This window comes from Acidaminococcus intestini DSM 21505 (genome assembly GCF_000425045.1).
Taxonomy (GTDB): domain Bacteria; phylum Bacillota; class Negativicutes; order Acidaminococcales; family Acidaminococcaceae; genus Acidaminococcus; species Acidaminococcus intestini.
Genome location: NZ_AULA01000018.1, coordinates 1 through 48,309 on the forward strand (window position 1 = coordinate 1; position 48,309 = coordinate 48,309).

Here is a 48,309-nt window from a genome sequence, read left to right on the forward strand (position 1 = left end):
ATATGCAAACTACAAGAAAAAGGCAGCTTTGATTGCTGGATAACTGATTGATAGAAACCTCAATTTAACTTGTACTCAAACTTGACATAGGACCACAGCCCCATTATCTAGCATAGAGCCTGTCACTGAACCGGTTCCCAAGAATGCAGTTTTCCCATTCAGGATATCCACAGATACTGCAGTCGCCCCCGTTGTATCATAAAAAGTGGCGGCTCCCTCTCCTTCTGCTAGTGGAATCGAAACTTGAGGGACTTCTGCATACACTACGGAATTGATTTTTACATTTTTCGCCATGATGTTATTCTCCTTTACTCAACCTTTAACTCATATCCATTGAAGCTAATTCTGCCATAGTTCGACGGAATGGCAGCTACCGTAACCCGCTGCAAGGCATCGTAGCCCGCATCTGGTCGGATGATTTGTTTCTCTTTATTAGGAATGACCACTTTTTTTTGATAATTTCTGGAAGGTACCACTGGCACGGATAGAATCCCTTGCAGAGTATTTATTCCCTTTACAGTGCCTTTATACTTATCCATGGGTTGTTACCTCTCCCGTTATAATAAACGGACTGGGTGGAATGATTGTGTCTGTATACCCAGAGTCCAGCACCAATTCCACATCATACCAATAGGTTCCAAATGGTAGCTGTGCTGTATCTTCTGGTATCAGGATCAGAACACAGTCATTTTCTCGGCGCAGAATACCACTATCCAGATGCTTTTCTATCACTGTCTTTTCATCTGAAAGCTCCCGCTTAACGGTAAAAGTAAGCTGATCATCCGGACCTGGGATAAAGATGGCACCTGTCACCCGGTCCCGAATAATCAGCGTGATTTCAGCAGAATCCCCTCTTGTCAAAAAGAGCCGGTTTCGAATGACCGAAAAACCCATTCTATCACCTCCTACTCATTCTGCCGTTGCTCAATCACATCCAGGCGACGCTGCACGTGCCCCGTAGCTTCTTCCACCCGGGACAGCCGCTCTGCCATCTGCTGTCGTTTGGATTCCGTATCGGATAGTTGCCTGCGCAGATGATCAATGCACTCCTGCAGGCTCCGTACTGATTGATTTAAGGGTTTGATGACGCTGAAATTGAAGATAACGCCGCAGAGCATCAGGACCGATACCAGAGATGCGGCCATCTGTAACCATTCAGCCATATTTCTCACCTCCTATCCCGTCCGTTGGAACATGTACACGACGATGGATGGCTGCATGTTGTTGTGCGGCTGGCCACCACCGGCATTCTCTGTCGTAAAACTGTGGGCATGACTGCCATTCGTCGAAGTCCTGCCGGACCAGGACCGGGCCGCTTCAAAGGACATGACGGACGGGTAATTGTCATGATAGCTGCCGCCTTCATCATTCCAGTTCCCGCGGCCGCTGATGAAGAAGGCCCCGTTGCCGTTGTACCCGCTCTGCACATCACGGCCCCAGAAAGCACCAGTGATATTCATATTTCCCCGGTCATGGTTGTGGTTCCCGGCATCGCCGGTTTTCCCTGTATGGCCATGAATAGGGATTTCCGCCAGGGTATTGGTGTGCTTCTCTTCGCCCAGCTTGTCCCCAGCCTTGTACATGGTCCCGCTGTCTGCTGCCCCGGCCCCGATCAGGCACCGCCCCATGGCAAAGGCCACCCAGGTCGTACCCGGCCAGTACGTTGCGGGATTCTTCCCGTCCGTAGAAATGTAGATGGCATTGACAGGGAACGGACAAGCCTGGATCTTTGCCACAGCATCTTCGTCCATATCCGCATAAGTGACCTTGCCCCAGCTGCCGTTGCTGTGCAGGACCGTATTCAGCTTCCCCACAGACGGTGACGGGACCATGCCGCTCTGGCCTGCTGTCTTCTCACTGCAGCCGCTGAAATCCGGCAGGGTGATATCCCTCGTGCCATCAAACAGCACCCGGTGAATCTTCCGTCCCATCTGCAGTTTCGACGCACTGGCCGCATTGCCGCTGATGCCGCTGGCATGGGCCTTGGCATCGGTCAGATGAGCATTGATGTCGGCTGCCGTAGCAGAAATCCGCTCATAGAGCCGGGCATCATTACTGACCAGCTGAGACACGGTCCTGTTCTGCTGATTGAAGACGACCGGGTCTTCCGAAAGATACTGAGGGAAAAGCACATCATAATCCAGCGTATTTTCTACAGCTTCTGTCGGCCGGACTTCCTGCCCGGCCCGGTCCGGAAAATCCGCTGACCACTTCTCCTTGATATACTCAGCCACTTGCCGTCACTCCTTTCCCGGATACGATGGTCGCTGTCGAGAACGTTGCCTCGCCATCCCAGTGAATCTTCCCGTTCCAGGAATAGCCCAGATAGATGGCATAGCCCAGATGGGCCGGCTTGTAGATGTCGAGCTGGGCAATCAGCTTCGAGAGCGTTTCCGTATCCTTGTCATTCATAATGCAGTACACCTTGAAATAATATTCTTCGTTCACTTCCTCGATGTGGCCGACACTGTACAGGTTCACGATGGAATTCATGAAATCCACCGTGGATACATCCACATGCTGCAGCTTGAAGAGAATCCGCTGCCTGCGGAATTCGTCGGTATCCCCGTCACCTGGTTTGATGCCCAAGAACGATTCATAGAGTGGCAGTGCCCAGGTGGCTGTGTTCACGAAGAAGTTGTCCGCCAAATCCTGCAAGGCCAGACGCAGACGGTTATGCTCCGTGCTGCAGGTATCCGCCGTCTTCTTGAACATCGGATCTTTCCCCAGGAATTTCGGCAGATAGTCCAGGACATCAATGGGGTGCTGCCTCATCCATTCATTCGCTGACAAGGTTCAGCACCACCTTTCCGACTACCGGGATCTGCTCATTGGTCAGGCGGATGTTCTCCGCCTTGCCGCCGAGTTTCAGGTTCCGATAGTCTGTAATCCCATCCACACTCAGGATGAGCCGGCCAATCTGGGCCAGGCTGACATAGGACAGGCTGAAACCTGTATTCTTGAAATAGGCAGACACAGCGGCCGTCACCGCATCCGCATTGACGGTGCCGTACACTTCTGCCGTAATATCCACGGATACGGGTGCCGGAGATACCACAGTCACGGTAGCCCCGATGGGCCGCTGGGATTCGATGTACCGGGACACTTTCTGAATCAGCTCCTTGGAAGCCGATTCATTCTCTGCCGTCACAATAATGACTTTCACTGTACCGTTCCCGTTCCAGAGCGGGATGACCTTGCAGTTGCCCACCCCATCCACGAACATGGCCCAGGAACGGTAATGGTTGGCGTTGCCGGACGTGATGGGCTGGCGAACCCGGAACAGGAGCCGTGCCAGAAGAGCCGCATCCGTTTCCTCATCGGCCCCGTCCGTGCATTTCTCCGGGTTTATTACGCTGTACACGTTGGGGATGGAATAAGGGATTTCCGTAATCGTCCCCGGTGCCACATTCCCTTTCACCCCTGTATCTGCGGCCTGGACAGCAATGTCTGCTTCCGTTCCGTCAGAGGGAATCGTAGCAGATTCTGTCGTGTAGAACCGCAGCCCGTCTTTCGTCTGGAACAGGCTGCCACGTATGATGTAAGCCCCGGACTGCCCGGTAACCGTCACTTGTCCATTGGCTTTCACGGCCTGTTTCCGCTGGATGCCGAATTCCTCGGCCCGGAGCGTCAGATAGTCACCCCAGGCAGTTTCAGCAAACGCCGCGTCCCGGAGCATGGCCATCTCGGCATAGCTGTTCTCGAATTCCACGGCATTGGTATCAATCATATCCCGGGTAAAAGAACCCTCGATAGCCGTCTTGTCCGTTTCGGTCAGCGTGTGCAGGGTCTGCACCATGCGGCTCTCAATCTGGTCTTTTGTCTGGGCATCGAACAAATTGCTCATGCAAGACTCCTTTCTGCAGCAACCGTGATGCTTTCATCGCTGTAAATGGATGTCACATCCACCAGAATGAACAAATCATCTTTCTCCCGCTTTTCCACATCCACCCGGTTGATCCGGGCAATATAGGGATTGACGATCAGCCCCTCCCGGATGTTCTGGCAGATCTGGTCTGCCGTATAGACGTTGTTGGGCATCGTTCCCTGATAGGGTTCAATGGTAATGCCGTATTCATCATGGTAGGCCAGATACCGGTACCGTTCCGTCATCAGGGCTTTATAAATCCACACCTTGAGAGCTTCAACTTCTGTCACGGTGATATTGTTCCCGTTCTCGTCATAGCGGAACTGGTGCTTCTCGAAGTCATAGCCGTATTCCGAGAGGAGCGGCAGTGTTTCTCTGGCCTTGGCATCCGCGCCGGATGCCAAGGCCACAAAAGGATCAGCCATATCCGTCCAACCTCACAATCTCATCTAAAATCACATACTGCTGGATCTTCCCATTCACCAGCATGGGCATGATGGCGACTTTCATGCCCGGCTTCAAGGTATCCGTAGTAATCACCGAATCGGTATAGTCGTTGTCAATCTCATGGTTATGCGACTGATAGGCCGCATCCCCACTGCCACCTGCCCGGTTCTGGGTAGCCGATACCAGATGTCCTTCAGCTGTTCTTCCATAGCCTGCCAGAAGATAATGGGAAATCCACAGTTCCTCTTTCGTCAGGATGATGCCGTTGTATTTCACCTTGATGTCCGGTGGGGATTGGAGTATCTCGCCAATCTGGATGGATGGGCTGTTGCTGCTCCTCGATACCTGCTCCATAAGGTTCAGCAGGCTGATATATGGATTTTTCTGCATTTCCCGTCACCCCCTTGACGTCTTGATGATGGTCGCCGGATAATAGTCGCTCCCCATGTCGATGCTCCCTTCGTAATGATGGAAACAGCCGTACACATTAGAGCTGTTGCCCCAGCATCCGCCGTTGCCGTCATAGACCACGACATGCCAGTTCGGATCCGGCTTGCTGTAGCGGTTGTACATGATGATGTCGCCTTTCTCCAGCTGTGCCGGGTCGTAGGGAATCGCCAATCCCTGGGCTTCGGCATCGGCCCGGAGCTGGTCGCATCCTTTGACGTTGCTGTTATATTCCTGCGCGGCAAAGGGCGAATACCCGGCAGCGGCAACTGTTGCCCGGTCCACGCAGCCATTGGAGCCATAAGGTGAAACGGTGCCATCGAAATTCTCCATGCACGAATCCACCACATCGCCTCCGGCGGCATTCCCGCTCATGGACGCCCCGCTCCGGCTGCCCGAAGCGGCCGCTGCAGGCGGCACGTAATCGGGGTTCGCATTATAGGACGCACTGTCGAGTTCCTGCTTCTGCTCATCCAGCAGTTTATGGAAGACCAGATGCAGCTCCATGGTATGCCTGTTGCCCTCAATCCGATGGCTGTCCGATTTGATGAAGAACCGCCCTTTGAGCTGTTCTTCCTGGATATCCACGGAAAAGCCGGCAATGCACTGGATATGGCCGAGCGCCTTGACGGACATATCATGGGCAACGGTCTTCAGCATGGCCCGGGCCTGCGAGGCATCGTCCTGCTTGGGGTCGGCCTTGCAGATGGCCTGGATGGTGCCGAATCGTGCGATGTCGGTGCCATTCGGCATCTCGCCTTTCGTCTGGCCCGCACTGTCTACGACCACCACTTTCGACACCATGTCTTCGATGGACTCGGACACAGATGCCCCGGTGAGATTCGTTTCATCGCTGATGAGGAAGTTCTCCACCACCTGGTCATTGGTACAGACCACATTCAGCTTCCCGTCCGTCATGTAGATATGATACCCCTTGCCATCCTGTGCCGACTGGTAAAACAGCGCCTGCTTGATGGCATCGGTCACTGAGATGTCATCGGCGATGAAACTGCATACCACGGAAAGATCCGGCATCATCCCGGCTTCGATGGAAAAGTCATGGATGGTCTGCCGGATGGCATCAGCCACGGTCACATTGGCGTATTTCCGGGTAATGCGGGATTTTGCCAGATAGATGATATTGTCGAAGGCCACAAAGCGCATGGCATAGGACTCGCTGTCCCGGCTCCGGGAAAAGATGCGCCCCTGGAAAACGGGGTACGTCTCCTGCGTGACCTCATCGGTATAGGAAAGACACACTTCATCTCCCAGCTCCAGAACGGCATTCGTCCAGTCCTTGTCTTTCGTGGTATAGGCGATATCAAATTCCAGCTTTCTTCCGGCCTGCTCCACATCGCCCGACCAGGTATAAGAAAGGGCATAGGCAGACAAGTCCGTGTTCTGCGGTTTGTCTGCCTGCTGGTTTCCCGTATCTGCCTTATTTATCTTTGCCAACTGGAACATTTTCATCATTCCTTTTCAGGTTCATGGTCGTCAGCCGAATGATGTCCCCCGCCGATAGGCCGCCGCTGCGGATGATGCTGCGGTAGACCTGGAACTTGGAGAACTGCTCCTTATTGAGCGTGACCGATTTTCCGACGGCCCGGCCCACGACATTGCCGATGCTGTCGCCCGGATAATAGGTGATATTCTTCTTCATCTTCTGCCAGAATGACTCAGGGCGTTTCTTCAGCCCCGTTGCCGGGTCCGTTTTCCCAGTTTCCGCCGCTGTGACATAGCGGTATTCCGTCAGCGCCAGTTCATAATACACATCACCGCTGCCGTCCTTTTCCCCGAACTTGAAGGAGCTGATCAGGCAGGGCATGGAGATGGGTGTATCCGATACCGTGAGCTGGCAGACCTCGCCGCCTGTACGCATGGATTCCAGTTCGGCGATATAGGTATAAGGCGACATCGTCATCATGGCAAAGGGATAATCCTGGGCGGGGAAAAATCCCGCCAGCGTCAGGGACTTCAGCCCGGTCCTGCCTTTCATGAGATACTCCCCGTAATTGTTGATATTCACCGTGCCATGATTCGTATTGACGGAAACCATCAGTTCCGAAGGCAGCACGGGAAAGGTCACGACAGAGCTGCCCGCAGCCAGGGAAATCGTCAGATCCTGTGACGCCTGCCCGATGGCATTCAGGATGGATTCTAAGAATGAAGCCATCAGATGGTCGCTCCTTTCATGCGATTCATACCGTACAACCGGATCTTTTCCACCAGCTTATCAGCTATGGCGTCGATGTCCTGCTCGCTGCGGACGTTCATCGTGTCGATGCAAATAGTGATGGAGTGGCTGCCTGCGTGCATGGCCTGCCGGATGCTTTCATCATGAGGAATCACGGTACTACCGTTTGGCAGGTGGACCAGCTCGCCCCGGCGGTCTTCGTTGATGACCGCAAAGCCGCCGCCAAAGTTTTCGACGCCTCCGGCAAAATGGCTGATGGGTTCAATATTGAATCCCACATGAGTCGGCGCCCCGCCTGTCAGAGACGGGATGTCAATGGACAGGCCGTTGACGCTGGCAATAAGTCCGTTCACCTGGTCGATGACCCAGTTCACGCCGCTCCGGAAAGTATCCTTGATGCTCTCCCAGATGCTGGAAGCCGTCTCGCTGATGCCGTTCATGGCCCCGTCCCAGACCGAAGCAATCCATTGCATCCCGGCATCCACAGCATCCGACACCGCCTGGATGGCCTGTTCGATATACTGAGAAACTGTATCCCAGTTGCTCCAGAGGAGATACAGCCCTGCGATGACGGCAGCGATGACAATCAGGATTGGATTGGCCATCGCTGCTGCGCCGACTGCCCGGATAACGGTAATCATCATCCTGCCCACGGTCAGGAACGTACTGCCCATGCCTTTGGCAACGATGGCGATGCCTCTTGCCACCGTGACGAGGCCCTTGAACTGGGCAGCCAGATACTTCGATACGCTCCCGGCCCTGCTGATGCCCGCGGCGATGGAGCTGAACGTCCCAAAGGCCCGTCCGCCTATCGTCAGCACCCGTCCCAGGGTGGAACCGAAGAGCTGGAAGGTCACGATGCCGAAAGCCACCTGGCCGATCAGCGTCTTCTGCTCCGGCGTCAGCGACCGGAACCAGGCCGCCAGTTCCTTCACCCGCAGGGACATGGTCTTGAAATAAGGGGTAAAGGAAACAGCCAGGTCCATCCCGGCATTCTTCAGCTGGTTCATAGCAATCTGCATCTGCTCCGACGGGGTCAGCATCTTCTCATAGGCTTCCCGGGTCATGCCGGCAGACTGGGCCATCTGGTCCATGACCTTATCGAAATCCCCGGCTCCCTTACCCGTCAGGACCAGGATGCTGTTCAGACCCTCGACAGAACCAAAGAGCTGGGCCATCTGTTCGGCATCACCGCCCGTGGCCCGCTTCACTTCGCCCAGGAACTTCAGCCATCCTACGCTCTGCAAATGAGCCGCGTTGAACTCAAGACCCAGGGACTGAGCCAGTTTCGATGCTTCAGAAGACGGCTTCAGAATGTTGCTGTAGGCCGCCTTGAGTCCTGTAATGGCCTCGCTGGTCCGGATACCGTTCTTGGTCAGGACGGCGATGGAACCGAACAGTTCCTGGGTGCTGACATTGAGCTGTGCCGCAATGGGGATGACGTTGCCCATGGACTGGGCCATCTCGCCAAAGGATGTCTTGCCGAAGTTCTGTGCCAGGAGCATCTGGTCCGTCACCGCCGTGGCTTCTTCTGCCGATTTACCATAGGCATTGAGGACGGTCGTGACGCCGTTTACGGCAGTTGTCGTATCTGTGAACCCGGCCTTGGCGGCGATGGTCATATCCTTGACAAAGCCTACAGCATGGCCGGCATCGACACCCGCCGAGATGGCCTGGTAGACCGATTCGGAAAGGTCGGCAACGCCTGCCCCGGTCTCATCGCTGACAGCACGGATTTCATCACTGACCTTCTGCATGGAAACGACCGTCGTATCCACCAGGGTAGAAATCTTGGCGATGCCGTTAGCAAAGTCACTGTGCAGCTTGAAGCCTGCCGTTGCCGTCGCCAGGATGGGGGCTGACAGCAGGGCCATCTTGTCCGACAGGCTGGAGATCTTGCTTCCCGTCTGCTCGATGCTCTTTACCGTCCGCTTCTGGATGCGCTCATGCTCCGTCAGCTTGTCCGACAGGCCGCTGACCGATTGTTTCGCCGCCGCCATCTGGGTCTTCATGGCCCCCAGGCTGGCGTTGACACTCCGCACCGTCGGCGTGAACAAATCCCGCAGCCGGATGGCGGCATCAATGACGTTATTGGCCATGCTGTTTCACCTCACTTTCCATCATCTGCCTTATTTATCTGCCTCATTCTCTTGCTATCTGCCTCATTTCATGCTAAAATGTGGCAGATGATAGAAAAATGAGGGAGATTTTTATGCGGACATTTAACTACTCGCAGGAAATACAAAATTTACTGACACCTGAGATCGTCCAGCTTCTCACCTGTATCCATGAACACAAGGGACGGCAGGATTTATTTCTGGAAGCGAATACAGACGAACTAAAAACGCTGGTAGACGTTGCCATGATCCAGAGTACAGGGGCTTCCAACCGTATTGAGGGAATACGCACCAGTGACAAGCGATTAGAAGCACTGGTCAGCCAAAAAGCTAAACCGCATAATCGGTCTGAACAGGAAATTGCTGGATATCGTGAAGTACTCGCCTTGATTCATGAAAATCATGACTATATTTCTCCTGTTCCTAATGTCATCAGACAGCTCCATCGGGACCTGTACGCTTATTCGACAGGAGCTATAGGAGGAGACTATAAAAATGCAGATAACGTAATTGCAGAAACAGACGCACAAGGGCATCAAAAGGTAAGGTTTATCCCCGTTCCTGCCTTTCAGACAGCTGACGCTATGGATTCTTTATGTCAATCGTTCCAGAATGCCTGGCAGGAAAACATAATGGATAAATTGTTGCTGACTCCCATGTTCATTCTGGATTTTCTCTGCATTCATCCATTCAATGACGGAAACGGACGGATGAGCCGACTTCTGACACTCCTTCTTTTATATCGTGCCGGCTACATCGTCGGGAAATACATCAGCCTGGAAATGCTGATTGAAAAAACGAAAACCACTTACTACGAAGCTCTTCAGGCAAGTTCTTCCGGCTGGCACGAAAACCAAAACACCTATGCGCCTTTTGTGAAATATTATTTGGGCATCATCATAAAAGCATATGATGAATTCGAAGATCGGATCCAATATCTGGTAACCAGAAAGATTTCCAAGCCAGACCGGATCAAAGCCATCATTTCCCAGACACTAGGAAAAATCAGCAAAAAAGATCTGATGGAACGCTGCCCAGATATCAGCCAGGGAACCATAGAACGCACTTTGTCCAGTCTAGTAAAAGAGGGCTATATCATCAAAGTCGGCTCTGGTCCGGCCACAGCATACATCCGCAAGCGCTAAAAAGAACAGCAGACTACACTATTTTTGGGCCTGCTTTTTCTTTTCCCTTTCTTCCATCTCATACCGGATAAAAGCGTACAGCACCTGCCGTTCACCGTATCCCAGTTTCATGACCGCTGACGGCAGCAGGTGATGCTCCCGGAACAGGAGATACATCGCCTGCACTTCGCCATCGGTCTGAATCAGTTTTTTACGGCTTTGTCTGCCTTTTCCTGGGTCGTATAGCCGTTGAGTTCTGTAATCTGTGCCGTAAGGTCGGCAATCTCTCCGGCCAGGAAGAGCTTGCGAATGATGTCACCAGGGAGTACAACTCCGAATTTTTCCAGCAGGTCCTTGTTCTTGAGATCCGGGTCTGCAATCCCCGCCAGGAGCGTCTGCGTCTGCATCTGATAAATGTCGATGTTATCGGCGCTGCCGTTGGTGAAATCCACGGCCATCTTCTGGATATCCGCATAGCGTTCCGGGTCGATGGCCCGGAGCGTGATGACAAAATCGAACCCGAACAGCTTCGAGAGCCGTTCCATCTTCACTTTCTTTTCAGGCCGTTCGGCCAGCTTGTTCACTACATCTGCTTTCAGCAGTCGGTCTACCATATTCATCTGCTTGTTCTCCTTATGCTAAATCCAAGAGGTCCCAGTCCGAGAAGGTGAAGCTGTAGCTTTCTTCGCCCATCTTGTCCACTTCCCAGTCAGCCAGGATCAGGCTGTCAAAGGTCGCGTCCTTGATGACGATGCGCTCGCTGCCGATGGCATCCTTGTCATCCAGAACAGAGACGATGGTCACGACAGTCTGCCTGCCCGCCTTGATGTTGTCGTTCATCTTCCGAACCATGTAGCTCGACACCTTATGCAGCTTCAGCTGGCCTTTGCAGTCGTAGCCTGTGACCTTGTAGCCCTTGCCTACATGGCGGAGCATCTTCACTTCTTCCTTGGTCAGTGTGACCTCGGCCTTAAACGCCGTTGCTTCGGCCATGAGGTCGCCGTCGATATACAGGTCAGCATACTTGCCGTTCATGACCCGTTTGGCTTCCATACTGTTCATCCGGCTTCACCTCCTCAGATATTGATGGTAATCGTCACGTCTTCCATGGCATCCAGCAGCGATGCCTTGACGGCGATGAACACATTGCTGCCGATATTGGCCAGCTTTATGTCCATATCGGACATGTCTGCCAGTTCCGCCTTGGTGTATTTGCCGTTGGATTCCAGCCATATCTTCGTGGATTCCACATCGATATAGGCTGTGTTCTGGTCCTGTTCCAGCAGCCCTTCCTGGGCCAGCTGGTCAAGATATCCCTGGATGGCCGTCACCAGGAGGCAGCGGTTCGCATAGCTGTTGGCGTACTTCCCGAGGTAATGGTCCTGGGCCGTCGTGCGGATGTCATCGTGCATCATGTCCATCAGGTCCACGAGCTTGATTTTCTGGAAGCTCGTCCCCTTGTCCTGGACGGTGGTCACCAGGGAGTTGATGCCCCGGGCCAGTTTCACCTTTTCACCGTCAAAGAAGAAGAACAGCTTCCCTGCTCCGGCCATGGTGTCCATTTCCTCTTTCGTCCACACATCGCAGCCGATGACTTCCGACAGCGGCGCGTAGGTGCAGGAAATCGTCATGGGCGTCCCGGCGATGATGCCGGCAATGCGGCTGCAGTACTGGGCCGTCGTATAGGTCTTGCTCTTCGTGCGGATGGTCTTGTTGACGAAGTTGATGACCCCTTCCGTATCCGCCGTACAGTCTGGCAGGACGGCCTTGATCATCTTGTCTTTATTGGTACGCATCCCTTTGACCCAGGTGGCGATGGTATCGATGTGCGACGTTCCGATGTCCGGGATGACCAGGTAGTCGAAGCGCTTGTTCTCGATGACCTTCAGGATATCCGTATAGTCCTCGGCTTCACTGCTGATGATTTCGGCGATGACCTTCTTCGGGCTGTTCACATAGCCCCGGAGCGCCAGTTCCAGCTGCTCCCGGTTGCTGTCGGACAGTTCCTTGGGGATGTCATCTGCCGTATACAGATTCACTTCCGTCACCGAAGGCAGGGTCTCTTCCTTCAGGATCATGAGGACAATGCCGCGCTCACTGCGCTCGATGGCACTGATACCTTTTTCCTTGAACACGACATTAATGGATGGCATTTTCATATTTCGTTGTCTCCTTTCCCCGATACCGCTGATGCAGCACTTTCATCCGTTCGGCTGCTTCCGTTTCATCGGCAGAATCATAGTACTGGACGGTCAGCGTCAGCCGGCCGCCGTCGTTGTCGGCACCGATGAGTTCCTCGTTCATCGAGCGGACAGCAAAAAACCTGTCCTGGACGGCAATCCCGTCACGGAACAGGTCTTCTGCAGCAGCCAGCACTTCATAGATGGATGCGCTGGCCGTCTGCTTCTGCGGTATATAGGTGATGTACATATCCGTATCCCGGTACACCTCCTTGCAGCTCTGGGGCGAAGCCACCGTCATCGTCTTCAGGAAAAACGCTGGCGGACGGAACCCTTCCTTCACTTCCTGCAGATACACGGGATACGGGAACCGTTCCTTCAGCTTCTGCTGTATGGCCTGCAGGATGTCGATGTCATGGATCATGTGCCGCCTGCTTTCTTCAGGAGCTTCTTCGCCAGTTTCTCCAGGCCCGGCTGCAATTCCCGGGCTTCAAAGGCCTTGACGGATTTCTCCGTATAATGCTGGCCTTCATAATAGCCAACGGTCCTGCTGCCCGGCGTTTTCTTGACATGGCCGTTATTGAGCAGGTGATGGACCGGGTGCCGGTTGACCAGTTCATAGGTCAGCTCCGAGCCGTTATAGCCTTCCACCTTGTGCTTCCAGCCTTTCTTCAGCTTGCCCGTGCTGCCTTCCGGCGTGTTCTTCACGCACTCCTTCCTGAGCTTGTTGCCAATCGTCACCAGGCCCTTTTCAGCAGTGCCGGGAAACTCTTCAATGACAGAAAGCAGTTTTTCCGAAAGGTCATCCAATCCTTTGACCTCAAAGTCACTTCCGCTCATTGTCCGTCCCCCTCACTTCTTCCGTGCAGTACAGTTCCAGGGCTTCGTGGCGCATGTACGGGTCCACGATGGTGTCGATGTCGTACAGGTGATTCTGGTACTTCACCTTCATGTCGTGAGTAACGCCCGGTCGCCAGCGGATGGTAATCTTGCTGTACTCCGTGTCCGCCTTGCGTTCTATCTCATAGAACACTTTGCCCCGGGCAGGCTCGATGGATGCCCAGCAGCGGTACACCACGACGTCGGTCTGGGTGTCGAAGCCGTATGCATCCGTTGCCGCCTGCTTCCCCAGGATTTCAATCCGTTTGTTCAAAAGCCCGGTCTTCATGGGCATCCCCCTTTCAAAAACAGCTCCGCCGCACCCCGAACAGCAGCCACCGCAGCCGCTTCAGCAGACCGGAATAATCGGCTTCTTCCCGATGCTCGTACAAAAAGGCGGCGGCATATAGGATGGCTTCATGGAACACGACGGGATTCTCTTCGGCATCCGCTTCCTCGCAGCGGGCCAGGTCCAGGCACAAGGCCTGGGCCGTTTCCAGGGAAGACAGGATGACGTCATCATTGGACGTATCACCCTCATCAATCCGCAGATATTCCCTGGCTTCTTCCAGGCTGACCAGCATGGCTTATCCCTTCGCCTTCATCTCCAGGGCCTTGACCGATTCCTTCAGCATCAGCATGCCATCGACGCGCTGGCTTGCGAGGAAGCCAATCTGGCCGTTGGCGGCATACAGTTCGTTGAGACGCTTGAAGGAGCGGTATTCCCGGTCGGCAATCCAGTAGTAGCTGAAATCGCCGAAGAGCATGGGACGGTTGCCGGCCGCCAGTTCCGGGGCAAAGGATGTGCTGTAGCAGGGACGGTTCAGGATGGTATCCGGTGTCCCGGCCGTGACGGACGGCTGCCAGATGTAGTTGCCGTTGTTGTCTTTGATTTTGCGCAGGGCCTTGATTGTAGCGTCGTTCAGAAGCCATACGGCCTTGCGGCGGTACGGGATACGAAGGGAGTGATACAGGTCGATGACATCATCAAAGGTAATAGATGCGCCATTGGCCGTCACGCCCAATTCCGCAGACGGAAATACACCGGTCGGCTTGTTCCTCCCATCGCCGATGAGGAAGGCTTCTTCTTCCTTCGTGCCGATACGGCGGGCGAATTCGCCGGCGATATAGCTTTCCAGGTCGAAGACGCTGTCATTCAGGAGTTCTTCCGACACACGGATAGCCGTCCCCAGCTTGTACGCCCCGATGGACTGCTGGCCGAAGGTATCCTGGCTATCCGGGTAGAGGCCATTCTCTTCCATCCAGGATGCTTCGCCATGTCCCGTCACGACGGGAATCTTGCGGTCGCCGCTGGTATGGATGACCGTCGCCAGGCTGCGGAAGAAGTTCTCTTCCTGAAGCTTGTCGATGAGCTGATGTTCGAATTCATCCGGCACCAGGTAGCCGCCATCGGCATCCGTGCCCACGCTCAGGGCGTTCTGTACATCGATGAAGTTCTTATGGCGGATGCTGTCCCAGAAGGCTTTCTGGTAAGCCATGGATGCACGGCCTTTCTTTTCCGGCACCTGGTTCCTGGCACCGGGCTGTTCCGTGATGGGAGAAGATGTCGGCTGGGCCAGCTGGGCATCGAGCTGCTGCTGGCGTTCCAGGCGGTCGATTTCCTTGCCCAGGTTCACTACATCCGCTTCAATCTTGTCGTACCGGGCCGCGTCCTCTGCCGATACCATGCCGTTCTCATCGCGGGCCGTATCCAGGAAGGCTTTCGCCGCATCCCAGAGGTTCTTGCGCTTCTCGCGCAGTGCTAAAATCGTATCCATTATGCTTGTCCTCCTGTCAATGAATGAGCAATGCCAGCCGCTTTTCGAGATTTGCGGCTGGCACTTTCTGCAAGGGTTTCTTGGGGTTCAGTTTCTGTACAAAGGAATTCGTCACCGTGACCGGACTGTACAGCATGGCTTCCGGCTGCTGTTCCCCGTCTTCCTGGTCAAACAGGATTTCATCGGCAAAGCCCAGTTCCACGGCTTTGCGGGCATTGAGCCAGGTCTCGTCATCCATCATATGAGCAATCTTCGTGCGGGCCAGGCCGCTCTTGATTTCATAGGCATTGATGATGCTTTCCTTGACCTCGCTCAGCATGCCGATGGTCTTTTCCATCTCAGCCTTGTCCCCGTAAGCCATGGTCGCCGGATTGTGGATCATCAGGATGGCCACCGGCGACATGCAGACCTTCGTTCCGGCCATGGCAATGACGGAAGCCGCTGAAGCCGCCAGGCCGTCAATCTTGACGGTGACGTTCCCAGGATAATCCATGAGCATGTTATAAATCTGGGCAGCAGCAAAACAGTCACCGCCCGGGCTGTTGATCCAGAGGGTGATATCGCCGCTACCCGCGTTCAGTTCATCCTTGAACGCCTTCGGGGTCACTTCATCGCCCCACCAGGTCTCGTCCGAAATCTGTCCGTCCAGGTACAGCGTCCGTTCGCTGTCAAAGGCATCGTGGGCAACATTTGTCACCCATCTCCAAAATTTATGTTTCATTCGTTTCTCCCTTCTGGGCAAAGGCCCCGGCGTCCTTGAGCTTGGTCATGCTGCCGTTCACCAGGTACAGGTTGCCGCCTTCCTCATCTGGCACAGGGTTCATGTCTTCCATCTCCCGGATATCGTTGGCGGACAGCCAGCCGTTCTGCCGACCGATGCTGTACCCGGTCATGCGGCTCTCGTAGTCGCCGCGCAAGAGGCCGTTCACGTTGAACTTCAGGAAATACTGCTTTTTCTCTTCCGGCAGGAACAGGGCTTTCTGCATGGCCTGCTCCCAGCGGATAACCCATGGGTCCAGAGTGTATTTCACAAATTCCATGGACTGTTGCTCGATGTTATTGAAGGAACTTTTCTCCAGGTCGCCAATCATGTGTGGCGGGATGCGGTAGAGCCGGGCAATCTCATCGAGCTGGAACTTCCGCGTTTCCAGGAACTGTGCTTCTTCCGGCGGGATGCCGATCTGCTGGTACTTCATGTAGAGTAGGCAAGTGCCGCCGTGCATTGTTTCCAATGTCGGTTTGCACAAGCCTCTCCCCAAACCGTGCTTACACCTCTCGATGTACACGGCTTTCCATTTACACTATGACGAATGATGGATTTTCTTATGGCATTCTTTACAAACAACAAGTGTTTTCCGCTTTCTTGCAATCATCGCCATTTCCCATTGCTCCTTACCTTTGAGGTTTTTCATCTTGTTGATGTGATGAATTTCAAAAGCAATGCCATCACCTTCCGCACCGCATAATTCACATTTACAAGCCTTCAACCTGGCTTCAAGAGAATTTCTTGTGTTGAAATGGATATGGTTCTTCACCGTATCAATGCTTGGTTCGTCAAAGACAGTTCCTCGTTTGAAGTCCGAGAATTTCACAATCATCATGCGCTTTTTCTCTTTCTTCGTTTTATAAGGAATGCCCCACGACTTTCCGCACTTGAATATCCTCTTTATGCCTGATATTCTGGTTTTATGCTTCTTAGCAAGTGTTTTCAGACAGCTGTATTCCATCAGATAAACGAAATACGTCAGCTTTGAGAAATTACTGGCTATGCAGTAATAATTACAGATTCCACGAGTCTGCGAGTTATAGGTATCTACAATTTCAAGGTCAGTAAGACCCGCCATTGAGTTTCTTTGCCATGGGATGAGTTTGCCGTCCTTACCTTGAATGACAATCTCACGGTCGTACATGAACTTCTCAATCCGCTCCATGGGAATAAGCAATTCCACAGAGTTATTAAGCGTCCGCTGTAAAACCCCATTGGTTTTCCTTTTGGATTCCTGACATCTGCGCACGTTGATGTCATATCCGAGAAAATGAGCATTGCCGGAACTGTGCGTGATTTTTGTTTTCTCGTCAGACAATTCCAGTTTTAATCTTGTTGCCACAAACAACGTAAGCTCCTGCTTTATACGCTCCGCATCCTCACGGCTTCCGCTGACACCGATAATAAAATCATCAGCATAGCGTACATAGGCGATTTTCTTGTCGGAAGCGTCCTTGTATGGCAATCTGCGCTTTTCCACTTCAAGCTTATGAATCTGTTTTAACAGTTCTTTCTTTTCCGCTTCATCAACGCATTCGCCGTAACGCTTTTGCAATTTGACAATTCCTCTCACCTTTTTGCCGTATGCAGGTGTATAGGCATAATCAGCAGGCGCATTAAATTCTTTCTGCATGGCTTCTACTTTCTTGTCCAACTCATGCAGATATATATTTGCAAGAATCGGGGAAAGAATGCCGCCCTGCGGAGTTCCGCTGTATGTCTTGTGGTACTCCCAATTTTCCATGTAGCCCGCTTTCAGAAACTTTCCTATCAGATTTATGAACTTGCTGTCCTTAATCTTCTCAGAAAGCAGATTCAGCAGAACCGTGTGGTCAATGTTGTCAAAGCATCCCTTAATGTCTCCCTCGACAAACCATTTCGTACTGCGGAAAGAACGGCTGATTTCTTTCAGCGCTGAGTGACAGCTTCTATTCGGTCTGAATCCGTGCGAATGAGTACTGAAAACAGGCTCATAGATTACTTCAAGTATCTGCCGTATCGCATCCGGTATCAGTTTGTCTCTGAATGACGGAATACCTAATGGACGCATTTTTCCGTTGCGCTTAGGAATGTAGACACGTTTTACCGCTTTTGGCTCATAGGTTTGGTTTTTCAGTTCATCAATAATCTGATTCACATATTCCTTTCCAAAACCGTCAGCCGTATCATTGTCCACACCCTCAGTTCCTGCGCCCTTGTTTGCGTAAAGGTTCTTGTATGCGGTCATGTAAATATCCTCTCGCAAAAGATACCTATAGAGCCGCGTGTAGATACCGTCTGAATGCTCTTCAGAATTTCTGTACATTCGTTCTAAAATTTCAGATGTTGGTTTCATTGAGGTTTCTCCTCCCTTTCACCTTTCCTTTTAGAGTTGCATAAGCTGCGTTCCTTCGCCATGTAAGAGCTATTAACTCTCTCGGACTACTACGAACGCTCCGTACCCATGGGCGGTATTCAAGTCCTATAGACTATAGCCTTTCGGCATCCGCCTTTAGGGTATCCCCAGTTAGCGTCATTGCTTGGTATGCTCGAATTATCGGTTCCGCTTTAGACTCTTTAACACAGGTTCTCCTGCTCGTGCCGTGACATTCGCAATCATGCCGCCTTTGAAGGATGTAAAGACAGTCAGTCACGGAATGGGTAACAGGCTAATTTCCCAATTCCCCTCGGAAATGGACACTCAAGTCTCACGTTCAGTAGATACCTTAAACCTCATATCCGATTGTTGTGGCGGTTCAGTCGTACCCTTTAGCCTTTGAGTAACTTACCGCTTTCCTGTCGTGCTATGTTCCCGTATCAGCTTTCACTTTGCGGTAAGACAGGTCAACTCACCCATGATTGTGGGTGGTAGTACCAAACACTACTATCAATGACGCCCATCTGGGCGCACGCCTTCTTCCAGCACGGCTACCTTGTGCGCGTTGCCTGTCCCCCGATAGACAGCATTCCAGGAATCCCGGACTCTGCCCGGGTCCTTCAGAACGCCTGGATGCTCCAGTACCCCGCTGGGACTGGCCCCGTTGGCAAAGAAAGACGCACCGTATTCCTCGCAGGCCATGGTCATGCCCACGGCATTGCGGGCCATGGCAATAGGCGAATAGCCGACCAGGCCGTCAAAACCAAGGCCGGGGATATGCAGCACTTCTTCCTTCTGCAGGACCACCTGCCCGTATGGTTTGACATTCGGATTCTCATCACCCGTCTTGGTATACAGATAGAAAATCTGTCCCCGGTCATCCCGGCAGACGGTCATCTTGTCTGGACGCAGCGGATAAAGTCCCTGCACCCGTCCCAAGCGGTCCCGGATGATCTGGGCGTAGGCATTGCCCCAGATGAGTAGATGGCTCATAAGCGTTTCCCGGAAGATGAACGAGGTCATCTCCGGGTTCGGCTCATCATGAAGCAGATGATACAGCGGATGGTCATAGACCCGCTCCTTGCCGCCCGGCGTGTAACGGTACAGCTGTAGCGGCAGAGCTGCCAAGGTTTCCGCCAGGATGCGGACACAGGCATACACCGCCGTTGTCTGCATGGCCGTGAACTCGTTCACCATCTTGCCGCTGGTGGAAGGCCCGAACAGATAACGGAAATCCGTGCTGATGTAATAGTTCTGAGGCTTGTCCCGAGTACGGAACAGGCTGGATAAAAATGGGATATGCATGAAAACCTCCTGAAAAGGGATACTTAACCTAGTAATTGATAGTTTACAAACACGTTTTATTATTGGTAAACTATTTTCATAATAGTAAATCTCAGAAAGGAAATGAGCACTCATGGGCAGAATAACTATTGAAAAAAATACGGTGCAAGAAACATTAATCATTCCCCTCTATGCCAGGAAACTTGGCAATGAACTCTTCCCTCACATTCTCCTAGACCCTTATGCGGATGACGTAATCAGACATCTGAATTACGATTTTTCTACGCTTGATAAAAAGAAAGGTTCTTTTGTTTGGAAGTTTGGTGCCTTAGAAGGTATTCTTCGAAGCAAAGCTATTCTTTATGAGATGCAAGACTATCTATCTTCCCATCCAGATGCGGCTGTTGTGAATATGGGATGCGGATTAGATCAGACCCCTCGCTTAGGAGATAACGGAAGAATGAATCTATACAATATCGACAGGAAAGACATTATTTCCATACGAAATTCGCTTCTTCCCCCTATTGGCCGAGAAATCAATATCGCGGCTGATTTAAATGATGATACTTGGACTCAATACATTGATGTAGTTCAAGGAGTTTTCCTGTTTGCAGCCGGAGTGTTTATGTATCTCAGAGAAAAAGAGGTACATCAACTTATTCTGAGGCTAAAGGGTGCCTTTCCCCACGGTTGCCTCGTATTTGATACTATCGGCAGCTTCGGTATAAAGGTACTGATGAAGAGAACATTGAAAACAATGGGAATACATGGCATAAAGGGAATGTTCTACTGCAATAACCCACTTCATGACCTAAGATTGGACGACGACATTAAGGTATCTGTACGAAAATACCTGACAGGCTATGTAGACCTGAAAAAGGAAGGCATCTCTCCACTTTTAAGGGAAATGGCGTATCTTTTCGATTGGGTGTTCAGAATGAACATCTGCCAAATCACCTGGTAATAAAAATCAAAAAGCAATAACACCCCGTTCGTCATAGACACTGCCGCTGCCTATTCCGTTGCGGATGCAGCGGTCCAGTGCCATGATAGACGCCACAATTCCGTCGATTTTTTCGACGGATTTTTCTTTGTCCGGCTTGATGTTCCCCGCCGGATCCTGCCGCATGACGACGTTGCCGGCCATCCATTTGAGGACGGGATTGCCGCCATGGAGGATGTTCCCTTCCATCAAGAGCTTGAACAGCTCCTTCGACGGTGGCGACATATCCTTGAATCCCTGGCCGAAAGGCACCATGGTAAAGCCCATGTCTTCCAGGTTCTGCACCATCTGGGTGGCGTTCCACCTGTCGTAAGCGATTTCCCGGATGTTATAGGTTTCTCCTAAACGTTCGATGAACTTCTCGATGAAACCATAATGGATGACGTTCCCTTTCGTTGTCTGGATGAAGCCCTGCTTCTGCCAGACGTCGTATAGGACATGGTCCCGGTGGCACCGCAGTTCCAGCGTGTCTTCCGGCAGCCAGAAGAAAGGAAGCAGGATGTATTTCTCGTCATCGCTCCGTGGCGGGAAAGCCAGAACCAGGGCCGTGATATCCGACGTACTGGACAAGTCCAGCCCGCCGTAGCACATCCGCCCCCGCAGGGAATCCCGGTCAATGGGAAGGCTCCCCTTGTCATAGACCTGTTCCGGTATCCAGCGGATGCTGGCCGAAGTCCAGATATTGAGCCGGAGCTGCTTGAAGACATTCTCTTCCGCCGGATTTTCGACGGCATTCCGATACGCTTCCCGGACGCGGTCGATTTGTATGGTATGGCCCAGGGACGGGTTCGCCTTGTACCAGTTCGCTTCATCCGTCCAGTCTTCCTCATGTTCCAGCCCATAGACCACCGGGTAAAAGGTGGCATCCTTCTTCCGACCCGCCATCAGGTCCAGGGCCTTGGTATGCAGTTCGTAACAGATGCTGTTCTTGTCATTGCCCGCTGTGGTGATGATGAAAAAGAGCGGCTGCTCCCTTGCATCACCAGAGCCTTTGGTCAGGACATCGTAGAGTTTCCGGTTCGGCTGGGCATGGATTTCATCAAAGACCAGGCCGGATACATTGAGTCCGTGCTTGGTTCCTGTTTCCGCTGACAATACCTGATAGAACCCGGCATTGCGGTAGTTGATGATCCGCTTCCCGGCCGACCGTATCTTGGAACGGCGCATCAGGGCTGGACTCATCTCGACCATCTGCCGTGCCACATCAAAGACGATGGATGCCTGGTTGCGGTCACAGGCCGCACCATACACTTCGGCACTCGGTTCGTTATCGGCGTACAAAAGATAAAGAGCTATAGCCGCCGCCAGCTCGCTGTTATGCGTCTTCACCATCGTCCGCCCCGCCAGATAGCAATGGCTCGGGCTGTCCACCTGGATGCACTGCATGGGAACCTTATCATCCAGCGGCTTGATTTCTTTCAGATAATGAAAACAGGAACGCGTCTTTTTTTCGCGTTCCCGTCTGCGGATGCTTTTTCTATGAAGTTTGCTGACCGGCTGATCCGTAAAGGCGGTGAACCGTATCTGATACAAAGTCTCGCCTGTCGGTTTCCCATAGCGGGTCGAAGGGCATGACGTCATGGCGTTCTTGATGCCAAGGCTCCACAACAGTTCCTGCACTGATTCTACTAATTCTTGAATGGTGCTGACGTATACGCCCTGCCCTTTCCGTGTTCCGATGCAGCCATCGGAATCCATCAGTCCCTGCAGCAAGGCCCATCGCTGCGTTTCGGAAGCCCTGAGGTATTCCGGCCGGATGACCTTATCCCGGAAGTTTTTCACCAGGATAGATTTCAATGCCTTATACACCAGGATTTCGCTGCCGCCGCAGGTCTGTGGATAGCGGTTATGCAGCGGGTACGGAATCAGCGGAATCAGGTCTTCCACATCACTGTCACGCACCGTGATTTCCGGTTTTGTTGCAGAACCGTTTCCCAACCAGTAGCCATATAAATAAGGATCTAACGGAAGGTTCCTTTCCGGAAGGTGTAATAGCTGGTTGACGGGAATCCGGATAAGCGAGCGGTTATCTTTGGATTTTTCCCTGTACTGTTTCGTGCGGCGGTAAATCTCGCCGGTTGTCCATTGCTTTTCCCGCGTCTTTCCATAAGTATATTCCACATCCCACAGATGACGTTCACCGGCCACAATCCGTCCTCCATCCCGGAAAACCAGTTCATAGGCTTGTTCGGTATCATCTACCGGGCTTTTGGCGACAACATGGCAGGGCTTTCCCTGCTCGTCAAAGACCCTGTCGCCGACTTTTAAATCGGCCATGGTTTTCCATCCTTCCGGCGTGGGAATGGGTGTATCCAGTGCGAGCTGTTTCCCGTTCTTCTTTGGAATCTCTATATAAGCCGTCAGGAACTGCCGTTTCCCGTTTTCCTTGACGATGCCGAAGAGATCACGCACAATCTGTTCCTGCCACGGCAGGAGCAGGAACGGCTGCCCGGCCCATTTGCCTTTGGTATGACAGAGATGCTCGATGAAGGCAACCGCCCTGTCGGCCTTGTCCTTGTCGTAATGGGAATCTGGCAGCATGAACGCTGACGGCTTATATACAAATGCCAAACTTGTCACCCCCTTAACAGCAGTTCCATTTCATCCGTTTCTTTTTCTGCCCCGTTCTCTTCCCCAATCATGCGGCTCCGGGCTGACGGGGTCAGGCCAAACTGCTCACAGAATTTCAGCATGATCTTGAGGTTCGTCTGGGCAATGGATACCTGCGGTACCTGCTGCAGGTATCCGTTCGGCGTCCGCACCATATCCCCATGCTGGGTGATGAACTCTTCCGCTCCTTTCCATCGGGCATATGCCTGGCAGTACCCGGCAAAGGCCATCATATCCAGATTGGTCAGCATCCCCATCTCAGCGAGGACTTTCCCCAGCCGCTTCCATTCTTTCTTGGCATCGTATTCCAGCCAGTCCGGGCAGCGAGGGAGCCGTCCCTTTGGCATGGGTTCCTTCTTATTGAGGGGACGATGGCCGGGATTGCCTTCCAGCACCTTGAGCGCCGTCGGCTTCGGTTTTCTTCCTCGTACAGCCAATGGCGCTCACCTCCCAATAAAAAAGCCCTCGCGGGCTGTACGACAGAGGGGACCGCATCTGCGTTCCCCTCTGGTTCTCTTTTTTAATTCTTCATGACCCATTCGATGGCGTGGCCATTGTCTTCGAATAGTTCGACGCTGACTGCCTATCCGATATTTATGCATCTTATTCGATGACTTCCCATTCATCAGCTCCGGGGATCAGCCCGAGACTGCTGCCTGTATCCCACTGTACATGGATGGTCCCGGCATCATCGACGAACTGGACGGTGCCTTCTGTTCCCCTGGGCGGGGCCTGCCTGTCATCCATGGAGATAAGCCGCACCCGCGTTCCTTCCATCCGTTCCCGGCTGTGCCGCAGCCCGGCCCGCAGGACGGACAGGTCGAAACCGAATTTGCGGTAATCCCGCTCCATGTTCTGGTAGTACCAGTCTTCCGGGATGCCGAACCGCCGGTCTTCGTGCATGATGTACACAAGACCGCTGAGGATGCCATCATCTGTTTCCACATCCACTTCTTTTTTGTAGTAGAACCGCGGGAAACCTTCATAGGCATCGAGCCGCCGTTCATCCGCCGGAGAAATGCACCAGAAAACAACCGGCACGAAGGCATCCGCCTTCTTCTCGATCGTGGCGTAACATCCTGTCAGGGAACCTTTGAAGAGGAGTTCATAGCCCCGGATTCGGCCCGTCCCTGAAAGAACGGCGTCAGGACACCGTCTTGCCATCTGTACTTCACTCATGTTGCTGCCGTAGGCAATGTAGATACTTTGTTTCATCGCTCTCATCCTTTCTGAAGGGATTGCCCTTCTACTACCCCAAGGGCAGCCGAAGCTGCCCGTAAGGCTATCCCCTTCAAGCGGCGGCATTGCGCCATGCGGAATTGCCCGTGAGGTGTTTCAGGAAGTGGAACCGGCAGGTCTTGAACTCGTCACCGATGAGTCCGAGCCGGAGCATCCAGCACCGGAAAGCGTATTTCTCATTGTCCGTCTCGGACTTCCGGGCCGAGGCTTTCTTCTGGGCCAGGGCCTGATGAGCGACGGCCAGGCAGAACTGAATGTATGCCTTGATTTCTCCGGCGTGGAGCGTCCCGTTGAAAAGCCGGAACTCGACGGTCCCTTTGGTGAAGGTGGCATGCAGGTTCAGCCCGTGGTAGCGGGTGCTGTTGTAATGATGGTTCCGTCCGTAGGGTGCTTCCTGATACCAGAGGTCGGCGATGCCGTCCAGCGTGTCCGGCTTTTTCCGATTGAGGTCCTTCAGGAAGGTGGTGTTCGTTTTCCGGCAGTACCGGCTTTCCCGCGAGGGGTTGATCTGAAGGGCGCGGTAAATCATGTTTTCCTTGCTCGCCATAATGTTCACCAGGTTCCGCAGTGTCTTTGCCGTGAAGCGTTCGGCCCCGACGTGGATGTGGATGCCGCAGGATTTATTGGCAAAGGCCCCGGCCTTGCGTAGCATCCGCACCAATTCCTGCAGCTTCGGGATGTCTTCGTAGGAAAGAATGGGGCTGACCACTTCCGTGCGGTAGAAGCTGGAAGCATCTGTAATGTTTCCGTTCACCTTCTTCTGTGGAACCAGGCTGGAGTCGTTCATGGCTTTCCATTTCCGTCCTTGTTCATCCCTTGCGGTGTAGGTATCGTAGGCTCCGCCTTCATGCCGACTTTCCGTCCCGAAGAAGCGGGCCATGAGGCTGGCGGCCCGGCTTCTCGTAATCCCTGTCATTTCCATTTCGATGCCAAAGTGCAGTGTTTTCATAATCCTCTCTGTCCTTTCTATGTGTGCGTGTGTTCTTTTGGTACACTATATATCACTCTAAAGGCACACAATAGCAAGTCATTTTGAGAATTATTATGAATTAAATCGAAAATTTATGGGTTCTGATGCCGGCGTTCCTTCTGCTTTCTGGCATGAGCCTTGGTTTCTTCTTCCGTGCGGAAGGCACTCCATCCCTTCAGGCCTTTCAGCAGGGCCATGCGCGATTCGTGGCTGGCCTTGCTCCCCATGCCGATGCGCAGGAGCCACATCCGCAGGTAGTATTTCTCGTTTTCCGGCTTCCGTGTGGCGGGCTGGACCCGTTTCGCCTTTTTCGCCGCGCTGACCATGAAAGCCGCCAGTTCAATTAGGGCGCGGTTCTTCACAGCATTGCCGGTCGCGGCGAAACAGAATGTCACCGTATCTGCGGCAATCAGGAAACCCCGTCCTTCCTTGCTGTAGTTCTGATAGATGGCAAAGAAGGACGTCCTGTCTGTACCGGGTTCTTCTTTCAGGTCTTCCACCAACCTGTCCGGCACATGGATGTTTTCGTGCCCCGCGGCCCGGTTCAGCAGGTACTGCTGGGCATGAAGCATGAAGACCAGGTTGCGTAGCTGCGCACCGTCCATGCCATTAATGGGGACCTTGATTTCCATCCTGTCCGGCTCCGTCTGCGGCAGTGCTTCCGATTCTGGCGTTTCATCCTGCTGTGTCGGTTCTTGCGTTACTTCGGTTTTTGTTCCTTCTTCCGGTTCCGGCTGCGGAAGTATTCCGGCTTCCTGCAGGAAAGCCGTGATGGCAGCTTCTGTCTTTTCATCATCGCATTCGATATCGCCGCTGCGAAGGATGCGGAAGCCCTGCCCTTCGTAGGCAAAGGCCGGCGTCCCGGTGTAATGAAGCTTTTCGTTATGGTTGAAAGGAATCAGCCGTCTGGCCAGTTCCTTGCGGTCGTTCAGGTTCGTCTGGATTGTCATGGTCTATGTACCTCCTTGTTTTGCTAGTACATATATCACTCTGAACGCCGATAATAGCAAGTCATTCTTGCACTTTATCATAAGTAATTTTCTCATTCCCACGCAGTATAAACACGCCTTCACTCCCGCACTCGCTGATATACCGCTTCACGATGACATCGACGAACTTCTCGTCCAGCTCGATGCCATAACAGATGCGGTCTGTCTGTTGGCAGGCCATGAGCGTGGAGCCGGAGCCGAGGAACGGGTCCAGGACAATGCAGTGGCTCATGGACGAGTTCTGTATAGGATAGGCCATGAGCGCCACGGGCTTCATGGTCGGATGTTCCTTACTGGCTTTCGGACGGTCATATTCCCAGATGGTTGTCTGCTTGCGGTCGGAATACCACTGGTGTTTCCCGTTCAGCTTCCAGCCGAACAGGCACGGCTCGTGCTGCCACTGGTACGGACTGCGGCCCAGGACCAGGGCGTTCTTTTTCCAGATGCAGCAGCCGGACAGGTAGAAGCCTGCGTCCTTGAAGGCCTTGCGGAAGTTCAGCCCCTGCGTATCGGCGTGGAACACATAGATGGATGCATCCCGTTCCATGTTCTGCTCCATGTTGACGAAAGCGCTGAACAGGAACTGATAAAATTTATCGTCCGGCATATTGTCGTTCTTGATTTTCCCGGCCGTTTCTTCCACATCCACATTGTACGGAGGATCCGTCAGCACCAGATTTGCTTTCTTGCCGTCCATCAGCCGTGTGTAGGTTTCCGGCAGCGTGGCATCGCCGCAGATGACACGGTGTTCCCCCAGGAGCCAGATATCCCCTGCCTTGGCCATAGCCGGCTGTTCCAGTTCTCCGTCCACATCGAAATCATCTTCTTTCACCTTCTTATTGTGGACTTTGGAAAAGAGCTGCTCCACTTCCGGTGCTTCGAAACCCGTCAGGTCTACATTGAAATCAACGCTCTGCAAATCCACGATGAGGTCGGCCAGGAGCTGTTCGTTCCAGGCGCCGGTGATTTTATTGAGCGCGATATTGAGGGCCTTGACCTTGTGTTCGTCTTCGATATGGACAACCACGCACTGGACTTCTTCATAGCCCAGTTCTTTCAGCACTGTCAGGCGCTGATGCCCGCCGATGACGGTCATGTCGTAGTTGGCAATGACGGGTTCTACATAACCGAACTCCTGGATGGAATGCTTAATTTTTTCATATTCCTTGTCGCCGGGCTTCAGCTGCTTCCTGGGGTTATATGACGCAGGCTTCAGCTGGCCGATGGGCAGGACTTTCCATTCCATATCCGATGTCTTCATACACTGTTTCCTTTCTGGATGCCGCGGCGATGGCGGCTCCGTATCCGTTTAGATGATGCCAGCGGCAATAATTCCGTACGCTGTCCCGTGACAGCTTCGTTTCCCGGGCGATGGCCTTGTATCCCATCCCCTGTTTCCGCATGGTTTCAATCTGCCTGCGCTGGCAGTCATTCATGAAGGCTCCCTTCTTCCTGGCAATAAAAAAGCCCCGGGCCAGAAGCCTGGAGCTGTCTGATATTCGGTTAAAGACCGTCCTTATATCCCCCCTTATGAATTTCGCGGTTTTTCCCATTTGAGGGGGCGGCGGTCATGGACGGAAGGGCTGCAGAGATTTGCATCCCCCCCCCCGCCCCGCTTGTCTTTCAGTACCTGTACTCGATGTCCCGGTCTTCGGTCATCGTCTTATGGTCATGGCAGCTCTTGCAAAGGGGCTGCCAGTTCTTCTCATCCCAGAACAAATCCGGGTCGCCGCGGTGCGGCTTGATATGATCCACAACGGTTGCCGGGACAAGCCGTCCTTTTTCCTTGCAGCGAACACACCAGGGATGACGTTTCAGGAAAAACATCCTGGCTTTCTGCCATTCTCTCCCGTAGCCACGCAGCACTGCACTCTTCCGTTCGCTCCGGCACTGCCGTTCATGTTCATCACAATACTTTCTTCCATACGGCACCAGCTTTGGGCATCCCGGATATCTGCACGGTGTCTGCGGTCTTCTTGGCATTCGTATCATCTCCGGCATCAAAAAAGGACCGATGGCGTTCAAGCCTCGGTCCTTCATTCTTTTTTTGCTGATTATAGTATATCTTACAGAAGCCAGTGACATCAAGTGCTGCTTTAGTGACATTCAGTGACATTCCCCAGGAATCTCGATGTGTTTCAGGGCTTCGTCATGCAGGCGGTACACCTGGCGGATATGAAGTCCGAGGGCATCGGCAATGGATGCCCAGTCTTTGAAGGCCAGGTAGCGGAGTTCCAGGACAACCCGTTCCCGGGCATCCGGCACCCGGCTGATGGCCTTCGTGATGTCTGCCTTGAGTTCGACCAAGCCATCGATGGCTTCATCCACTTCCTGTTCCATATCCATCATGCGAGCGATGGTTTCTTCCAGACGGTGCGGGTTGGGGGTCCCGCTCGGTGGCACCGGGCTGAGTGTCGATGACGCCTTGATGGCCAGCTGCCGCAAGGCGGATACCTGCTCCAGCTTGCTGTCTATCTGTATGTTGATGTTCCGTGCCTGTTCCAGGTACGCTTTGGCTTTCATACGCTTTTCTTCTCCTTCCAAGTCCTGCTTCATAGTATACCCCCATTTTCCGTTTCCGTCATGCCCAGGTCAGCTTTCACCGCCTCGATCAGTGCGGCCTGAGTTCCGTCTTTGTGTTCCAAGACTTTCAGGATGCGTTCATCAATCGTGTCCTTGGCTACGATGTGCTGTATGATGACCGTCTTGTCCGCCTGCCCCTGCCGCCAGAGCCGGGCGTTGGTCTGCTGGTACAGCTCCAGGCTCCAGGTCAGGCCGAACCAGACCAGGATGGAACCGCCCTGCTGCAGGTTCAGGCCGTGTCCGGCAGAGGCTGGATGGATAAGCGCCACGGGAATCTTTCCTGCGTTCCAGTCGGCGAAGTCCTGCGGCTCCTTCAGTTCCCGGGCTTCCATCCGCTGCTGGATGCGGTCTTTATCGTGCTTGAACCAATAGGCCACCAGGACCGGTTTCCCGTTGGCGCTTTCCACCAGGTCTTCCAGGGCATCCAGCTTCCGGTCATGGGTGGTCACCACATCCTTGTCATCTGTATAAATGGCGCCGTTCGCCATCTGTGAAAGCTTCAAGGTAAGCGACGCAGCATTGGCGGCTGTGATTTCGCCGCCTGGAAGCTCCAGCACCAGGGACTTCTTCAGTTCGTCATACCGTTTCTTTTCCTTACCGCTCAACCGGACTTCCTTCGCTACGCTCACCAGCTCCGGCATTTTCAAGTAATCGGTCGCCTTCATGGACACGGTGATGTCGGCAATCTGGTGATAGATGGCTTCTTCCGCTCCCGGCAGGGGTTTGTAGGAATACACCACCATGCCGTTGCGCTTATCCGGCTGGAAGTACAGGTTGCGGTACTGGCTGATATATCTCCCCAGCCGCTTTCCCATATCCAGGATACGGAACTCGGCCCAAAGGTCCATCAGTCCGTTGCCGCTGGGCGTTCCCGTAAGGCCGACGATGCGTTTCACTCTAAGGCGCAAGGCCTTCATGGCCCGGAACCGCTTCGACTGGTAGTTCTTGAAACTCGACAGTTCGTCCAGGACGACCATATCGAAATCAAGGCGGCTGTTCTGATAGAGCCAGGCCAGGTTCTCGCGGTTCACGATATAGATATCCGCATCCTGCTGCAAGGCCCGCCGCCGTTCTGCCACGCTGCCGACCACGACGGAACAGGTAAGGCATTTCAAATGGTCCCACTTCTTGATTTCATCCGGCCAGGTGTCTCTCGCCACCCGCAGCGGAGCGACCACCAGCACCCGCTGTACTTCAAAGGTGTCATACATCAAGTCCCGGATGGCCGTCAGCGTCGTCACCGTCTTGCCAAGGCCCATGTCCAGGAACAGGGCCGTAACGGGATGGGACTTGATATATTCGATGGCGTATTTCTGATATTCATGCGGCATGAACTTCATGCACCTCCGCCCCCTTTCCCATCGGGCGTGTGGGCGATGGCATTCAGGACAGCGGGGATGTCCTCCATGGCATCCAGAACGAAAACCTGGCAGCCCAGTCTCCGCAGCATAGCATGCCGCTTCAGCTGCAGCGGCCTCGGCTTCTGCCCCGGCGCCTTCACTTCCACGAAGCCCATCTTCCCGTCACCCAATAGGACCAAGCGGTCCGGCATGCCTGAAAACGATGGCGAAACAAACTTCACTGCCATACCGCCTGCCTTCCTGGTTTCCATCACCAGATGATGTTCTATCTCTTTTTCCCGCATCGGTATCACCTCTTTTTTACAGGGGTGCAGGTCGTTGAAGGTCGTTCCGCAAACTTTCCTTAAAGGCATTTTTTCTATTTTTCAGCCCTAAAGGGAGTTTATGGATAGACCTGCACCGACCTGCACCCTTCCCTTTTCTCACAAGAAATCTGTGACTTTCAGTTTCAATCCGTAAATGAAATACCCTGCTTTCCGCTTGCGCCTGTCGAACCCGGCTTTCTCCAGGGCTCCATAGAAATCCGTCGTGCTGCGGGTATACTCATTCATCTGCTGGCAGTACAAGCGGTAGGCCGTATAAAGAGCCCCGGACTTTTCCTGGCATGATGGATTCACATCGCAGCATTCTTCCAGGAAATGGCGGAGCCAGTCATTCTGCCCGCGGTATTCCTGGATAGCATCCCGCACACATTTCGGCATGGTCAGATGGTACTCGCTGGCAATGACCTTCTCCGCCCCTTCGATGATCCAGCGCAGGATAGCAGGTCCCGCTGTCTCCACCAGATAATCCGCATAATTCTTGATTTCGCCATGGCCTTCAAACTGCGCCTTGAAGGGGATGACGATAAGCCGGCGCCATGTCCCTTCATCACTGGCCCCGACGCGTGGCAGATGGTTGGTGTACAGGACCAGCGTATGGGTCGGTACAAAGTTAAACGGCGTCTTGTATTTCTTTTCGGCGCCGACTTCATCCGTAGAGCAGAGCTGCTTCAGGACGGAAGTGGAAAGCCGGACACCTTCTTCCATCTCGGCCGCGATGACCATGCGCTTGCCCTTGAGTTCCGCCATTTCCGGCTTGATGTTCCGCTTGCAGTTCGCCGTCAGGGCATCGGCAGAAATGCCGCCGCAATAACTCCCCAGCACCCGGGCGATGGAGTTCCAGTACGTAGATTTCCCATTCCGTCCATCACCATAGGCAATGACCAGGGCTTCCACATACACCTTGCCAATGGCCATGAGTCCGCAGATTTCCTGGGCGTAATCAATCAGCTCCTGGTCGCCTGTGAAAAACTCGCCCAGGGCCTGCTGCCAGACCGCTTCCCCTTTCTCTCCTGGATCGACAGCGGTACATTTGGTAATATAATCTTCCGGACGGTGATTCCGCCTGCCCGCCATCCCCTGCCGCAGGTCATACGTAAACGAAGGCGTGTTGAGCAGGAATTCATCCGCATCCAGGGCCTGGATGGGAATGAGCAGCATCGGCTTCAGGGCCTGCAGGGCCGAAATGATATAGCGCATGTCCCGCCGCTTCATGACAAAGGCATGATATGCCAAAGTCGCCTGGTAGGACTGGAAGGCTTTCTGCTGACTGCCTTCGATGACTTTCTCCAGCATCCGGCCGCCCTTATCGATGAGTTCTGCCGCAACACCCATTTCCTGCAGCGCTTTTCTGCCAGCTTCCATCTGGTCCCTGGCATCTGCCAGCTGCAGTTCCAGGAATTCTTCTACCGCGCCGATAGCTTCCTGATGGGATTCAGCCCAATAGATGCCGTTGTACCGGAGGAAATCGGTACTTTCCGTATACCGCAGCTCATCGCCATATTCCCGTTTCAGCACTTTGGCCTGGCCGATATCCGAGTAGTCTTCCGGCTTGAGGCTGCCCCGGCTGGCAAAATCGTTATTGTACTGTTCCGGACTGACGTACCCTTCCTGTCTGGCAATGCGTTCACCAAAACGCACAGCGCTCTGCCAGATTTTATTGAGTTCTGCATCAGAAAGCGGCGGGTCGCATTTTTCGGCTTCCTCAAGGAAAATAGAGTATGCCCGCTCGGTCGCTCCGTAGCGTTTGATGACCCGGCCGGCAAAGCGGCTCATGGTATTATTGCGCTGTCCCTGGGGAATGCTGTGTGATGCGGCTTCCCGTGCCTTCAGCACCTGGTCGATTGTCATTTTCCCATCCTGCCACAGCACCTTCTCAGCCGGGCAGCCGTAGATGAAACGGGCTGCATCCAGGGCCGCTTCATCGAAAAAAGGATATGCGTGATAAACAGCCCGCTTCAGCTCTGTATAGCACGGTTCATCGGTAATCCTGGGAATCTCGAAATAGACATGGAAGCGCGGCCTGGCACACTTCCCGTCTTTGGGCTTCATGTGATTCCGTGACGGGACGATGGCCACCGGGACATCCGGCATCATGGCCAGGAATTTCTCCATGGTCATCCATTCAGCAGGATTTTCCGTATGCGAATTATCGCAGTCCATGACCAGGACATCCGATGAGAGAAAGTTCTCCCGTTTCCGGTAATCATTTTTGAATGCCACACAGACATGGTCAAACGCAGCCGCTGCTTCAAGGTCTTTGGCACAGCTGATTTTCCGCTGTTCCGGATAACGGCAATTGGCTTCTGCCCCCGTAAGAGCAGCCGTATAAAGGGTAAATTCCATAATCCTTAAACCTCCTTGATATACCGGACAGGCTTCCTTTTGTGTCTGGCATACTCGATTTCTTTCTGCATCCCGTCCGAGGTGACATCGCCGAACACCCAGAGTTCCGCACACTTGGACAGAAGGGCGATATCCATGAAAAGGGCTAGGTCCCGCTCCGTCTTTTCATCCAGGAACTGGGGCAGGTACAGATGCGGGGCCAGCGGAATGCCTCCCTGGTCTGTCACATAGCGGCAGTATTTCCTCGCCCTGGCTGTATTGGCATCCACATTCCCGGCATAGGGCGAGCAGACATACACCACGGGCCGGAACGGGAACCTTGGAGGTTCCGCATTCCGGATGGCCTGATAGGCTGTGGGGTCGGGATAATGTTCGGCGTTACGCTTCGGGTTCATCTCCATCGCGCACCTCCATCAGTTCCCGGGAACAGTCTTCACACAGGACCGCTGTCCCGAACAGGTCGCCCTTCCCATCGCCCAGGACTTCCTCCAGATCCACCAGGATTTCTCTGCCACAAACCGGGCAGCGGCAGAATACATTCTCATCGTTGATTTCAACCGTGACTTCCATGGCATCATGAATCGGTTCCTTGACGTAAAACATGCTTCATCCCTCCAGTTCCGTCTTGTAATAGGTCATGAGCATCTGTTTGCGCTGCTGGAAATTCGGGCAGGAATACAGCAGGCCGTAATCCAGGTGCTGCAGCCGGTCCAGAGCATGGATCTGCCGCGCGGTCAGATAAGGGCGGATGCTCTGCCCTTTTTCGATGCCGTTGGCCAGCCGGAACTGCTTGGCAGACATGCCGAGAACGATGCGGTTCAACATGTCGCATTCGTTGCTGAAGTGGTACGGCTTCGGGTTTTCATGCAGGCGGCAGATCATATCCGTCAGCATCGGGAATTCCTGCCGGGCAGATAGGAGCGACCGGACACATTGTTCCATCTCGTTGAAACGCCGGATGTAGAGTTCCTTGAAGTGCATCGCCTTCGGGCCTGTGTAGCCCATGACCAGCATCGTGAAGCCATCACGAGTCAGCAGGTAACGCGGCAGTTTTCTGCCTGTGGCATCACAATATGTACTGGACTCAAAGTTGGATGCAATGAATGTTTCACTCAATCCAGATTTGGATTGAGTGATTTTTGCGATATCACGCAGAACATGGAAATGCTGTTTATCAAAAACATCAGCGACAAACAGGCTGTCAACCCTTGGCACACCTCCCTGATCAGCAAACACGCCAAGCTCATCTTCCGGAATTAAAAATTTCATAGCGGATTCCACCTTTCGTTAAAATTTCCGAGGAACTCGTCCTCTATCAGTAACAGGACAGAATCCGCTGCTTTAAGTACCTCCGTTTCAATCTTTCTGATAAAAATCACATTCGTATCCGTCTGCCCGGAGCAACAATCCTTCAGCCCACGGCGGTGTCCGGCCCATCTGCTCGCAGATGGCATCGACGCTGGCATCACGGCTGCATTCGATGATCAGTTCATCATGGACATGGCCGACGATGGCACAGCACCGCAACGTCTGCATGGCATAACAGAGGATGTCCCGGCTGATACCCTGGACGATATTTTCCACGAACTTCGGGCCGTAGCTCTCTAGCCGTTCCCACTTCTTCGTTGCGCCGATGCCTTCATAGGTGACGGATTCCCCGCCGAAGCGGTTCTCGCCAATCCGGGGTTTTACGTAGGAAAGCCGCCGTCCGCCAGGGAGCTGGATGAACAGCATACCGCTCTGATGCAGGAAGCGGATGCAGCCGACCCGCATGGGGATATGTTCCTTGATGGCTGTCTTCACGGCGGCGTCCACCCGCCACCAGAAATCGACAATGTGCGGATTGGCCGACCGCCAGGACTGAACCAAAGGATACAGCTCGTTTTCCGTCAGTCCCATGTCCAGGGCACCCATGGCCTTCAGTGCGCCAACGGAGCCGCCATAGCCAAGGGCCAGTTCTGCGATTTTCCCTTTCTGCCGGAGATGGCCATTGACGCCATGTTTTTCCACGGGAACGCCGAACATGGAGCTGGCCGAAGCACAATAGATATCGCCATTTCGGGCAAAGACGTCCGAGCGCCAGGTTTCTCCTGCTAGCCATGAAAGCACCCTGGCTTCAATGGCCGAAAAATCCGACACGACAAACTTCAGCCCCTGCCGGGGTACAAAGGCCGTACGGATCAGCTGGGAAAGGACATCGGGGATGGAATCGTACAAGAGTTCCAGTGCTTCGTAATTTCCCTGGCGTACCAGTTCCCGGGCTTCCGATAGGTCCGGCAGATGATTTTGGGGCAGATTCTGCAACTGGATATGCCGGCCGGCAAACCGTCCGGTCCGGTTGGCTCCATAAAACTGGAACATGCCCCTAGCCCGACCATCCTCACAAGCCGTCATCTCCATGGCCTGGTATTTCCGGACCGAAGATTTGGCCAGTTTCTGTCGAAGCAACAGTACACTGCGAAGCGGTCCTTCTGCCGTCTTCAGCAGTTCCTGTACCTGCTTTTTGCCCAAGGACTCCGTCTTCATCCCATGCTGTTCTAGCCAGCCGATCATCTGGATGACAGAGTTTGGATTCTCCAGGCCCGTCTTTTCCTTCAGTACAGCCATCAGGCTGTCCCGGCTGCGGGCATCGATGGCGATGGCATTTTCAGCCAGTGTCCGGTCAATGGCGATGCCCCGGTCATTGATTTCCTGGTCGAGATGATATTCATCCCATACCGGTTCCGGGACAGGATACTTCTTCAGCCGCTCCTGAATGGCCATTTCCACTTCCACATCCCGTTTGTTGTAGGACATGAACAGAATCCATTTATCCGGAGCATGCTGAGGAAGGTTCCTTGTCCTGCCGCCATTCACTTTGGTTTCCTTGCAGGGAACGCAGAAATACCGAATCAGGTCTTTGCCTTCCTTCATCTTCTGGCTGTCCAGCTTCAGTACGGCCCCTGCGCCTTCCAGAGAAAGAGGCAGGCCCATATAGGCCGACCAGATCATGGAGCATTTCCATCCCGCCGGATTGAGGAACCTGGCACAGTCCCGGGAAAGCGGATGATGGTCATGGAACGGGTCCAGGCTCATCCCAAAATCACGCAGGTATCGCGACAGGCATACCCGTTCGAAGCTGGCATTGAACGCCCACTTGATGACGGTTTCATCGGTTAGGGCATCCAGGATAGCGTTCGGGATGCTCTCTCCCTGCGCCAGGTCAACGACCTGTACCTCACCACCGTCCACGGCATACCCAAAGAGAAGGATTTCAAAGGCTGGCGATTCTGCGTATTTGTACACGCCGCATTTAGCCAGGTTGACATCGCTGAAGGTTTCAATATCGATACTGATGGTTTTCATACTCTTCACCTCAAAAAAACGGCGAGACACAAGGCCCCGCCGCCGCAATTTACCACTACTTATTTCCGGAAGGATTCCATCTGCTTGCGGTGATATTCTTCTTCCCGTTCTTCCCGGTGCCGGGCCATTTCTTCATCCCGCTGGTCTTTTTTGATATCCGTATAAATCATGGCCACGAAGAATCCGCCGGCGCACAGTGCGACCAGGCAGTACAGGCCGTCCATAATCAGTCTCATCATAGTTTCCATAATCGAACCTCCTTATGCCAGGAAATCATCATCGTCAGCTGTAGCAAAATCATCTTCTGCACGGGGTTTGCCACCGAGGGGTTCGCCATCACGGATTTTCTGCAGATTGTTCAGTCCGCAGGCAATGCCTTTATTGCCGTTGCTGTTGAAGGCATAGAAGTTGATGGACGCACGGCCATAGACGCCGGAGTAGACTTCAGAGCGTTCTAGGATATGCTGGCAGTCGGCATCGACGATGCCCGGCTTGGTAGCCGAGTTGGCATTGACGAAGAAGTTGTCTTTATAAGCGTCATCGCCCGGGCGTTCCAGGTCGCCGTCACGGAGCGGTGTCTTGATGGCTTCGAGAGCCGGTACGACGCGGCCATTGCCCTTGAGCTTGCTTTCGCCTTCTTCATAGGCAGCCTTGATGGCAGCGCGGATTTTTTCTACGGTCTTCGTATCCGACTTAGGGATGATCAGGCTGACGCTGTACTTCGGCGTACCGCCATTGATGGACTTCGGTTCCCAGACGTTGGCATAAGACCATCTGGTATTGACTCCGGTAATCACTTTGCACGGATTGACATAATTCTTGGACATAACAAGTTCCTCCTTATTTTTCATCATTGAAATCATCTGCCGCGGTGTGCATGGCCGGACGCTTATCCGATTCCGGCACCAGGACCGGCTTGCCCTGCGGCTTTTCCACTAAATCTGACAGCAGTTCTTCGAACCGCTTCTTGCCGAGCTGTTTCGTCATCGCCGTGATGCCGAGCAGCTTCTTTTCATAGGGATTGAAGCCCGCGTCTTCCACTTTGGCGGCGACTGCTTCTTCACTTACGTAGCGGCGGTTCGACCGTCCTTCGACCAGTTTCCATCCGTCCCACTGCTTGCCGGACAAGGCCTGCTGCAAAGCGTATTCTTTGACATCTCCGGCCCAGTTCACCAGTTCATCGGCCTTAGAAAGGACGGCTTCGATTTCTTCATCCTGAAGCGTGGACGGGACGGCAAAATCATACTGAGCCAGTTCCAGGTTATATTCAGCCCTCTTGCGACATGTCGCCTTGATCTTGCAGAAACGGCAATGGTCGCCAGCCTTGTACTCCCCTTCGCCTTTGTCCGCCAGTTCTGCCGCGGGCTTCAGCACCGTTTCGGCCCAGTGGAGCAGTGCTTCCTTGCTCATGGTGCAGGTACTGACGTTGTCCCGGCGGGGCTGGAAGATGGTCATGGACACCTGGCGGATATCATAGATGCCATCGAACAAGTTCAGTGCGCCGAGGGCATAGCACATCATTTGCGGATTCTTCTCGGCATCCACCAGGACTCCCAGGCCGTTCTTGTAATCGATGACCGTCAGGGTATCGTCGGCCACGATGAGGCAGTCGCCTGTTCCGAACCCGCCAGGAACCCACTCGGAAAAGTCCAGCTGCTGTTCAATCATAATCAGCGGGTCCTTGCAGGATGCTTTGGCCGCTGCCAGACATTCCATAACGAACTGCGCATATTCATCAGTGCATTCCGCCATCTCCTCATCAAAGTACGTCAGGGATTTCGTCGGGTCTTCCATCTTCTGCCCCAGAGCTGTCTTCACCTTGAATTCGCAGAGCGTATGGGCATCTGTTCCCTGGCGGGCGAATTCACTGGAGGTATCCGGCAAATTGGCACATTCCTGGGCGGACGGCGGGCAGGCCAACCATCGGTAGCAGGAAGATGCGGACAGCACCGCGTGTTTACCCGGCATGACCGATCACCTCTAGCTCCTTCAGGAACGCTTCATACTGTGCCGCATCAATGCCGGACAGCTTGTCCGCCCCATACTTCTGGATGAGGCTGCGGACTTCTGCTGTGAATCCCTTGCGAGCCTTGTCGGCAGCAACTATACGGACATCTTCCAGGGTCAGCGGCTCTTCAGCCTTCTCAGATTTTGCTTCTGAAGCTGGCGGATTATCTTCTTTCACCGCCATGGCTTCGGAAATCTTCAGCAGCGCCTTTCCGCAATCGGTCAGGGCTGCTGCCAGTTTCTGCAATTCATCGTTTGTCATACGGATTGACTCCTTTCACATGTCTTTGCATCGATAAGAGATGGATGTTCCTGGCGATACTGCGGGTCGTGGTGCTGATGGCCATCAGCACTGCCGCCAGTTCCCGGTTCATCTTTTGCTGCTGAGCCAGTTTCTCAGGTGTCTGTGTGTGAATCATCTGTCTGCCTCCTTCCTGAAGAGCTTCTTCATTCGCCCTTCACCAGTAATAGGACAACCGCGTTATCGTTAAGTACCGATTTCAAAAAAAATCCGGCCACTTTTTTTTGCAGCCGGATTTTTCCCCATTTAACGGAAGTCTTCGAGGTGTTCCTTTAGGAGTGCATAGAGCTTATGTTTGCGCTTGTTCACCGCTTTCTGGCTCAAGCCGACGGCCTTCCCGGTCGCCGCTTCGCTGGAACCATCGGCAATCATCAGCAGAATGGTCCGGTCGATATCCTGCAGAGCTGCCAGTTCATGGCGCAGTGCTGCCAGCAACTCTTCCTTCACGACTTCTTCCTCTAAGTTGAAGTCGTCAGGCACCTCCAGCTCGTAGTCATTCTGCGCCTTGTCTGCCGATATCTCATCGGCACCATGCCGCTGCTGGCGTTTATCTTCCCGCCAGAGCGGACGCATGAATTCATAGTACTGTTCTTTGGTTGCTGGAATCAGGATAGTACGTACCTTCCGGCAACCGATTTTTGACCAGCGGACTTCACAATCCTTGTACTCCTCGGTGATGACGGTTTCTGGAGTGAGCTCCAGAGGAATGTAATACTGCTTCTGTTTGTTTGTCTGTAGATTGGCCATGCGCGATCTCCTTCGCATAATGCGAAGCGAGAATCCACGCAGGCAGCCTGTCGAAATCGACCATAAGATGCATCCTCGCTTCTATGGCCAACCATCCCAGTAGGCTGACGTGATTAACTTTCCAGACCGTCTCTCGGCTCTGGGCACACCCGCGTCCGGGAGTGAACGTCGAGACAGTTTCTCTTTTGTTTCCCTAATATTAGCAATCTTCAATATATTTTCAGGGAGCAAAAGAAATGGTAAAATGAAGTTAACTTACATCCCTACTATACAAAATGCCCCTCCCTCAAATTAGATATTTTAGGAAACCGTAGGAAAAATAGGAAAACAAGGAGCCCTACCATGTTGTTCAAAGAGGTCATACACGCTATTCGTCCTCATCTCATGAAAGATGCAGAAGTTCCTAGTTTCATGCGTAATCTTATCCAGATGCTCTGCGACATCCCTGAAGATGAATGGTATACAAAAAGAGACCCTTCCTCAGAAGAAAGCTATAAGGATGGATCTCTCAGAAAATTCTATACAAGTAAGCCAACCAAAAAATTGGCAGGAAAAATGTTATCTCGTCTAACACGAGATAATTTCATCGAATCAATACATGATCCAAATCGATCAGATATTGTGCTGGATGGTTTAGCAAAGGACATAACACCATTTGCTGAAGACGTAACCAAAGATAATGTTGGTGAAAAGTTATTCGATCTGTTAAAGCGTGGGCTCGAAGAACTTATTGATCCGGCGTTGGAAAATACGCGACGTGAGCAAGAAGCACACTATAAGTCAAATCAGCTGAAAGGACAATATGGCAGTGGTCTGTTAGATGATTGCAACAGCACCTGCTCTATGCCAGGCTGTTCGCACCATCTCCAAAAATTTGCTGATGACGGAAGAAGCACCCCCGATTATGAGGTTCTTATCATCAATGAAAAGAAAGTACCTTCTTTCTCAAATATCTGTGCCGTTTGTCATGATTGCTTTGAACAGTATATTTTGAAGCATACAGCACACGAACGCAAGGAACTCGAAACAGCAAAAGAACTGCAGATTGAGTCCAGAAAAGCAAGAAGTACAATATCTGATGTAAACATTGATAAAGGCATAAGACGAGTTGTTGAAAGTCTGGTTTATTTAAAGCCAAGTACTTTAACTTCGTTAAATTACGAGCCGACGTTTATTGCAAATAAGATTGATGAAGATGAAAATCTTCTTCTAGCAGAAACCGTAAAAAATTATGTCACAAAATACTTTTTCTATATTAATCAAATCATGCAGAACCTATCACGCCAGAAACAATATTCAGACGAGTTGGTTCGTATCGAAATAAAAACAATTTGTCAGCGCTTGGAAGATAAAGGGCTTTCACAAATTGCAATATATGAAAGTATATCTAAGCAAATTCACCGCATAACAAAACAAAATCTGATTTATTGTAATATTGTTGTCTGTTATTTCATTCAATCCTGCGAGGTATTTCATGATATTACCAAATAAACTTTTTTCATATAATGACAGCATCTTATCCAAGATGCCTTGCATCCTATATAACCTGAATACTCCTAAGACTCCAGTCGAACTTCTGCATCTATGCAGAGCCATCAAGGGGCCTGTAGAACTCGTTGATGTTCTGGATTGTCTATACGCCCTCAAAAAAATTACATTAAATGAAAAGGGAGAAATAGAAAAATGTTGATAGAAATATCTTGCTCCAAATTTAAAACTCCAAAGCACCCAGAGGAAACAATAAACTTTCACCCAGGGTTAAATGTCATACTAGGAAGTAAAAATGGAGCGAATTCTATTGGAAAATCCACCATGCTTATGATAATTGATTTCGCATTTGGTGGTTCGTCTTATGTAAAAAGCGATGCTGTGATTGAATTGGGAAACCATGAAATATTTTTCACCTTTCGTTTTTCAAATCAAGATTACAGATTTTCGCGAGATACAACAAATCCTGACGTGATTCGTGAACATCCGTCAAAAGATATCTTCAAAGAGATACACCTGACTGAATACACTCAATGGCTTTGTCATCAATACAAAATGGATTTTCCCGGAGTTTCATTTAGGAATACAATCAGCCGCTTTTTCCGTATCTATAAGAAAAGCAAAATCGATGAAATGCAGCCATTGAAAATCAGAGAGTCAGAGAACAGTACGGCTGCAATCAATGTCTTGCTCTGTCTTTTCAACCACCATAATGAGATTTCATATTTCCAGAACCAGTTAAAATCCGCTAAAGACAAGCACTCCGCCTTTCGTACAGCACAGAAATACAACTTTATCGCCTCTGCTATTACACGACAAAAAGAGTATGAGAAGGCACAATCAAAGTTAGCCGAATTACGTCAAGAAAAAGAAGACCTAGCCTTCTCCAATAATTCCTCTGTTGATAGAGAAGAAGTGAAAAAGGCCAATCAAATAAACGAATTAAAACGATATCTTCGTGATGCCAGAAAAAAGCTTGAGCAGAAGAAAAATGATATTCATCTCGTCGATTTAAATCTTCAACTTGGGGTTCAACCAACGGAAGCAGATTTGAATAATCTCTTGACCTTCTTCCCCAATGCCAATATTGAAAAACTAGCTAAAATTGAAAAATTCCACCACAAGATACAATCTATACTCAAAGATGAATTGCTTGAAACAAAGAGAAGAATGGAACAAGAGCTACTACCTCTCCAAAACCAAGTGGATAAAATCCAAAATTATATCGAACGACTAAAACCATCGATGGCATTTAGTGACGAATTTCTTACCGCTTATACTAAGCTCGATCATGAGATAACTACTTTAGAAAATGAATGCGATAATTTTATCAATCTGCAAAATTTAACTGAAATTGAAAAGCAAGCAAAGAAAGCACTTGAAGAGCGAACCACATTGCTTCTGCATCAGATGGAAAAAAGTATTAATGATGAAATGGAGAAAATCAGCGACTTCATATCTCATGGTGAAGACAATGCGCCCATTCTCAGGTTGCTAAAAAGCAACAGCTATACCTTTGAGACACCGAGAGATTCAGGAACTGGCACCAATTATAAAGGAATGCTGATTTACGATTTAAGTATTTTAAAATTGACACCACTGCCAGCTCTTGCCCACGATTCATTATTATTTCCGAATATTTCCGATGAAAACTTACGGCAACTATTACAACTGTATTCAACCATCAGAGGAAAACAAATCTTCATAGCATTTGACCGACAAGACAATTTAGGGCCAGATATTTCTTCTCTGCTCAATAACCATGCAGTTATAAAATTGGGGCCAAACGATGAAACCCTGTTTGGTATTCAATGGGGAAAGATAATCTAAAAAATACGGCAGTAACGATAAAAAGCTATCGTTACTGCCGTATTCTTATTGCCGTTTTTTCTTCTCCTTTGCTATAAGTCCGCTCTCCTGATTTTAGGCACAAAAAAAGCCGGCCATCTGCCGACGTTTGCCTAGGCCTCGCTATATATGGACTTTTTCGCTATGCACACCATTTCCAATGTTGTATCAATCCCAAGCATCTTTGCTCGATGACGATAACCGTCCCATCAAGCTTCACCGGATGGAAGGCAAAGGAACCCAATAGATTTTCCCGCCGTTCCGCACGGCTGAGCCCATACTGCGGTTTTGTGGCCTTCTGCCGCCAAAGGGCCTGCGTCAGGATCATCGCATGTTTTTTCAGGTAAGGTCCAAAAATAGCGGGCGGGATTTCATAACCCCGCGTCTTTCGGCGTTTGGGGTCTGTCGGAAGGGCTACGACAAAAGGATTTCCTGTAAATAAAGGCTCAAGATCCGCCTCGTGGTGCAGGACTTCCTCCCCCATGCGGTCCAGATAGTCCCGGCGCTTTTCATATTTGAGACCATGAAGGGCCCGTTTGACGCCCCCTTCATAGCGATAGAGACGGTAAACAGCGTCAAGGTGAGGCACCGTTTCTTTTTTAAGTTCCAAATAGCCTGGTGCATAGGTGCTGCGGCGGCAGGCCTCACATAAAAGGCCCGGGCCTTCTACTTCTTCATGGCAGGCAGGACAGTAATGGGGATAAAAAATAGCGAGAATGAGTTCTTTCAGTACTTGCCACATAGTCATCCTTTCAAAAAAGAGCGGGGGCAAAACATGCCCCCGCCCATGAAAAAGTGCCGCCCGAAGGCAGCACGCTTTTCTTTTTAGTAACCAATAAAGACGTCGGTCTTGATATTTTCCTTCTTGATGCCAAGGCCTTCGAGACGTTCCGTAAAGGCATTGTTCATCCCCGGGGACCCAGCGATGAGGTATTCGGCATCATTTTGTACGTCTTTGGCATAAGTGTCCGTATCCTTCATAAAGATTTCCCGGTCCGAAATGAGCCGCACTTCCACACCCGGAACCGTTTCAAGGTCTTTCCAGAAGTCCTTATAGCAAAATTCGCCGCGATCATCGGAATAAAGAACTGTAATGGCATGGCCTTCTACAGGGTGATCCTTGTAGGCCCGCAAGAGAGCACGGATGGGCGTAATGCCAATACCGCCGGCAACGATGAGGGTCTTCTTGAAGCCTTCCGCATCCAGGGCGAAGGTCCCCAAGGGGCGCGCGACACCAATCTTATCACCAGGTTTGATTTTACGGAGCAGGGCTTCCTTGAAACTTGTGTGCTTGTCGGCAATACGGGTCGTAAACATGAGATATCCGTCAGCCATGGTTGAGGCAATGGTAAAAACGCGTGTGTTGCGGTCCTCAGCATCAAGTTCAAAGCCGTTTATCTGCCAGGCAACATGCTGGCCAGCTTTCCACGTAAAGCCTTCGGGGATGGTCATAATAAAGCTGTAGGAATCACTGGTTTCTTGTACGATCTTGGTCAGGGTTGCTTCTAAAAATTCCATAGTACACCTCCACGTATTGAAAAACTGATATGATTTATTACAGGTTACTTACTTTATTTTATTCGCTGTAAAAGGCGGGATTCCTCTTTTTAATAATCATTTTCCATTATGAAATTTTTAAATTGATTTTTCCATGTCAATCAATACCAAGTTCCCCATGCAGCCGTTCGGCAAGAAGGGAATAGCGCTTGCGCGTCCGGTCGTTCGTGACGGCCATCTGCATCGCTTTCTTGCTGCCGGCAAGATAAACCTGTTTTTTGGCCCTTGTAATGGCCGTATAAAAAAGGTTCCGCTGAAGCATGATATAGTGTCCAGGCACTAGGGGCATGATGACAACAGCGTATTCACTGCCTTGGGCCTTATGGACACTCATCGCATAAGCAAGGCGCAAGTCGTCCACTTCGCCGCCTTCATAGGTCACATTGCCCCCTTCGGGACGGTCCGGAAAGGATACAAAGACCGTCTTGCCGCGAATGAGGTCAATTTGTCCGATGTCCCCATTAAAAACGTTCTTTTCATAGTTGTTGCGGATCTGCATGACCTTGTCCCCTTCACGATAGACCGTGTTCCCCGCCTTATGTTCTGCTTTATCGGGACTTGGCGGATTGACGCGGGCCTGGAGCAGGCGATTCAGGTTTTCTACACCGCAGGGATTGCGGTGCATGGGAGAAAGGACCTGTACATTCTGCCAGGAAAGGGTTCTAACCATACGGGCATACGTATCAACGACGTAACGCACGGTCTCTTCTTCGTTCATGAACTGGCGGAACGTAAAATCCGTTTCTCCATCAACAAGTGGCATAAGGCCTTGGTTGATGCGGTGGGCATTTCGCACAATGGGGCTTAGTTGGGCCTGCCGAAAAACATTTTCGAGCCGTACGACAGGCATGGCGCCGCTGCGGATAATATCCTTGAGGACACTGCCCGGACCTACGGACGGCAGCTGGTCAACGTCGCCAACAAGGACCAGGCGGCAGCCAATGGGCAGGGCCCGTAGGAGATGGTACATGAGGACAATATCCATCATGGACGCTTCATCGACGATAACGGCATCCGCTTCAAGGGGCGTATCCTCGTTGCGCCCCCACAAGGCCTCGTCGCCATTTGGCGTATATTCGAGCATGCGGTGAACCGTCAGGGCCGGCTCGCCGGCTGATTCAGCAAGGCGTTTGGCTGCCCGTCCTGTCGGTGCCGAAAGAAGGATCTTGCAGCCTGCTTCCTTAAGAACGGACAGGATGCCCTTGATGACGGTCGTTTTCCCTGTGCCCGGTCCGCCCGTAAGCACAAAGACGCCGTGATCAACGCTCGTCTTAATGGCTTCTATCTGTTCCGGTGCCAGCGTCAGGTTCTCATCTTTTTCCCACGCTTCGATGATCTTTTGGTAGTCCACCTGCCACAGTTGGTTCACACGGTCACGCAGGACCATGAGGCGTTTAGCAACGCCCACTTCGGCCTGGTAGAGATATTCTGCGTACACGCAGGTTTCCCCGCCCACTTCTTCCGTGCGCAGCCTATTTTCATCAATCAGATGCTGGAAAATCGTCCGCACGTCGACAGGGTCCACAGAAAGAAGGGACGCCGCGCTTTTTACAAGCCATTCATCAGGGACACAGGTATGCCCCTGAGTCCCGCTCTGCATGAGGGCAAACCGGATGCCTGCCTGGATGCGCTCCTCGCCGTCAAGGTCCACGCCTAGGCTGACGGCAAGCCGGTCCGCCGTTTTGAAACCGATTCCCTCTACATCTTCGGCAAGACAATAAGGATTATTGGCAATCCGCGTAAGCGCCGTTGACCCATACAGGGATTGGATACGGGGCGCATAGTTGCCGCTGATACCGTGACTTTCAAGGAAAAAGACCAGTTCCCGCGTATCCGTCATCTCACTGTAGGAACTGATGATATCCTCAGCCTTTTTCTTGCCAATACCGGGCACTTCCCGCAGTCGTTCAGGATGCTCATCAATGATGCGGAACGTATCCTCCCCAAAACAATCGACAATGCGCTGCGCCATGGCAGGCCCTACGCCCTTGATGGCGCCGCTGCCGAGCATTTTGACGATGGCGGCTTCTCCGGTAGGCTTGAGGGCTTCCCATGTGCGGCAGTCAAATTGGCGGCCAAAACGAGGATGTTCAGTCCACGACCCAGTAAGGCGCACTTTTTCGCCGGCAAAAGGAGCTATGCCCTTATAGACAACAGACACTGCACCGAGATCCCGATTTTCTCCTCGAAAAACGCAAAATGTCCCCTGATCGGATTGAAAGACAATATTTTGGATGGTGACTTCAAGGGTCTGTTCTTCTGCCATGGTCGCTGCTCCTTTTTCGCATCGCTTCAACAATGATTCGCTCTATTATAGCATAGAATAGAGGATGATTGGGGAGTTAGCATAAGGTCAGAGACTTTCCATTACTTTATGGGCCGCTTTTTGATACCCTCGGCCCCAATGATCAAGGGCGTCAAGGATGGGCTTTAGGCTCATGCCAAGGTCTGTCAGAGCATATTCAACGCGAGGCGGTACTTCAGCATAGACGGTACGGGTCAATAGTCCGCAGGCTTCCATGTCCCGAAGGTTTGAGGTCAGAACCTTTTGGGATATATGGCCAACAGAATGACGCAATTCACCAAAACGCTTTTTGCCAGGCAGGAGATCACGCAAAATGAGGACTTTCCATTTATCTCCAATCAGCATAAGGGTGGTTTCCACTGGACAGGCAGGCAGTGATTCAATGAATTTCATAGCATTCCTCCGCAATAGTTTCTTTTAGGTACTTATAGCACTTTATTGTGCCTACTTCACAAAAGTTACTTCTATGAAGTATGATAAATCCATCGAAAGAAAAACACAAGCCCCTAAAGGGCTCCATCTTAAAGGAGGATCTCATCATGAAAATTGCCGTTGTTGCCGCTAATGGAAAAGCCGGTCAGCTGATTGTAAAGGAAGCCCTTGCCCAGGGCCTTGACGTAACGGCCATCGTTCGTCACACCAATCATTCCCTTGCCCAAAGGGTCATTGAAAAGGACCTCTTCGACCTCACACGGGACGATCTTGCCGGGTTCGATGCTGTCGTCGACGCCTTTGGTGCCTGGACGCCGGAAACACTGCCGCTTCATAGCTCATCCTTGAAGCATCTCTGCGATACCTTGAGTGGTACGAAGGTCCGTCTCCTTGTTGTAGGCGGTGCTGGAAGCCTTTACACGGATAAGACCCATACCCTGCAGCTTGTTGATACGCCGGACTTTCCAAGCGCCTTTAAGCCCCTTGCAACGGCCATGGGAAAAGCCCTCACCGAGCTGCGCAGCCGCTCCGACGTCAATTGGACCTACATCAGCCCGGCCGCGGATTTTCAGGCAGATGGAGGGCGCACAGGAAGCTACATACTTATTGGCGAAGAACTGACGCTAAATAGCCGCGGCGAAAGTGTCATCAGCTACGCTGACTTTGCCCTTGCCATGATTGATGAAATCGTCAAAGGCAGTCACATCAAGGAACGGATTTCTGTGGTTCGTAAGTAATGCTGCTGTCCTAGGTCAGGCATAAAAGTAAACTCATTTGAGGAAGAACGTGAACCCCTTGCTTTAATCTAAAGCAAGGGGTTCACGGCTTATTGTATGATACCTGTATCACGGTTGGGAATAGGGACTGTTGTGAATTGTGAGTTGTGGGTCTTGAGTTGTGTAACCGCTACCCAAGGTCGTTGACACTCTGATTTTTTAAAACCCTTCATTTTTGACAACCCTTTTTGACTATACCCAGCGTTGTTGACACCTTAACTGATTGAAATCGCTGGGAGAAAACTTTATAAAGAGGTTTGCTCTAACGCAGGGAAAGCTAGAAAACATAAAAAGGAGACTGCGAAGAAATGAATGACTCATGATGTGTACCCCAAAAACTGGACGCATATAAATTAGTTAAATGGCATTAGTGGATGTTTCCCGATATATTTCGGGAGGCATCCATTTTGTTTTTTTCTGAATCCTTTCCTTGTTGAAATAATGAATGTATTCTTTCACTGCTTTAGCAAATACCTTGAACGAGGTGTATTCTTTTTCGCTTCCGTAATACATTTCATTTTTCATCCGACCAAAAAAGGTCTCCATAATACTGTTGTCATAGCAGTTGCCCTTACGCGACATTGACTGTATAATTCCATGCTTTTTCAATTCACTTCTGTAATATTCATGCTGATACTGCCA

The 48,309-nt window shown here is 51.9% G+C and carries 56 protein-coding genes and 2 pseudogenes; 6 read left to right on the forward strand and 52 right to left on the reverse strand.

Annotated features, from left to right (window positions below):
• Positions 1 to 75: 75 nt before the first annotated feature.
• Genes H503_RS0106710 through H503_RS0106765 form a run of 12 tightly spaced genes read right to left on the reverse strand, consistent with a single transcriptional unit; the run spans position 76 to position 9,055 of the window.
• Entirely contained in the window at positions 76 to 294 is a 219-nt protein-coding gene (locus tag H503_RS0106710) for a hypothetical protein (protein ID WP_026385589.1), read from the reverse strand.
• 14 nt (positions 295 to 308) lie between these two features.
• The gene (locus H503_RS0106715; RefSeq protein WP_026385590.1) at positions 309 to 539 is read right to left on the reverse strand and encodes a hypothetical protein; all 231 of its coding nucleotides are present in this window, start codon (positions 537 to 539) and stop codon (positions 309 to 311) included.
• Complete coding sequence (locus H503_RS0106720; RefSeq protein ID WP_035196121.1) at positions 532 to 894, reverse strand: hypothetical protein; 363 nt, start codon at positions 892 to 894, stop codon at positions 532 to 534. Before H503_RS0106720 ends, H503_RS0106715 begins: the two co-directional genes overlap by 8 nt.
• Positions 895 to 905: 11 nt before the next feature.
• On the reverse strand, positions 906 to 1,163 hold the full coding sequence (locus tag H503_RS0106725) for a hypothetical protein (protein ID WP_248604844.1): 258 nt from the start codon (positions 1,161 to 1,163) through the stop codon (positions 906 to 908).
• A 12-nt stretch (positions 1,164 to 1,175) separates the two neighbouring features.
• Positions 1,176 to 2,234: a phage baseplate protein gene (locus H503_RS0106730; protein ID WP_026385593.1), complete on the reverse strand. Its 1,059-nt coding sequence runs from the start codon at positions 2,232 to 2,234 to the stop codon at positions 1,176 to 1,178.
• Positions 2,227 to 2,793, reverse strand: a complete 567-nt coding sequence (locus H503_RS0106735; protein ID WP_248604845.1) for a putative phage tail protein — start codon at positions 2,791 to 2,793, stop codon at positions 2,227 to 2,229. Before H503_RS0106735 ends, H503_RS0106730 begins: the two co-directional genes overlap by 8 nt.
• A complete protein-coding gene (locus H503_RS0106740; protein WP_026385595.1) occupies positions 2,780 to 3,847 on the reverse strand; it encodes a baseplate J/gp47 family protein in 1,068 nt (355 codons plus the stop codon). Before H503_RS0106740 ends, H503_RS0106735 begins: the two co-directional genes overlap by 14 nt.
• Positions 3,844 to 4,293 (reverse strand): DUF2634 domain-containing protein, encoded by a 450-nt coding sequence (locus H503_RS0106745; RefSeq protein ID WP_026385596.1) that lies wholly within the window; start codon positions 4,291 to 4,293, stop codon positions 3,844 to 3,846. Before H503_RS0106745 ends, H503_RS0106740 begins: the two co-directional genes overlap by 4 nt.
• Positions 4,286 to 4,705, reverse strand: a complete 420-nt coding sequence (locus H503_RS0106750; RefSeq protein ID WP_026385597.1) for a DUF2577 domain-containing protein — start codon at positions 4,703 to 4,705, stop codon at positions 4,286 to 4,288. Before H503_RS0106750 ends, H503_RS0106745 begins: the two co-directional genes overlap by 8 nt.
• A gap of 6 nt (positions 4,706 to 4,711) precedes the next feature.
• On the reverse strand, positions 4,712 to 6,226 hold the full coding sequence (locus H503_RS0106755; protein WP_026385598.1) for an XkdQ/YqbQ family protein: 1,515 nt from the start codon (positions 6,224 to 6,226) through the stop codon (positions 4,712 to 4,714).
• Positions 6,201 to 6,935, reverse strand: a complete 735-nt coding sequence (locus H503_RS0106760) for a hypothetical protein (protein WP_026385599.1) — start codon at positions 6,933 to 6,935, stop codon at positions 6,201 to 6,203. Before H503_RS0106760 ends, H503_RS0106755 begins: the two co-directional genes overlap by 26 nt.
• On the reverse strand, positions 6,935 to 9,055 hold the full coding sequence (locus tag H503_RS0106765; protein WP_026385600.1) for a phage tail tape measure protein: 2,121 nt from the start codon (positions 9,053 to 9,055) through the stop codon (positions 6,935 to 6,937). Before H503_RS0106765 ends, H503_RS0106760 begins: the two co-directional genes overlap by 1 nt.
• Positions 9,056 to 9,168: 113 nt before the next feature.
• Here H503_RS0106765 and H503_RS0106770 point away from each other — a divergent pair, with 113 nt between their 5' ends.
• The gene (locus tag H503_RS0106770) at positions 9,169 to 10,218 is read left to right on the forward strand and encodes a Fic family protein (protein WP_211219250.1); all 1,050 of its coding nucleotides are present in this window, start codon (positions 9,169 to 9,171) and stop codon (positions 10,216 to 10,218) included.
• Positions 10,219 to 10,236: 18 nt separating this feature from the next.
• Here the strand turns inward: H503_RS0106770 and H503_RS12510 are convergent, their stop codons facing one another.
• The 13 genes and pseudogenes from H503_RS12510 to H503_RS11915 all read right to left on the reverse strand — a co-directional run.
• Positions 10,237 to 10,374: a hypothetical protein gene (locus H503_RS12510; protein ID WP_169513314.1), complete on the reverse strand. Its 138-nt coding sequence runs from the start codon at positions 10,372 to 10,374 to the stop codon at positions 10,237 to 10,239.
• A gap of 26 nt (positions 10,375 to 10,400) precedes the next feature.
• Positions 10,401 to 10,817: a phage tail assembly chaperone gene (locus H503_RS0106780; protein ID WP_026385602.1), complete on the reverse strand. Its 417-nt coding sequence runs from the start codon at positions 10,815 to 10,817 to the stop codon at positions 10,401 to 10,403.
• A gap of 13 nt (positions 10,818 to 10,830) precedes the next feature.
• Positions 10,831 to 11,259, reverse strand: a complete 429-nt coding sequence (locus H503_RS0106785; protein ID WP_026385603.1) for a phage tail tube protein — start codon at positions 11,257 to 11,259, stop codon at positions 10,831 to 10,833.
• 14 nt (positions 11,260 to 11,273) lie between these two features.
• The gene (locus tag H503_RS0106790) at positions 11,274 to 12,356 is read right to left on the reverse strand and encodes a phage tail sheath subtilisin-like domain-containing protein (protein WP_026385604.1); all 1,083 of its coding nucleotides are present in this window, start codon (positions 12,354 to 12,356) and stop codon (positions 11,274 to 11,276) included.
• Positions 12,337 to 12,801, reverse strand: a complete 465-nt coding sequence (locus tag H503_RS0106795; protein ID WP_026385605.1) for a phage tail terminator family protein — start codon at positions 12,799 to 12,801, stop codon at positions 12,337 to 12,339. The genes H503_RS0106790 and H503_RS0106795 overlap by 20 nt, the downstream gene beginning before the upstream one ends.
• Positions 12,798 to 13,217 (reverse strand): HK97 gp10 family phage protein, encoded by a 420-nt coding sequence (locus tag H503_RS0106800; RefSeq protein ID WP_026385606.1) that lies wholly within the window; start codon positions 13,215 to 13,217, stop codon positions 12,798 to 12,800. Before H503_RS0106800 ends, H503_RS0106795 begins: the two co-directional genes overlap by 4 nt.
• Positions 13,204 to 13,545, reverse strand: a complete 342-nt coding sequence (locus tag H503_RS0106805; RefSeq protein ID WP_248604846.1) for a phage head closure protein — start codon at positions 13,543 to 13,545, stop codon at positions 13,204 to 13,206. The genes H503_RS0106800 and H503_RS0106805 overlap by 14 nt, the downstream gene beginning before the upstream one ends.
• A gap of 13 nt (positions 13,546 to 13,558) precedes the next feature.
• Positions 13,559 to 13,840 (reverse strand): head-tail connector protein, encoded by a 282-nt coding sequence (locus H503_RS0106810; RefSeq protein WP_014128974.1) that lies wholly within the window; start codon positions 13,838 to 13,840, stop codon positions 13,559 to 13,561.
• A 3-nt stretch (positions 13,841 to 13,843) separates the two neighbouring features.
• Entirely contained in the window at positions 13,844 to 15,034 is a 1,191-nt protein-coding gene (locus H503_RS0106815) for a phage major capsid protein (RefSeq protein WP_026385608.1), read from the reverse strand.
• A gap of 16 nt (positions 15,035 to 15,050) precedes the next feature.
• Positions 15,051 to 15,755: a head maturation protease, ClpP-related gene (locus H503_RS0106820; RefSeq protein WP_026385609.1), complete on the reverse strand. Its 705-nt coding sequence runs from the start codon at positions 15,753 to 15,755 to the stop codon at positions 15,051 to 15,053.
• Positions 15,745 to 16,230 (reverse strand): annotated as a pseudogene (locus H503_RS11910) (phage portal protein); the annotation flags it as partial. The gene H503_RS0106820 and the pseudogene H503_RS11910, both read right to left, overlap by 11 nt.
• Positions 16,231 to 16,335: 105 nt before the next feature.
• Positions 16,336 to 18,135: a group II intron reverse transcriptase/maturase gene (gene ltrA / locus H503_RS0106830; RefSeq protein WP_026385610.1), complete on the reverse strand. Its 1,800-nt coding sequence runs from the start codon at positions 18,133 to 18,135 to the stop codon at positions 16,336 to 16,338.
• A 549-nt stretch (positions 18,136 to 18,684) separates the two neighbouring features.
• Positions 18,685 to 19,461: pseudogene (locus H503_RS11915) on the reverse strand (phage portal protein); the annotation flags it as partial.
• Positions 19,462 to 19,573: 112 nt separating this feature from the next.
• Between H503_RS11915 and H503_RS0106840 the strand changes: the two are divergent.
• Positions 19,574 to 20,404 (forward strand): class I SAM-dependent methyltransferase, encoded by an 831-nt coding sequence (locus H503_RS0106840; RefSeq protein WP_026385611.1) that lies wholly within the window; start codon positions 19,574 to 19,576, stop codon positions 20,402 to 20,404.
• A 6-nt stretch (positions 20,405 to 20,410) separates the two neighbouring features.
• Here H503_RS0106840 and H503_RS0106845 read toward each other — a convergent pair whose 3' ends face one another.
• From H503_RS0106845 to H503_RS0106945, 22 genes are all read right to left on the reverse strand, one after another.
• Positions 20,411 to 22,984 carry a terminase TerL endonuclease subunit gene (locus H503_RS0106845; protein ID WP_026385612.1) on the reverse strand — a complete coding sequence of 858 codons (2,574 nt, stop codon included), beginning with the start codon at positions 22,982 to 22,984 and terminating at the stop codon, positions 20,411 to 20,413.
• 35 nt (positions 22,985 to 23,019) lie between these two features.
• Complete coding sequence (locus H503_RS0106850; protein WP_026385613.1) at positions 23,020 to 23,490, reverse strand: phage terminase small subunit P27 family; 471 nt, start codon at positions 23,488 to 23,490, stop codon at positions 23,020 to 23,022.
• A 166-nt stretch (positions 23,491 to 23,656) separates the two neighbouring features.
• Positions 23,657 to 24,268, reverse strand: coding sequence for a DUF4314 domain-containing protein (locus H503_RS0106855; protein WP_026385614.1), 612 nt, complete (start codon positions 24,266 to 24,268; stop codon positions 23,657 to 23,659).
• A gap of 76 nt (positions 24,269 to 24,344) precedes the next feature.
• Positions 24,345 to 25,241, reverse strand: a complete 897-nt coding sequence (locus H503_RS0106860; RefSeq protein WP_026385615.1) for an amidoligase family protein — start codon at positions 25,239 to 25,241, stop codon at positions 24,345 to 24,347.
• 113 nt (positions 25,242 to 25,354) lie between these two features.
• Positions 25,355 to 26,212, reverse strand: coding sequence for a hypothetical protein (locus H503_RS0106865; RefSeq protein WP_026385616.1), 858 nt, complete (start codon positions 26,210 to 26,212; stop codon positions 25,355 to 25,357).
• 61 nt (positions 26,213 to 26,273) lie between these two features.
• The gene (locus H503_RS0106870) at positions 26,274 to 27,512 is read right to left on the reverse strand and encodes a site-specific DNA-methyltransferase (RefSeq protein WP_211219251.1); all 1,239 of its coding nucleotides are present in this window, start codon (positions 27,510 to 27,512) and stop codon (positions 26,274 to 26,276) included.
• Positions 27,448 to 27,687 carry a hypothetical protein gene (locus tag H503_RS12455; RefSeq protein WP_155877845.1) on the reverse strand — a complete coding sequence of 80 codons (240 nt, stop codon included), beginning with the start codon at positions 27,685 to 27,687 and terminating at the stop codon, positions 27,448 to 27,450. Before H503_RS12455 ends, H503_RS0106870 begins: the two co-directional genes overlap by 65 nt.
• A 187-nt stretch (positions 27,688 to 27,874) precedes the next feature.
• A complete protein-coding gene (locus H503_RS0106875; protein WP_026385618.1) occupies positions 27,875 to 28,234 on the reverse strand; it encodes an HNH endonuclease in 360 nt (119 codons plus the stop codon).
• Between the two features lie 123 nt (positions 28,235 to 28,357).
• Positions 28,358 to 28,807 carry an ArpU family phage packaging/lysis transcriptional regulator gene (locus H503_RS0106880; RefSeq protein ID WP_026385619.1) on the reverse strand — a complete coding sequence of 150 codons (450 nt, stop codon included), beginning with the start codon at positions 28,805 to 28,807 and terminating at the stop codon, positions 28,358 to 28,360.
• Positions 28,804 to 30,174 (reverse strand): DEAD/DEAH box helicase, encoded by a 1,371-nt coding sequence (locus tag H503_RS0106885; protein ID WP_026385620.1) that lies wholly within the window; start codon positions 30,172 to 30,174, stop codon positions 28,804 to 28,806. Before H503_RS0106885 ends, H503_RS0106880 begins: the two co-directional genes overlap by 4 nt.
• On the reverse strand, positions 30,171 to 30,479 hold the full coding sequence (locus H503_RS0106890; RefSeq protein WP_026385621.1) for a VRR-NUC domain-containing protein: 309 nt from the start codon (positions 30,477 to 30,479) through the stop codon (positions 30,171 to 30,173). The genes H503_RS0106885 and H503_RS0106890 overlap by 4 nt, the downstream gene beginning before the upstream one ends.
• 138 nt (positions 30,480 to 30,617) lie before the next feature.
• Entirely contained in the window at positions 30,618 to 32,861 is a 2,244-nt protein-coding gene (locus tag H503_RS0106895; protein ID WP_026385622.1) for a phage/plasmid primase, P4 family, read from the reverse strand.
• Between the two features lie 5 nt (positions 32,862 to 32,866).
• Positions 32,867 to 33,262, reverse strand: a complete 396-nt coding sequence (locus H503_RS0106900) for a DUF7768 domain-containing protein (RefSeq protein ID WP_026385623.1) — start codon at positions 33,260 to 33,262, stop codon at positions 32,867 to 32,869.
• Positions 33,240 to 33,464 (reverse strand): hypothetical protein, encoded by a 225-nt coding sequence (locus H503_RS0106905; protein ID WP_026385624.1) that lies wholly within the window; start codon positions 33,462 to 33,464, stop codon positions 33,240 to 33,242. Before H503_RS0106905 ends, H503_RS0106900 begins: the two co-directional genes overlap by 23 nt.
• A gap of 3 nt (positions 33,465 to 33,467) precedes the next feature.
• The gene (locus H503_RS0106910; RefSeq protein WP_026385625.1) at positions 33,468 to 34,130 is read right to left on the reverse strand and encodes a Rha family transcriptional regulator; all 663 of its coding nucleotides are present in this window, start codon (positions 34,128 to 34,130) and stop codon (positions 33,468 to 33,470) included.
• A gap of 87 nt (positions 34,131 to 34,217) precedes the next feature.
• Entirely contained in the window at positions 34,218 to 36,206 is a 1,989-nt protein-coding gene (locus tag H503_RS0106915; RefSeq protein ID WP_026385626.1) for a DNA polymerase, read from the reverse strand.
• 59 nt (positions 36,207 to 36,265) lie between these two features.
• Positions 36,266 to 36,454, reverse strand: coding sequence for a hypothetical protein (locus tag H503_RS0106920; RefSeq protein WP_026385627.1), 189 nt, complete (start codon positions 36,452 to 36,454; stop codon positions 36,266 to 36,268).
• 12 nt (positions 36,455 to 36,466) lie between these two features.
• The gene (locus H503_RS0106925; RefSeq protein WP_026385628.1) at positions 36,467 to 37,033 is read right to left on the reverse strand and encodes a DUF2815 family protein; all 567 of its coding nucleotides are present in this window, start codon (positions 37,031 to 37,033) and stop codon (positions 36,467 to 36,469) included.
• Positions 37,034 to 37,046: 13 nt separating this feature from the next.
• Positions 37,047 to 38,174 (reverse strand): DUF2800 domain-containing protein, encoded by a 1,128-nt coding sequence (locus tag H503_RS0106930; RefSeq protein ID WP_035196128.1) that lies wholly within the window; start codon positions 38,172 to 38,174, stop codon positions 37,047 to 37,049.
• Complete coding sequence (locus H503_RS0106935) at positions 38,164 to 38,475, reverse strand: hypothetical protein (protein WP_026385630.1); 312 nt, start codon at positions 38,473 to 38,475, stop codon at positions 38,164 to 38,166. The genes H503_RS0106930 and H503_RS0106935 overlap by 11 nt, the downstream gene beginning before the upstream one ends.
• Positions 38,462 to 38,632, reverse strand: coding sequence for a hypothetical protein (locus tag H503_RS12515; RefSeq protein ID WP_169013056.1), 171 nt, complete (start codon positions 38,630 to 38,632; stop codon positions 38,462 to 38,464). The genes H503_RS0106935 and H503_RS12515 overlap by 14 nt, the downstream gene beginning before the upstream one ends.
• A 128-nt stretch (positions 38,633 to 38,760) precedes the next feature.
• Positions 38,761 to 39,261 (reverse strand): hypothetical protein, encoded by a 501-nt coding sequence (locus tag H503_RS0106945; RefSeq protein ID WP_026385631.1) that lies wholly within the window; start codon positions 39,259 to 39,261, stop codon positions 38,761 to 38,763.
• Positions 39,262 to 39,603: 342 nt separating this feature from the next.
• Between H503_RS0106945 and H503_RS0106950 the strand changes: the two genes are divergently transcribed.
• Genes H503_RS0106950 through H503_RS0106955 form a run of 3 tightly spaced genes read left to right on the forward strand, consistent with a single transcriptional unit; the run spans position 39,604 to position 42,579 of the window.
• Positions 39,604 to 40,752, forward strand: coding sequence for an ABC-three component system protein (locus tag H503_RS0106950; RefSeq protein ID WP_026385632.1), 1,149 nt, complete (start codon positions 39,604 to 39,606; stop codon positions 40,750 to 40,752).
• 34 nt (positions 40,753 to 40,786) lie between these two features.
• Positions 40,787 to 40,951 carry an ABC-three component system middle component 7 gene (locus H503_RS12965; RefSeq protein ID WP_374111287.1) on the forward strand — a complete coding sequence of 55 codons (165 nt, stop codon included), beginning with the start codon at positions 40,787 to 40,789 and terminating at the stop codon, positions 40,949 to 40,951.
• Positions 40,945 to 42,579 (forward strand): DUF2326 domain-containing protein, encoded by a 1,635-nt coding sequence (locus tag H503_RS0106955; protein WP_026385633.1) that lies wholly within the window; start codon positions 40,945 to 40,947, stop codon positions 42,577 to 42,579. Before H503_RS12965 ends, H503_RS0106955 begins: the two co-directional genes overlap by 7 nt.
• Before the next feature lie 160 nt (positions 42,580 to 42,739).
• Here H503_RS0106955 and H503_RS0106960 read toward each other — a convergent pair whose 3' ends face one another.
• The 4 genes from H503_RS0106960 to H503_RS0106975 form a co-directional block, all read right to left on the reverse strand.
• Positions 42,740 to 43,339, reverse strand: coding sequence for a ComF family protein (locus H503_RS0106960; RefSeq protein ID WP_248604851.1), 600 nt, complete (start codon positions 43,337 to 43,339; stop codon positions 42,740 to 42,742).
• 83 nt (positions 43,340 to 43,422) lie between these two features.
• Entirely contained in the window at positions 43,423 to 44,115 is a 693-nt protein-coding gene (locus H503_RS0106965; RefSeq protein WP_009014581.1) for an FAD-dependent oxidoreductase, read from the reverse strand.
• A gap of 136 nt (positions 44,116 to 44,251) precedes the next feature.
• Positions 44,252 to 46,420, reverse strand: coding sequence for an SF1B family DNA helicase RecD2 (gene recD2 / locus H503_RS0106970; protein WP_022227459.1), 2,169 nt, complete (start codon positions 46,418 to 46,420; stop codon positions 44,252 to 44,254).
• 87 nt (positions 46,421 to 46,507) lie between these two features.
• The gene (locus tag H503_RS0106975; protein ID WP_009014583.1) at positions 46,508 to 46,852 is read right to left on the reverse strand and encodes a winged helix-turn-helix transcriptional regulator; all 345 of its coding nucleotides are present in this window, start codon (positions 46,850 to 46,852) and stop codon (positions 46,508 to 46,510) included.
• 146 nt (positions 46,853 to 46,998) lie between these two features.
• Between H503_RS0106975 and H503_RS0106980 the strand changes: the two genes are divergently transcribed.
• The gene (locus H503_RS0106980; RefSeq protein ID WP_026385635.1) at positions 46,999 to 47,628 is read left to right on the forward strand and encodes an NAD(P)-dependent oxidoreductase; all 630 of its coding nucleotides are present in this window, start codon (positions 46,999 to 47,001) and stop codon (positions 47,626 to 47,628) included.
• A 396-nt stretch (positions 47,629 to 48,024) separates the two neighbouring features.
• Here H503_RS0106980 and H503_RS11920 read toward each other — a convergent pair.
• A partial coding sequence (locus tag H503_RS11920; RefSeq protein ID WP_026385636.1) for an IS3 family transposase occupies positions 48,025 to 48,309 on the reverse strand: 285 nt, incomplete at its 5' end.

Coding starts and splice junctions, on each gene's coding strand:
- H503_RS0106710 (WP_026385589.1), bottom strand. CDS start 294: ATGGCGAAAAATGTAAAAATCAATTCCGTAGTGTATGCAGAAGTCCCT.
- H503_RS0106715 (WP_026385590.1), bottom strand. CDS start 539: ATGGATAAGTATAAAGGCACTGTAAAGGGAATAAATACTCTGCAAGGG.
- H503_RS0106720 (WP_035196121.1), bottom strand. CDS start 894: ATGGGTTTTTCGGTCATTCGAAACCGGCTCTTTTTGACAAGAGGGGAT.
- H503_RS0106725 (WP_248604844.1), bottom strand. CDS start 1,163: ATGGCTGAATGGTTACAGATGGCCGCATCTCTGGTATCGGTCCTGATG.
- H503_RS0106740 (WP_026385595.1), bottom strand. CDS start 3,847: ATGAGCAATTTGTTCGATGCCCAGACAAAAGACCAGATTGAGAGCCGC.
- H503_RS0106745 (WP_026385596.1), bottom strand. CDS start 4,293: ATGGCTGATCCTTTTGTGGCCTTGGCATCCGGCGCGGATGCCAAGGCC.
- H503_RS0106750 (WP_026385597.1), bottom strand. CDS start 4,705: ATGCAGAAAAATCCATATATCAGCCTGCTGAACCTTATGGAGCAGGTA.
- H503_RS0106755 (WP_026385598.1), bottom strand. CDS start 6,226: ATGTTCCAGTTGGCAAAGATAAATAAGGCAGATACGGGAAACCAGCAG.
- H503_RS0106760 (WP_026385599.1), bottom strand. CDS start 6,935: ATGGCTTCATTCTTAGAATCCATCCTGAATGCCATCGGGCAGGCGTCA.
- H503_RS0106765 (WP_026385600.1), bottom strand. CDS start 9,055: ATGGCCAATAACGTCATTGATGCCGCCATCCGGCTGCGGGATTTGTTC.
- H503_RS0106770 (WP_211219250.1), top strand. CDS start 9,169: ATGCGGACATTTAACTACTCGCAGGAAATACAAAATTTACTGACACCT.
- H503_RS12510 (WP_169513314.1), bottom strand. CDS start 10,374: ATGTATCTCCTGTTCCGGGAGCATCACCTGCTGCCGTCAGCGGTCATG.
- H503_RS0106780 (WP_026385602.1), bottom strand. CDS start 10,817: ATGAATATGGTAGACCGACTGCTGAAAGCAGATGTAGTGAACAAGCTG.
- H503_RS0106785 (WP_026385603.1), bottom strand. CDS start 11,259: ATGAACAGTATGGAAGCCAAACGGGTCATGAACGGCAAGTATGCTGAC.
- H503_RS0106790 (WP_026385604.1), bottom strand. CDS start 12,356: ATGAAAATGCCATCCATTAATGTCGTGTTCAAGGAAAAAGGTATCAGT.
- H503_RS0106795 (WP_026385605.1), bottom strand. CDS start 12,801: ATGATCCATGACATCGACATCCTGCAGGCCATACAGCAGAAGCTGAAG.
- H503_RS0106800 (WP_026385606.1), bottom strand. CDS start 13,217: ATGAGCGGAAGTGACTTTGAGGTCAAAGGATTGGATGACCTTTCGGAA.
- H503_RS0106805 (WP_248604846.1), bottom strand. CDS start 13,545: ATGAAGACCGGGCTTTTGAACAAACGGATTGAAATCCTGGGGAAGCAG.
- H503_RS0106810 (WP_014128974.1), bottom strand. CDS start 13,840: ATGCTGGTCAGCCTGGAAGAAGCCAGGGAATATCTGCGGATTGATGAG.
- H503_RS0106815 (WP_026385608.1), bottom strand. CDS start 15,034: ATGGATACGATTTTAGCACTGCGCGAGAAGCGCAAGAACCTCTGGGAT.
- H503_RS0106820 (WP_026385609.1), bottom strand. CDS start 15,755: ATGAAACATAAATTTTGGAGATGGGTGACAAATGTTGCCCACGATGCC.
- ltrA (WP_026385610.1), bottom strand. CDS start 18,135: ATGAAACCAACATCTGAAATTTTAGAACGAATGTACAGAAATTCTGAA.
- H503_RS0106840 (WP_026385611.1), top strand. CDS start 19,574: ATGGGCAGAATAACTATTGAAAAAAATACGGTGCAAGAAACATTAATC.
- H503_RS0106845 (WP_026385612.1), bottom strand. CDS start 22,984: ATGCTGCCAGATTCCCATTACGACAAGGACAAGGCCGACAGGGCGGTT.
- H503_RS0106855 (WP_026385614.1), bottom strand. CDS start 24,268: ATGAAACAAAGTATCTACATTGCCTACGGCAGCAACATGAGTGAAGTA.
- H503_RS0106860 (WP_026385615.1), bottom strand. CDS start 25,241: ATGAAAACACTGCACTTTGGCATCGAAATGGAAATGACAGGGATTACG.
- H503_RS0106865 (WP_026385616.1), bottom strand. CDS start 26,212: ATGACAATCCAGACGAACCTGAACGACCGCAAGGAACTGGCCAGACGG.
- H503_RS0106870 (WP_211219251.1), bottom strand. CDS start 27,512: ATGAAGACATCGGATATGGAATGGAAAGTCCTGCCCATCGGCCAGCTG.
- H503_RS12455 (WP_155877845.1), bottom strand. CDS start 27,687: ATGAATGACTGCCAGCGCAGGCAGATTGAAACCATGCGGAAACAGGGG.
- H503_RS0106875 (WP_026385618.1), bottom strand. CDS start 28,234: ATGCCAAGAAGACCGCAGACACCGTGCAGATATCCGGGATGCCCAAAG.
- H503_RS0106880 (WP_026385619.1), bottom strand. CDS start 28,807: ATGAAGCAGGACTTGGAAGGAGAAGAAAAGCGTATGAAAGCCAAAGCG.
- H503_RS0106885 (WP_026385620.1), bottom strand. CDS start 30,174: ATGAAGTTCATGCCGCATGAATATCAGAAATACGCCATCGAATATATC.
- H503_RS0106890 (WP_026385621.1), bottom strand. CDS start 30,479: ATGCGGGAAAAAGAGATAGAACATCATCTGGTGATGGAAACCAGGAAG.
- H503_RS0106895 (WP_026385622.1), bottom strand. CDS start 32,861: ATGGAATTTACCCTTTATACGGCTGCTCTTACGGGGGCAGAAGCCAAT.
- H503_RS0106900 (WP_026385623.1), bottom strand. CDS start 33,262: ATGGAGATGAACCCGAAGCGTAACGCCGAACATTATCCCGACCCCACA.
- H503_RS0106905 (WP_026385624.1), bottom strand. CDS start 33,464: ATGTTTTACGTCAAGGAACCGATTCATGATGCCATGGAAGTCACGGTT.
- H503_RS0106910 (WP_026385625.1), bottom strand. CDS start 34,130: ATGAAATTTTTAATTCCGGAAGATGAGCTTGGCGTGTTTGCTGATCAG.
- H503_RS0106915 (WP_026385626.1), bottom strand. CDS start 36,206: ATGAAAACCATCAGTATCGATATTGAAACCTTCAGCGATGTCAACCTG.
- H503_RS0106920 (WP_026385627.1), bottom strand. CDS start 36,454: ATGGAAACTATGATGAGACTGATTATGGACGGCCTGTACTGCCTGGTC.
- H503_RS0106925 (WP_026385628.1), bottom strand. CDS start 37,033: ATGTCCAAGAATTATGTCAATCCGTGCAAAGTGATTACCGGAGTCAAT.
- H503_RS0106930 (WP_035196128.1), bottom strand. CDS start 38,174: ATGCCGGGTAAACACGCGGTGCTGTCCGCATCTTCCTGCTACCGATGG.
- H503_RS0106935 (WP_026385630.1), bottom strand. CDS start 38,475: ATGACAAACGATGAATTGCAGAAACTGGCAGCAGCCCTGACCGATTGC.
- H503_RS12515 (WP_169013056.1), bottom strand. CDS start 38,632: ATGATTCACACACAGACACCTGAGAAACTGGCTCAGCAGCAAAAGATG.
- H503_RS0106945 (WP_026385631.1), bottom strand. CDS start 39,261: ATGGCCAATCTACAGACAAACAAACAGAAGCAGTATTACATTCCTCTG.
- H503_RS0106950 (WP_026385632.1), top strand. CDS start 39,604: ATGTTGTTCAAAGAGGTCATACACGCTATTCGTCCTCATCTCATGAAA.
- H503_RS12965 (WP_374111287.1), top strand. CDS start 40,787: ATGCCTTGCATCCTATATAACCTGAATACTCCTAAGACTCCAGTCGAA.
- H503_RS0106955 (WP_026385633.1), top strand. CDS start 40,945: ATGTTGATAGAAATATCTTGCTCCAAATTTAAAACTCCAAAGCACCCA.
- H503_RS0106960 (WP_248604851.1), bottom strand. CDS start 43,339: ATGTGGCAAGTACTGAAAGAACTCATTCTCGCTATTTTTTATCCCCAT.
- H503_RS0106965 (WP_009014581.1), bottom strand. CDS start 44,115: ATGGAATTTTTAGAAGCAACCCTGACCAAGATCGTACAAGAAACCAGT.
- recD2 (WP_022227459.1), bottom strand. CDS start 46,420: ATGGCAGAAGAACAGACCCTTGAAGTCACCATCCAAAATATTGTCTTT.
- H503_RS0106975 (WP_009014583.1), bottom strand. CDS start 46,852: ATGAAATTCATTGAATCACTGCCTGCCTGTCCAGTGGAAACCACCCTT.
- H503_RS0106980 (WP_026385635.1), top strand. CDS start 46,999: ATGAAAATTGCCGTTGTTGCCGCTAATGGAAAAGCCGGTCAGCTGATT.